Origin of the sequence: Methylobacterium sp. Leaf456 (assembly GCF_001425465.1) — a bacterium.
GTDB lineage: Bacteria > Pseudomonadota > Alphaproteobacteria > Rhizobiales > Beijerinckiaceae > Methylobacterium.
Genome location: NZ_LMQV01000041.1, coordinates 54,092 through 109,102, shown reverse-complemented (window position 1 = coordinate 109,102; position 55,011 = coordinate 54,092). Strand labels below are relative to the sequence as shown.

58 protein-coding genes, 1 tRNA gene and 3 pseudogenes (1 of these 62 running past the window's edge) are annotated in these 55,011 nt (G+C 68.9%); 39 read left to right on the top strand and 23 right to left on the bottom strand.

Annotated features, from left to right (window positions below; translation table 11 throughout):
- Nucleotides 1–72 carry the start of a YnfA family protein gene (locus ASG52_RS19150; RefSeq protein WP_056246738.1) on the bottom strand. The gene continues 258 nt to the left of window position 1, outside the view, so the window shows 72 of its 330 coding nt (coding positions 1–72); it begins with the start codon at nt 70–72; the stop codon falls past the left edge of the window.
- Between the two features lie 253 nt (nt 73–325).
- The gene (locus ASG52_RS19145) at nt 326–616 is read right to left on the bottom strand and encodes a hypothetical protein (protein ID WP_056246735.1); all 291 of its coding nucleotides are present in this window, start codon (nt 614–616) and stop codon (nt 326–328) included.
- Nucleotides 617–719: 103 nt separating this feature from the next.
- Here ASG52_RS19145 and ASG52_RS19140 point away from each other — a divergent pair, with 103 nt between their 5' ends.
- On the top strand, nt 720–1,817 hold the full coding sequence (locus ASG52_RS19140; protein WP_056246732.1) for an SPL family radical SAM protein: 1,098 nt from the start codon (nt 720–722) through the stop codon (nt 1,815–1,817).
- Nucleotides 1,818–2,004: 187 nt separating this feature from the next.
- On the opposite strand, the gene ASG52_RS19135 is transcribed toward ASG52_RS19140, so the two are convergent.
- Both ASG52_RS19135 and ASG52_RS19130 read right to left on the bottom strand, forming a co-directional pair.
- Nucleotides 2,005–2,763: an endonuclease III domain-containing protein gene (locus ASG52_RS19135; protein WP_056247072.1), complete on the bottom strand. Its 759-nt coding sequence runs from the start codon at nt 2,761–2,763 to the stop codon at nt 2,005–2,007.
- 41 nt (nt 2,764–2,804) lie between these two features.
- The gene (locus tag ASG52_RS19130; RefSeq protein WP_056246730.1) at nt 2,805–3,602 is read right to left on the bottom strand and encodes a GyrI-like domain-containing protein; all 798 of its coding nucleotides are present in this window, start codon (nt 3,600–3,602) and stop codon (nt 2,805–2,807) included.
- A gap of 166 nt (nt 3,603–3,768) precedes the next feature.
- Between ASG52_RS19130 and dapF the strand changes: the two genes are divergently transcribed.
- Nucleotides 3,769–4,659 (top strand): diaminopimelate epimerase, encoded by an 891-nt coding sequence (gene dapF / locus ASG52_RS19125; RefSeq protein ID WP_056246727.1) that lies wholly within the window; start codon nt 3,769–3,771, stop codon nt 4,657–4,659.
- Nucleotides 4,656–5,873, top strand: coding sequence for a tRNA (N(6)-L-threonylcarbamoyladenosine(37)-C(2))-methylthiotransferase MtaB (mtaB, locus tag ASG52_RS19120; protein WP_056246724.1), 1,218 nt, complete (start codon nt 4,656–4,658; stop codon nt 5,871–5,873). Before dapF ends, mtaB begins: the two co-directional genes overlap by 4 nt.
- Nucleotides 5,874–6,001: 128 nt before the next feature.
- Here the strand turns inward: mtaB and ASG52_RS19115 are convergent, their stop codons facing one another.
- Nucleotides 6,002–6,688 carry an RluA family pseudouridine synthase gene (locus ASG52_RS19115; protein WP_286159105.1) on the bottom strand — a complete coding sequence of 229 codons (687 nt, stop codon included), beginning with the start codon at nt 6,686–6,688 and terminating at the stop codon, nt 6,002–6,004.
- A gap of 118 nt (nt 6,689–6,806) precedes the next feature.
- Between ASG52_RS19115 and ftsY the strand changes: the two genes are divergently transcribed.
- Both ftsY and ASG52_RS19105 read left to right on the top strand, forming a co-directional pair.
- Nucleotides 6,807–8,231, top strand: a complete 1,425-nt coding sequence (gene ftsY / locus ASG52_RS19110; protein ID WP_056246719.1) for a signal recognition particle-docking protein FtsY — start codon at nt 6,807–6,809, stop codon at nt 8,229–8,231.
- Nucleotides 8,228–8,863: a septation protein A gene (locus ASG52_RS19105; RefSeq protein ID WP_056246716.1), complete on the top strand. Its 636-nt coding sequence runs from the start codon at nt 8,228–8,230 to the stop codon at nt 8,861–8,863. Before ftsY ends, ASG52_RS19105 begins: the two co-directional genes overlap by 4 nt.
- A 10-nt stretch (nt 8,864–8,873) precedes the next feature.
- Here the strand turns inward: ASG52_RS19105 and ASG52_RS19100 are convergent, their stop codons facing one another.
- The 5 genes from ASG52_RS19100 to ASG52_RS19080 form a co-directional block, all read right to left on the bottom strand.
- Entirely contained in the window at nt 8,874–11,555 is a 2,682-nt protein-coding gene (locus ASG52_RS19100; RefSeq protein ID WP_056246714.1) for a hybrid sensor histidine kinase/response regulator, read from the bottom strand.
- A 16-nt stretch (nt 11,556–11,571) separates the two neighbouring features.
- Nucleotides 11,572–12,609, bottom strand: coding sequence for an HD-GYP domain-containing protein (locus ASG52_RS19095; protein ID WP_056247070.1), 1,038 nt, complete (start codon nt 12,607–12,609; stop codon nt 11,572–11,574).
- 98 nt (nt 12,610–12,707) lie between these two features.
- Complete coding sequence (locus ASG52_RS19090; RefSeq protein ID WP_082552647.1) at nt 12,708–14,129, bottom strand: TadE/TadG family type IV pilus assembly protein; 1,422 nt, start codon at nt 14,127–14,129, stop codon at nt 12,708–12,710.
- Between the two features lie 203 nt (nt 14,130–14,332).
- Nucleotides 14,333–14,911 (bottom strand): TadE/TadG family type IV pilus assembly protein, encoded by a 579-nt coding sequence (locus ASG52_RS19085; RefSeq protein ID WP_286159104.1) that lies wholly within the window; start codon nt 14,909–14,911, stop codon nt 14,333–14,335.
- A 2-nt stretch (nt 14,912–14,913) separates the two neighbouring features.
- Complete coding sequence (locus ASG52_RS19080; protein WP_286159103.1) at nt 14,914–15,507, bottom strand: TadE/TadG family type IV pilus assembly protein; 594 nt, start codon at nt 15,505–15,507, stop codon at nt 14,914–14,916.
- A gap of 485 nt (nt 15,508–15,992) precedes the next feature.
- Here ASG52_RS19080 and rpsA point away from each other — a divergent pair, with 485 nt between their 5' ends.
- The 7 genes from rpsA to ASG52_RS19045 all read left to right on the top strand — a co-directional run bounded on the left by rpsA (nt 15,993) and on the right by ASG52_RS19045 (nt 22,314).
- A complete protein-coding gene (gene rpsA / locus ASG52_RS19075) occupies nt 15,993–17,705 on the top strand; it encodes a 30S ribosomal protein S1 (RefSeq protein ID WP_056246705.1) in 1,713 nt (570 codons plus the stop codon).
- A 495-nt stretch (nt 17,706–18,200) separates the two neighbouring features.
- Nucleotides 18,201–19,169 carry a signal peptide peptidase SppA gene (gene sppA / locus ASG52_RS19070; protein ID WP_056246702.1) on the top strand — a complete coding sequence of 323 codons (969 nt, stop codon included), beginning with the start codon at nt 18,201–18,203 and terminating at the stop codon, nt 19,167–19,169.
- A 38-nt stretch (nt 19,170–19,207) separates the two neighbouring features.
- Complete coding sequence (gene ihfB, locus ASG52_RS19065; protein ID WP_056246699.1) at nt 19,208–19,516, top strand: integration host factor subunit beta; 309 nt, start codon at nt 19,208–19,210, stop codon at nt 19,514–19,516.
- A 208-nt stretch (nt 19,517–19,724) separates the two neighbouring features.
- Nucleotides 19,725–20,090 carry a LapA family protein gene (locus tag ASG52_RS19060; protein ID WP_056246696.1) on the top strand — a complete coding sequence of 122 codons (366 nt, stop codon included), beginning with the start codon at nt 19,725–19,727 and terminating at the stop codon, nt 20,088–20,090.
- A gap of 19 nt (nt 20,091–20,109) precedes the next feature.
- Nucleotides 20,110–20,757 (top strand): phosphoribosylanthranilate isomerase, encoded by a 648-nt coding sequence (locus ASG52_RS19055; protein WP_056246694.1) that lies wholly within the window; start codon nt 20,110–20,112, stop codon nt 20,755–20,757.
- Nucleotides 20,758–20,875: 118 nt separating this feature from the next.
- Nucleotides 20,876–22,117: a tryptophan synthase subunit beta gene (gene trpB / locus ASG52_RS19050; protein ID WP_056246690.1), complete on the top strand. Its 1,242-nt coding sequence runs from the start codon at nt 20,876–20,878 to the stop codon at nt 22,115–22,117.
- Nucleotides 22,118–22,237: 120 nt separating this feature from the next.
- Nucleotides 22,238–22,314: transfer RNA gene (locus tag ASG52_RS19045), tRNA-Met, on the top strand.
- A 182-nt stretch (nt 22,315–22,496) separates the two neighbouring features.
- On the opposite strand, the gene ASG52_RS19040 is transcribed toward ASG52_RS19045, so the two are convergent.
- Entirely contained in the window at nt 22,497–22,694 is a 198-nt protein-coding gene (locus tag ASG52_RS19040) for a hypothetical protein (protein ID WP_056097086.1), read from the bottom strand.
- A gap of 61 nt (nt 22,695–22,755) precedes the next feature.
- Between ASG52_RS19040 and ASG52_RS27430 the strand changes: the two genes are divergently transcribed.
- Both ASG52_RS27430 and ASG52_RS19035 read left to right on the top strand, forming a co-directional pair.
- Nucleotides 22,756–23,022 carry a hypothetical protein gene (locus tag ASG52_RS27430; RefSeq protein ID WP_056097081.1) on the top strand — a complete coding sequence of 89 codons (267 nt, stop codon included), beginning with the start codon at nt 22,756–22,758 and terminating at the stop codon, nt 23,020–23,022.
- Between the two features lie 322 nt (nt 23,023–23,344).
- Nucleotides 23,345–23,908: a metallophosphoesterase family protein gene (locus ASG52_RS19035; protein WP_056097078.1), complete on the top strand. Its 564-nt coding sequence runs from the start codon at nt 23,345–23,347 to the stop codon at nt 23,906–23,908.
- On the opposite strand, the gene ASG52_RS19030 is transcribed toward ASG52_RS19035, so the two are convergent.
- The 9 genes from ASG52_RS19030 to ASG52_RS18995 form a co-directional block, all read right to left on the bottom strand.
- The gene (locus ASG52_RS19030) at nt 23,905–24,447 is read right to left on the bottom strand and encodes a hypothetical protein (protein WP_056097074.1); all 543 of its coding nucleotides are present in this window, start codon (nt 24,445–24,447) and stop codon (nt 23,905–23,907) included. The two genes, ASG52_RS19035 and ASG52_RS19030, sit on opposite strands and share 4 nt — an antisense overlap.
- A gap of 229 nt (nt 24,448–24,676) precedes the next feature.
- Nucleotides 24,677–24,856, bottom strand: a complete 180-nt coding sequence (locus ASG52_RS19025) for a hypothetical protein (protein ID WP_156384043.1) — start codon at nt 24,854–24,856, stop codon at nt 24,677–24,679.
- A gap of 10 nt (nt 24,857–24,866) precedes the next feature.
- Nucleotides 24,867–25,061 carry a hypothetical protein gene (locus ASG52_RS27425; RefSeq protein WP_056500594.1) on the bottom strand — a complete coding sequence of 65 codons (195 nt, stop codon included), beginning with the start codon at nt 25,059–25,061 and terminating at the stop codon, nt 24,867–24,869.
- Nucleotides 25,048–25,305 carry a hypothetical protein gene (locus tag ASG52_RS19020; protein ID WP_056246687.1) on the bottom strand — a complete coding sequence of 86 codons (258 nt, stop codon included), beginning with the start codon at nt 25,303–25,305 and terminating at the stop codon, nt 25,048–25,050. Before ASG52_RS19020 ends, ASG52_RS27425 begins: the two co-directional genes overlap by 14 nt.
- Nucleotides 25,305–26,585 (bottom strand): hypothetical protein, encoded by a 1,281-nt coding sequence (locus ASG52_RS19015; RefSeq protein ID WP_056097065.1) that lies wholly within the window; start codon nt 26,583–26,585, stop codon nt 25,305–25,307. Before ASG52_RS19015 ends, ASG52_RS19020 begins: the two co-directional genes overlap by 1 nt.
- A 77-nt stretch (nt 26,586–26,662) precedes the next feature.
- Nucleotides 26,663–27,043: a hypothetical protein gene (locus tag ASG52_RS19010; RefSeq protein ID WP_156384042.1), complete on the bottom strand. Its 381-nt coding sequence runs from the start codon at nt 27,041–27,043 to the stop codon at nt 26,663–26,665.
- Between the two features lie 27 nt (nt 27,044–27,070).
- The gene (locus tag ASG52_RS19005; protein ID WP_056097059.1) at nt 27,071–27,292 is read right to left on the bottom strand and encodes a hypothetical protein; all 222 of its coding nucleotides are present in this window, start codon (nt 27,290–27,292) and stop codon (nt 27,071–27,073) included.
- On the bottom strand, nt 27,289–27,579 hold the full coding sequence (locus ASG52_RS19000; RefSeq protein WP_056097056.1) for a hypothetical protein: 291 nt from the start codon (nt 27,577–27,579) through the stop codon (nt 27,289–27,291). The genes ASG52_RS19005 and ASG52_RS19000 overlap by 4 nt, the downstream gene beginning before the upstream one ends.
- On the bottom strand, nt 27,576–27,980 hold the full coding sequence (locus ASG52_RS18995) for a hypothetical protein (protein ID WP_056097054.1): 405 nt from the start codon (nt 27,978–27,980) through the stop codon (nt 27,576–27,578). The genes ASG52_RS19000 and ASG52_RS18995 overlap by 4 nt, the downstream gene beginning before the upstream one ends.
- Before the next feature lie 427 nt (nt 27,981–28,407).
- Between ASG52_RS18995 and ASG52_RS18985 the strand changes: the two genes are divergently transcribed.
- The 3 genes from ASG52_RS18985 to ASG52_RS18975 all read left to right on the top strand — a co-directional run bounded on the left by ASG52_RS18985 (nt 28,408) and on the right by ASG52_RS18975 (nt 30,868).
- Nucleotides 28,408–29,340 carry a hypothetical protein gene (locus ASG52_RS18985; protein WP_056097050.1) on the top strand — a complete coding sequence of 311 codons (933 nt, stop codon included), beginning with the start codon at nt 28,408–28,410 and terminating at the stop codon, nt 29,338–29,340.
- The gene (locus ASG52_RS18980; RefSeq protein WP_056097047.1) at nt 29,340–30,149 is read left to right on the top strand and encodes a hypothetical protein; all 810 of its coding nucleotides are present in this window, start codon (nt 29,340–29,342) and stop codon (nt 30,147–30,149) included. The genes ASG52_RS18985 and ASG52_RS18980 overlap by 1 nt, the downstream gene beginning before the upstream one ends.
- Nucleotides 30,150–30,238: 89 nt before the next feature.
- Nucleotides 30,239–30,868 (top strand): hypothetical protein, encoded by a 630-nt coding sequence (locus ASG52_RS18975; RefSeq protein WP_056097044.1) that lies wholly within the window; start codon nt 30,239–30,241, stop codon nt 30,866–30,868.
- 210 nt (nt 30,869–31,078) lie between these two features.
- Here the strand turns inward: ASG52_RS18975 and ASG52_RS18970 are convergent, their stop codons facing one another.
- Nucleotides 31,079–31,393, bottom strand: a complete 315-nt coding sequence (locus tag ASG52_RS18970) for a hypothetical protein (RefSeq protein ID WP_056097041.1) — start codon at nt 31,391–31,393, stop codon at nt 31,079–31,081.
- A gap of 399 nt (nt 31,394–31,792) precedes the next feature.
- Between ASG52_RS18970 and ASG52_RS27420 the strand changes: the two genes are divergently transcribed.
- The 5 genes from ASG52_RS27420 (at nt 31,793) to qatD (ending at nt 37,394) form a co-directional block, all read left to right on the top strand.
- Nucleotides 31,793–32,161 (top strand): hypothetical protein, encoded by a 369-nt coding sequence (locus tag ASG52_RS27420; protein WP_156384041.1) that lies wholly within the window; start codon nt 31,793–31,795, stop codon nt 32,159–32,161.
- Between the two features lie 232 nt (nt 32,162–32,393).
- The gene (gene qatA, locus ASG52_RS18960; protein ID WP_056097040.1) at nt 32,394–34,370 is read left to right on the top strand and encodes a Qat anti-phage system ATPase QatA; all 1,977 of its coding nucleotides are present in this window, start codon (nt 32,394–32,396) and stop codon (nt 34,368–34,370) included.
- Nucleotides 34,370–35,290 (top strand): Qat anti-phage system associated protein QatB, encoded by a 921-nt coding sequence (qatB, locus tag ASG52_RS28695; RefSeq protein WP_306424559.1) that lies wholly within the window; start codon nt 34,370–34,372, stop codon nt 35,288–35,290. Before qatA ends, qatB begins: the two co-directional genes overlap by 1 nt.
- A gap of 116 nt (nt 35,291–35,406) precedes the next feature.
- The gene (gene qatC / locus ASG52_RS18950) at nt 35,407–36,642 is read left to right on the top strand and encodes a Qat anti-phage system QueC-like protein QatC (RefSeq protein WP_156384040.1); all 1,236 of its coding nucleotides are present in this window, start codon (nt 35,407–35,409) and stop codon (nt 36,640–36,642) included.
- Between the two features lie 20 nt (nt 36,643–36,662).
- A complete protein-coding gene (gene qatD, locus ASG52_RS18945; protein WP_156384039.1) occupies nt 36,663–37,394 on the top strand; it encodes a Qat anti-phage system TatD family nuclease QatD in 732 nt (243 codons plus the stop codon).
- A 5-nt stretch (nt 37,395–37,399) separates the two neighbouring features.
- On the opposite strand, the pseudogene ASG52_RS28470 reads toward qatD, so the two are convergent.
- A pseudogene (locus ASG52_RS28470) lies at nt 37,400–37,744 on the bottom strand (LysR substrate-binding domain-containing protein); the annotation flags it as partial.
- Between ASG52_RS28470 and ASG52_RS28465 the strand changes: the two are divergent.
- A pseudogene (locus ASG52_RS28465) lies at nt 37,686–38,261 on the top strand (aldo/keto reductase). The pseudogenes ASG52_RS28470 and ASG52_RS28465 overlap by 59 nt on opposite strands.
- A 152-nt stretch (nt 38,262–38,413) precedes the next feature.
- On the opposite strand, the gene arsH reads toward ASG52_RS28465, so the two are convergent.
- The gene (arsH, locus tag ASG52_RS18935; RefSeq protein WP_056097026.1) at nt 38,414–39,166 is read right to left on the bottom strand and encodes an arsenical resistance protein ArsH; all 753 of its coding nucleotides are present in this window, start codon (nt 39,164–39,166) and stop codon (nt 38,414–38,416) included.
- Between the two features lie 47 nt (nt 39,167–39,213).
- On the opposite strand from arsH, the gene ASG52_RS18930 reads away from it, so the two are divergent.
- The 16 genes and pseudogenes from ASG52_RS18930 (at nt 39,214) to ASG52_RS18860 (ending at nt 54,946) form a co-directional block, all read left to right on the top strand.
- The gene (locus ASG52_RS18930; protein WP_056097023.1) at nt 39,214–39,561 is read left to right on the top strand and encodes an ArsR/SmtB family transcription factor; all 348 of its coding nucleotides are present in this window, start codon (nt 39,214–39,216) and stop codon (nt 39,559–39,561) included.
- Nucleotides 39,561–39,986, top strand: a complete 426-nt coding sequence (arsC, locus tag ASG52_RS18925; protein ID WP_056097020.1) for an arsenate reductase (glutaredoxin) — start codon at nt 39,561–39,563, stop codon at nt 39,984–39,986. The genes ASG52_RS18930 and arsC overlap by 1 nt, the downstream gene beginning before the upstream one ends.
- Nucleotides 39,987–40,021: 35 nt before the next feature.
- Nucleotides 40,022–41,317, top strand: a complete 1,296-nt coding sequence (locus ASG52_RS18920) for an arsenic transporter (RefSeq protein ID WP_056097017.1) — start codon at nt 40,022–40,024, stop codon at nt 41,315–41,317.
- 7 nt (nt 41,318–41,324) lie between these two features.
- A complete protein-coding gene (locus ASG52_RS18915) occupies nt 41,325–42,530 on the top strand; it encodes an MFS transporter (RefSeq protein ID WP_056097014.1) in 1,206 nt (401 codons plus the stop codon).
- Between the two features lie 79 nt (nt 42,531–42,609).
- Nucleotides 42,610–42,996, top strand: a complete 387-nt coding sequence (locus ASG52_RS18910) for an ArsR/SmtB family transcription factor (RefSeq protein WP_056097011.1) — start codon at nt 42,610–42,612, stop codon at nt 42,994–42,996.
- Nucleotides 42,993–43,973 carry an arsenic resistance protein gene (locus ASG52_RS18905; RefSeq protein WP_056246682.1) on the top strand — a complete coding sequence of 327 codons (981 nt, stop codon included), beginning with the start codon at nt 42,993–42,995 and terminating at the stop codon, nt 43,971–43,973. The genes ASG52_RS18910 and ASG52_RS18905 overlap by 4 nt, the downstream gene beginning before the upstream one ends.
- A gap of 10 nt (nt 43,974–43,983) precedes the next feature.
- A pseudogene (locus ASG52_RS28460) lies at nt 43,984–44,208 on the top strand (MFS transporter); the annotation flags it as partial.
- A gap of 53 nt (nt 44,209–44,261) precedes the next feature.
- On the top strand, nt 44,262–44,657 hold the full coding sequence (locus ASG52_RS18900; protein WP_056097130.1) for a hypothetical protein: 396 nt from the start codon (nt 44,262–44,264) through the stop codon (nt 44,655–44,657).
- Between the two features lie 82 nt (nt 44,658–44,739).
- Nucleotides 44,740–45,135, top strand: a complete 396-nt coding sequence (locus ASG52_RS18895) for a FixH family protein (RefSeq protein ID WP_056097005.1) — start codon at nt 44,740–44,742, stop codon at nt 45,133–45,135.
- Nucleotides 45,132–46,637, top strand: a complete 1,506-nt coding sequence (locus ASG52_RS18890) for an efflux RND transporter periplasmic adaptor subunit (RefSeq protein WP_056097001.1) — start codon at nt 45,132–45,134, stop codon at nt 46,635–46,637. The genes ASG52_RS18895 and ASG52_RS18890 overlap by 4 nt, the downstream gene beginning before the upstream one ends.
- Nucleotides 46,634–49,792 (top strand): efflux RND transporter permease subunit, encoded by a 3,159-nt coding sequence (locus ASG52_RS18885; RefSeq protein ID WP_056096999.1) that lies wholly within the window; start codon nt 46,634–46,636, stop codon nt 49,790–49,792. Before ASG52_RS18890 ends, ASG52_RS18885 begins: the two co-directional genes overlap by 4 nt.
- A 284-nt stretch (nt 49,793–50,076) precedes the next feature.
- Nucleotides 50,077–50,715, top strand: coding sequence for a 2,3-bisphosphoglycerate-dependent phosphoglycerate mutase (locus tag ASG52_RS18880; protein ID WP_055958948.1), 639 nt, complete (start codon nt 50,077–50,079; stop codon nt 50,713–50,715).
- A gap of 182 nt (nt 50,716–50,897) precedes the next feature.
- Complete coding sequence (locus ASG52_RS18875) at nt 50,898–51,959, top strand: YeiH family protein (RefSeq protein ID WP_055958946.1); 1,062 nt, start codon at nt 50,898–50,900, stop codon at nt 51,957–51,959.
- A gap of 244 nt (nt 51,960–52,203) precedes the next feature.
- Entirely contained in the window at nt 52,204–53,427 is a 1,224-nt protein-coding gene (locus ASG52_RS18870) for a molybdopterin-dependent oxidoreductase (RefSeq protein WP_055958942.1), read from the top strand.
- Nucleotides 53,428–53,438: 11 nt separating this feature from the next.
- Entirely contained in the window at nt 53,439–53,777 is a 339-nt protein-coding gene (locus ASG52_RS18865) for a c-type cytochrome (RefSeq protein ID WP_055958939.1), read from the top strand.
- Nucleotides 53,778–53,962: 185 nt separating this feature from the next.
- On the top strand, nt 53,963–54,946 hold the full coding sequence (locus ASG52_RS18860) for a beta-propeller fold lactonase family protein (protein WP_055958936.1): 984 nt from the start codon (nt 53,963–53,965) through the stop codon (nt 54,944–54,946).
- The last annotated feature ends 65 nt before the right edge of the window (nt 54,947–55,011 follow it).

Sequence of the window (55,011 nt, the reverse complement as noted above, 5' to 3'; positions counted from 1 at the left end):
CGCCCAGAAGGCGAAGCACCCGCCGATTTCGGCGAGCGCGGCGGCGGAGAAGGCGAGGAGCGAGCGGGTCATCGCCTCCGCTTGCACGGCGGCGGGCGACGGGCCAAGCCGGGATGACAGGATTACCGGCCGATCCAGCCGGCCTCACCGTCATTGCGAGGCGAAGCCGAAGCAATCCAGCGCTCCGCACTCGTCAGATAGGTCGCGCGGCAGTCAACACACCTCGACGCGCCTCGTCCGGTATCGTCGCGCCCTGAATTGCTTCGGCTTCGCCTGGCAATGGCGGCGCAAGGGGGGAATCCGGTGCGACCAAACCGGAGTTGATTCAAGCATCGTCCTCGGGCGCGAAAACCTCGCCGCGCTCGGCGAGGCGTACGTTGTCCTCGTCGGCCCGGAGCTGGCACGCGGCGCGGTATTCTGCGGCGGCCCGGTGCAGCCGCGCCGCCTCCGGGTCGGTCGGCTCGGGGGCGGAGGAATCGGCCCGCTCGGCCAGTGCCTCCACCTCGCGCTCGAGGGTCGCGCGCTCGTACGCGTTGAGCCCGGCCGGATCGCCGAGGCCGAGTCGAGGCGCCAACAAGGCGGCCAGGACCTGTCGCTTCGTCTCCCACTCCGCCATCGCGCTCCCTCCCTCGCGGCATACTTGCTCGATTCAGCGCGTGGAAGCAGGCGCGGTTCCGCGACCGGCGGACCCGCGAGGCCGCCGTGCGGGTTGCCCCGGCATGATCGACGCCCTCGAAAACCCGCCGGATGTCCGCCCGAGGCCGGCGCGGCTGTGGCGCCCGCGCCGGGTGCTGGTCACCCCGGCCGCGCTGATGCACGCCCACGGGCGCGCGATGGCCGAGCGGGCGGAGGCCGAGGGCCTGCCGGTGGAATATCTGGCGAGCAACCGCCTCAGTGCGCCCAAGGGCGATCCGCGCCGGGCCTATGCCGAGGCCAAGGCGACTTTGGCCATCGTCGTGGCGCCGCCCTCGAAGCTGAAGCTCCAGCCGATCCCGCCGAGCGCCGACTGGCGCTTCGACCTCGCCGAGGGGTGCCCGGCGCATTGCCAATATTGCTACCTCGCCGGCTCGCTGTCGGGCCCGCCGGTGACCCGCGCCTACGCCAACCTCGACGCGATCCTGGGCAACCTCGGCGACTATGTCGGCCGCGGCGGCGTCACCAGCGCCTCGGTCGAGCGCGCCGCGGAGGGCACGACGTTCGAGGCCTCCTGCTACACCGATCCCCTCGGCATCGAGCACCTCACCGGCTCGCTCTCGGCGGCGATCCAGCACTTCGGTGCCTGGGACGCAGCCGTGCAGTTGCGCTTCACCACCAAGTTCGCGGCGGTCCGGCCGCTGCTCGATCTGCCGCATCGCGGGCGCACCCGCATCCGCTTCTCGGTCAACGCCGCACCCGCCGCCCGCTACGAGGGCGGCACCGCGCCGCTCGCCGAGCGCCTCTCCGCGATGGGCGCGGTGGCGGAGGCCGGCTACCCCGTCGGCCTCACCATCGCGCCGATCCTGCCGGCGGAGGGCTGGCGCGCGGCCTACGACGCCCTCCTCACGGAGGCCGCGGACGCGCTCGCTCGCGTGCGGGCGCCGGACCTGACGGTCGAACTCATCACCCACCGCTTCACGCCGGGCTCGAAGGAGGTGCTGGAGGGCTGGTATCCGGGCTCCGACCTGCCGATGCGGGAGGACGAGCGCAGCCGCAAGTTCACGAAGTTCGGGTCGGTGAAATACGTCCTGCCGGCGGAAATCATGCGCGAGATGCGACAGTATTTCTACGAGCGGATTGGCGTACGGCTGCCGTTCGCGAGGATTCTGTACTGGACGTGACGGCGGCTTCCCTCGGCTCGTCCCACCCAACCCCCTCATCCTGAGGTGCCCGCGCAGCGGGCCTCGAAGGAGGGCTCCAGTACCCGCGCGATCCTCTGGAACCCTCCTTCGAGGCTTCGCTTCGCTCCGCACCTCAGGATGAGGGGGATGGGTGGGATGGCCGTCGCAGGAGGGCGCGACCGTCGCACTACCCCTTCACCCTCGCCTGCCCGGTGGGGCACATGTCGAGCAGCACGCAATCGCCGCAGGCCGGGCTGTGGTGAAAGCACACCTTCTGCCCGTGCAGCATCAGCACCTCGTGGTTGTCGTAGAGTGTCTGAGCCGACCAGTCTTCGGGCAACTGCGCCCGCAGGATCGGGTGGCTCGGGCCGACATCCACGCTCTTGCCGATCAGGCCGGTGCGTTGTGCCACCCGGTGGTGATGGCTGTCGACGGGGAGCGCCGGCATCCGGAGCGTGCTGAACGAGAGCACCGCCGCGCTGGTCTTCGGCCCGATGCCGGGGATCGCCTGGAGCCACGCGCGGGCCTCGTCCACGCTGAGGTCGGCCAGGAAATCGAGGTCGAGCGCGCCGTTGCGCTCGCGTACGGCTGAGAGCACCGCCTTGATGCGCGGCGCCTTCAGCTCCGGCCACGTGACGCCGCGGATCGTCGCCTCGATCTCGAGCGTGTCCGCCGTCTCGACCGCGGCCCAATCCGGCCAGCGCGCCCGCAAGGCCTTGAAGGCGCGGCCGGACTCGGCGTTGCGGGTGCGGTGGGACAGGAGCGAGGAGATCAGCTCGGAGAGCGGATCGAGGCTGTGGAAGTACGGGATCGGGCAGCCGTAGACGCCGCAGAGGCGGCGGTGGATGTCGAGCGCCTTCTCCTTCAGGGCCGCGGTCGGCGCGGGCGGCTCCGCGCGGCGGGCGCGGCGCGGGGCGGGGGTGTCGAGTCCGGGCAGCATCGGCATGTGGAGCGAATCCACGACCGGACTCCCCGGTTCCCGCGACCTTATTTCGCCTGATCTTTCGTCGGCTCTTTCGGCAGGGCGTAGATGTTGATGTCGAGCTTCTCCTCGGCGCCGCCCTTGAGGTCGCTGACGTATTCCTCAACGAAGCGATCCTGCACGTCGATCTCCTTCACTTCGAGATAGGCCGTCAGGGTCTCGTAGGTGCCGTCGATCTCCTCGTAGGTGCCGGTGTGCTTGAACCGCAGCGCGCGCCCCGAAGGCGTCGCGCCGAAGCGCACGCCGTCGGTCTCCGCGCCGCCTGCGGGGGCGGCTTCGATCGGGATCATCGCCTCGTAGGAGAAGCCGTCCTCTTCCGTCTTGGTGAAGACCGAGAGCGGGCGCCCGGCGGGCTTGAGACCGGCTTTGGCCAAAGCCGTCTCGATCCGCTTGAACGAATCGGTGAGGCTCGCCACCGCGTCGTCCCACTTGGTCTGGCCCGAGACGATCGCCGCGGGCTTGGCCGGCAGCGTCACCTCATCGACGTCGTTGGCCTCGCCCGGGCTCGGCACCAGGGTCGGCAGCGCCGAGGGGCCGGGCTTCGCGACCGGGGCCGGATCGGACGTGCCGGGATTGCGCACGGGCGCCTGCTCGGGGGCGGGCATCGCCGTGCCGGGGCCGGATTTCGACGGGTCGGGCGCGGTGGTCAGCGGAAGCGGCTGGGTCTCGGCCGGGGAGGGGGCGTTGGTAGGCGGCGGCGCACCCTTCGGGGCCTCGCCCGGCGCCTGCGCGAGGGCGGCAACAGGTCCGAGAATCTGGCCGAGGATCAGGAGGCCGGCGGCAACGAGGGCGGGACGGGTCAAGGCGCAAGGCTCCAATGGCGCCGCTATGCGGGCCGTACCCGGAGTCTAGGGCCGAACGGGCGGTTCCGCGAGGGTGCAGACCGGCCGCGCGTGTCGATCCCGCGACGCGGGCGCCGGTTTGGGCTATGGGGCGGCCCAACTCGTCTCAGTCGCTCAAAGAGGCCGCATGAGCCCTCTCGCAGACCGCCGCTTCCTGAAGATGCACGGCGCGGGCAACGCCATCGTGGTGCTGGACCTGCGCGGCACCGACACCCGCGTCACCGCGCAAGAGGCCCGCGCCATCGGCGCCGACCCGCGCTCGCGCTTCGACCAGCTCATGGTCGTGCACGATCCCGTGACCCCCGGCACGGACGCGTTCATGCGCATCTACAACACCGACGGCTCGGAATCGGGCGCCTGCGGCAACGGCACCCGCTGCGTCGCCTACGCGCTCCACGACGACCCGGCGATGGCGCGCCCGACCGAGGGTGGACGGCTGACGCTGGAGACCAAGGCCGGCCTCGTCGCGGTCGCCCGCGTCGGCGAACTCTCCTTCACCGTCGATATGGGCAAGCCGCGGCTCGCCTGGGACGAAATCCCGCTCGCCGAGCCGTTTCCCGACACCCGGCGCATCGAGCTGCAGGTCGGGCCGATCGACGATCCGGTGCTGCACTCGCCCGCCGCGGTCAGCATGGGCAACCCGCACGCGATCTTCTTCGTCGAGCGCGACCCCGACACGTTCGATCTCGGCCGGATCGGGCCGCTGCTCGAGGCGCATCCGATCTTCCCGGAGCGGGCCAACATCTCCATCGCCCAGGTGACGGGCCGCGACACCATCAAGCTGCGGGTGTGGGAGCGCGGCGCCGGCCTGACGCTCGCCTGCGGCACCGCCGCCTGCGCCACCGTGGTCGCGGCCGCGCGCCTGCGGATGATCGGCCGGGCCGCCCGCGTGGCGCTGCCCGGCGGCGAATTGTCGATCGAGTGGCGGGCCGACGACCACGTGCTGATGACCGGCCCAGTCTTCCTCGAAGGGGAGGGCACCTTCGCCCCCGACATCTTTTCGGGTTCGGCCGGATGAGCGTCGAGACGCTGACCTTCGGCTGCCGGCTCAACACCGTCGAGTCCGAGGTGATGCGCGCCCGCGCTCAAGCCGGGGCGGCGGATCGCGACCTCGTGCTGGTCAACACCTGCGCGGTCACGACGGAGGCCGGGCGGCAGGCCCGCAAGGCGATCCGGCGGCTCGCCCGCACGCGGCCGGGCGCCGAGATCGTGGTCACGGGCTGCGGCGCCGAGGTCGAGCGCGCGGCTTACGCGGCGATGCCGGAGGTGGCGCGCCTCGTCGGCAACGCGGTGAAGCTGACGCCTGAAAGCTGGGGCGAGAGCGCCGACATCATGGCGGCCCGCACCGCCGAATCGACCGACATCGACCGGATGGCCGGGCATACCCGCGCCTTCGTCCCCGTGCAGAACGGCTGCGACCACCGCTGCACCTTCTGCGTCATCCCCTTCGGCCGCGGCAATTCCCGCTCGGTGCCTCTGGCCGACGCCGTGGCGCAGGTGCGCCGCATCGTCGAGCATGGCGGACGCGAAGTCGTGCTGACCGGCGTCGATCTCACGGCCTACGGCCGCGATCTGGACGCCGACCTCACCCTCGGGCGCCTCGTGCGGGCGATCCTGCGAGCGGTGCCCGATCTCGCGCGGCTGCGCCTGTCCTCGATCGATTCGGTCGAGGCCGATCCGGACCTGATCACGGCGTTCGCCGAGGAGCCGCGGCTGATGCCGCATGTCCATCTCTCGCTCCAGGCCGGCGACGACCTGATCCTCAAGCGGATGAAGCGGCGGCACTCCCGCGACGACGCGATCCGCTTCTGCGAGAGGCTTCGGAATCAGCGCCCCGGCCTCGTCTTCGGGGCCGACCTGATCGCGGGGTTTCCGACCGAGACCGAGGCGCAGTTTTCCCGCTCCCTCGACCTCGTAGCGGAATGCGGGCTGACGCACCTCCATGTCTTCCCGTACTCGCCGCGCCCCGGCACGCCGGCCGCCCGGATGCCGCCGGTGGCGTCCGAGGCCATCCGCACCCGCGCCGCTCGTCTGCGCGAGGCCGGGGCGGCGGCCTTGGTGCGCCATCTCGACGGAGCGGTCGGCGCGACCCGGCTCGTGCTGACGGAGCGGGGCGGGATGGGGCGGACGGAGGATTTTTCGGGGGTGCGGTTCGCCGGCGAGGTGACGGCGGGTGAAATTCGCGAGACCAAAATCGCCGGCCACGACGGCCAAGTGCTGATCGCGGCATAGACGCTGCAATTCCTTCTCCCCTCCGCGGGAGAAGGTGGCGCCGAAGGGGGTCGGATGAGGGGAAACCCCGCGTCAGGGTCGGGCAGTGAGCCGGATGGCGGGCGCCACGTTCGGCACCGTCGCTCCCCTCACCAGCCCGCTCCGACGGCACCCTCTCCCGCGGAGGGGAGAGGGTTTTTTTCGGCACCGTCCGGCATCCAACCGCAGACCGTCAGCCCCGCCCGCATATGCACAGGCGCAGGCGCCTCAACCAAAATCGCCTCCCGCTTCGGATACAACGGCAAGCTCAAACCCCGCGCATGGAGCTGCAACACGCCGTCTCGCCCGGCGCTGCCGTAGATCGCATCCCCGACGATCGGCCAGCCCATCGCCGAGCAGTGGACGCGGAGCTGATGCGTGCGCCCCGTCACCGGCCGCAGCTCCATCCAGGCGCGTCCCGCCGCGCGCCCGAGCACGCTAAAATGCGTCAGCGAGGGCAGGCCCGCGGGATCGGCCTTCATCCACCAGCTGCGCGGATCGTCGGAGCGGCGGGCGAGCGGCAGGTCGATGCTCCCCTCGTCGGGCGGTGCCCCCTCCACCAGCGCCCAGTAGGTCTTTTGGACCTTTCCATCCGCAAAAAGCCGGTTCAGCCGGGCCAGCGCCTTGGCGTGGCGGCCGAGCACGAGGCAGCCCGAGGTGTCGCGGTCGAGCCGGTGCGCGGCCTCCGGGCGGCGCGGCAGGCCGAAGCGGAGCGCGTCGAGTTTGTCCGTCAGCGTCGGCCCGCCCTTCGGCCCCGGATGCACCGGCAGGCCCGCCGGCTTGTCGATGACGAGCATCAGGGCATCGCGGTAGAGAAGGGAAAGCCCTATCTGCGGATCGACGCTGCGGTTCGGTGCCTCGGGAATCATGCCCCTGGGCTAGAGTGCCGGACCTTCGTGAGCAAGGTTTTCGAGGATGAGCGACGACGAGAAGCCCGGCTGGTTCGGGCGCCTGTTCGGGCGGAAGGGCCCGGAGCCCAAACCGTCCGACGAGGCGGTGGTGCCGGAGGCGACCTCGCCGGCCTCGGAATCCGAGGGCGTGCCGGACTTCGCCACCGGCGCCGACGACGTCGCCCACGTGCCGCCCCCGGTGAGCGAGCCCGCGCCCGAGGATCCGGACAAGAACCGCATCCCCGACGAGATCGAGGGCGCCGACCTCCAACCCGAGCCGCAGCCGCCGGTGGAGGACGTGGCGTTCGAGGAGCCACAGGACGAGATTCAGGAACTCGCGCCTACGCCCGAGCCCGAGCCCGCCGCCGCGGAAAAACGCGGCTGGTGGTCCCGCGTCACCGGCGGCGAGGCTCAACCCGCGGAGCCGACGGCCCCGGCGGAAGCCGACATCCAGCCCGTCGATGCGGCCGCCGCGCTCGCGAGCGACGCGGTCCAGGGCGCCGTCGAGGGCACGGAGAAGCGGGGCTGGTGGTCGCGCCTCACCGGCGGCCTCATGCGCACCTCGTCGGCCCTGTCCGACCGGGTGACCGGCCTCTTCACCAAGCGCAAGCTCGACGCCACCACCCTCGAAGACCTCGAAGACGCACTGATCCAGGCCGATTTCGGCGTCGAGACCGCGACCCGGATGGCCGAGGCGGTCGGCAAGGGCCGCTACGAGAAGGGCATCTCCCCCGACGAGGTGCGGGCGATCCTGGCGACCGAGATCGAGCGGGCGCTGGACCCGGTGGCGGTGCCGATCACGCTGGACACGGCCAAGAAACCCTACGTGATCCTCACCGTAGGCGTGAACGGCGCCGGCAAAACGACGACGATCGGCAAGCTCGCCCTCAAGTTCAAGGCGGAAGGCCGCAGCGTCATGCTGGCGGCGGGCGACACCTTCCGCGCTGCCGCGATCGAGCAGCTTCGGGTCTGGGGGGATCGCACAGGCGTGCCGGTGATCAGCCGCGCGCAGGGCTCGGACGCCGCGGGCCTCGCTTTTGATGCCTTCAAGGAAGCCCGCGAGGCCGGGACCGACGTGCTGCTGATCGACACCGCGGGCCGGCTCCAGAACAAGGCCGGGCTGATGGCGGAACTGGAAAAGATCGTGCGGGTGATCCGCAAGCTCGATGGGGAAGCGCCGCACGCCACCCTTCTGGTGCTCGACGCCACGGTGGGGCAGAACGCGCTGAGCCAGGTCGAGCTGTTCTCGCAAGCCGCGCCGGTGTCGGGCCTCGTGATGACCAAGCTCGACGGAACCGCGCGCGGCGGCATCCTCGTGGCGCTCGCGGCCAAGTTCGGCCTGCCGGTGCACTTCATCGGCGTCGGCGAGGGCGTCGAGGATCTGGAGCCGTTCGCGGCCCGGGACTTCGCCCGCGCCATCACCGGCCTGCCCAGGGAGGAGCGCGCATGATCACCGACCGGACCGGCGCGACCGTGGAGAGCGTGCCGCCGCGCCGCCACCTGCCGCCGCTGCTCAAGCTCGCCCTGGAGATGGGCCCGCTCGTCGTGTTCTTCCTCGGCAACGCCTATGCCGAGCGCATCGGCGTGCACCCCGAGAGCAAGCTGTTTGTAGCGACCGGCGTGTTCATCGCCGCCACGACCCTCTCGCTCGGGATCCACTTCGCCCTGCTGCGGCGGCTGCCGATCATGCCGCTGGTCTCCGGCGCCGTCGTGCTGGTGTTCGGCGGCCTGACGCTGGCGCTGCAGGACAAGACCTTCATCATGATGAAGCCGACCATCGTGAACACGCTGTTCGGCCTCGTGCTGCTCGGCGGCCTCGCCTTCGGCAAGCCGCTGCTCTCGGTCGTGCTTGACAGCATGTTCGCGCTGTCCGACGAGGGCTGGCGCAAGCTGACCTTCCGCTGGGGCCTGTTCTTCCTGGCGCTGGCGGTGCTCAACGAAGTGGTCTGGCGCACCCAAACGGAAGATTTCTGGGTGAACTTCAAGGTGTTCGGCATCATGCCGCTCACCGTCGCCTTCGCCCTGGCGCAGACGCCACTGCTGCTGCGGCACGAGCAGAAGGACGGGACGGAGGCGCCGTAAATCGGTCGCCTCAGCCCGCCGCCCGCATCTCCGGCGCGCCGATCCGGGCCGCCAGCGCCACCAGCGTCTCGGCGAGCAGCGCCGGCAGCATCGTGGCGTCGCCCATCGCCGCGCCGGCCCGGGCCGAGGCCTCGATGGCGCCGGCCGTGTCCTTCATCCGCGCGGCGCCGATATTGGCGCTCATCGACTTGAGGCTGTGGGCGGCGCGCGCTGCGGCCGGGGCGTCGCCGTGGCCGAGCGCGGTTTCCAGGTCGGCCAGGGCGCCGGGCGCCTGTCGGGCGTAGAGGCGCAGGACGTGGGCGACGAAATCGCGATCGCCGAGTTCGTCGAGGTTGGCCAGCGTCTGCTCGTCGAGCAGCGCGCCGACGGGGGCGGCCGGCGCCGGTGCGGTCTCGGGCAGCGGGGGCTGCTCCGTCGCTTCCTGCTCGGCCACATGACGAGCCAGCACGGCGGCGAGCTGGGCGAGCGTGAACGGCTTGGCGAGCATCCCGTCCATGCCGGCGGCCTGCCACGCGACCGCGCCCTCGCCGACGACGTGGGCGGTGAGCGCGACGATCGGCACGCGGGCTGTGCCGGTCTCCGCCTCGCGGGTGCGGATCGCGAGCGAGGCGGCGAAGCCGTCGAGGACCGGCATGCTGCCGTCCATCAGGATCAGGTCGAAGGGTCGCGACGCGCTCAGGCTCACCGCCGCCGCGCCGTCTTCCACGCAGGTCACGTCGTTGACGCCGAGCCGCGACAGCGCCTCGGTGGCGACCTCGCGGTTGACCGCGCTGTCGTCGGCCACGAGCACCCGCGCGCCGGCGAAGGAGGGGAGGGCGGCGGGCCGCGCCTCCGCCTCGCGGGCGGGCGCGATGGCGGTGAAGGGCGTGCCGGTGGCAAGCGCCGTGAGAACCGGGCGCCACTCGGATTGAACCAGCGGCCATCGCATCAGTTCGTCGGCGAGTCCGCGTTCCAGCAGGTCGGGTCCTGCCGGATCGCCGATCGGCACCAGGGCGACGATGCGGGCGGCCGGGTCCCGGCGGCGGCCGAGGTCCGCGAGTTCGGAGGCGAACGCGATGCGGTAGGCGCCCGATTCCGCGCCGAGCCGGAAGCCCGCGGCAGTGAGGTCGGCTTCCAGCACCGCGCGGGTCGCGCTGCCGATGACGCCGAGGGCGATCATATCGGGCAGGCCCGCGGCGAGGCGCGTCGTCGGTTCGGCGGGCACGGCCCCTTCCACCGGGATGCGCGCCCAGAAGGTCGAACCCTCGCCGACCCGGCTCTCGACGCCGACATGGCCGCCCATCGCCGCGATCAGCCGCTCGGCGATCGACAGGCCGAGCCCGGTGCCGCCGAAGCGGCGGGTGGTCGATTGGTCGGCCTGGGAGAAGGCGGTGAAGATCTGCCCGAGCTTGTCGTCCGGGATGCCGATCCCGGTGTCGGTGACGGCGATGCGGAGCCACGCACCTTCCATCTCCATCCGCACCAGCACGTGGCCGGCGCTGGTGAACTTCAGGGCGTTCGAGACGAAGTTGCCGAGCACTTGGCCCAGACGCACGGGGTCGCCGAGGAGGTGGGCCGGAACGTCGGGCGCCACCTGCGCGGCGAGGTCGAGGCCGGCCGAGCGGGCGCGCTCGCCGAACAGGGTCACGACGGTGTCGGCCACGTCGCGCGGGCTGACCGGGATGCGCTCCACCTCCAGCTTGCCCGCCTCGACCTTGGCGAAGTCGAGGATGTCGTTGATGATCGCCAGCAGCGACTGGCCCGAGCGGGCGATGACCTTGGCGTAGCGCTGCTGGCGCGGCGGCAGCTCGGCATTCGCCAGCAGTTCGGCCATCACCAGCATGCCGTTCATCGGTGTGCGGATCTCGTGGCTCATGGTGGCCAGGAAGGTGGATTTGGCGGTGTTGGCCGCGTCCGCACTCTGCTTCGCCTCGAACAGGTCGGCGGTGCGGAGCGCCACCTCGCGCTCCAGGCCGGCGCCGTGCTCGGCAATCGCCCGGTCGCGCTCGTTGACCGCGCCGAGCAGCGCGTTGAAGGTCTTGGCCAGCCCCTCGACCTCGTCGCCGCCCTGGATCGCGGCGCGCTGGGTATAGTCGTGGTGCCGGCGTACGCCGTCCATGGTGGTGGCAAGCGCCGCGAGCGGCCGCGTCACCGAGCGCTGCAACCGGAGCGACACGGCGAGCCCGAGGACGAGCGCCAGGAGGCCGGCCAGCAGCGCCGTGCCGGCGACTTCGCCGATGCGGGCGGCGAGATCGCGCGAATCCGAGACGATGACGACGCGCCCGACCTCGCGGGCGGTCTCGATCACCGGCACCGTCACGCGAAGCGTCCGCGTCGTCATCAGATCCACGGGCGAGACGGCGCCCCGGTCGAGATCGATGTCCTCCGACAGGCGCAGGCCGATGCCCTGCTCGGCCAGAATCCCGTTGCCGTCCTCGATCGCGGCGTAGATCACCGCGCCATCGCCCGCGACCGCGCGCAGCGTGGCGAGCGCGCCTGCCTCGTCGCCCCGCGCGGTGGCGCCCGCTGCGGCGGCGGCGATGACCTGAGCGGTCATGCGCAGGGCCTCGCGCTTGTCCGCGGCGTAGCGATCGACCTCGCGCCAGGCCGACAGGCCGGTGGCGAGCAGCAGCGCCCCGGTCACGGCGCCCGCGACGATCAGGGCGAGCCGGCCCGCCAGCGAGCGCAGCGGGTTGAGGGAGGCGACGCGCATCGGTCGGGGGTTCCGTTCAGGCCGCGAAGGCGCGGCACTGGGTCTGCACGTCGTCCCAGCCGGCCAGGAAGGCGGCGACGCAGTCCGGATCGAAATGGCTGCCGGCGTTCTCCTGCAGGAAGTTCGCTGCGGCTTCCGGCGTCCACGGCTTCTTGTAGGGCCGCTCCGAGACCAGCGCGTCGAACACGTCGGCCACGGCGACGATGCGCCCGCCGATGGGGATCGCCTCGCCCTTCAGGCCGGCGGGATAGCCGGTGCCGTCCCAGCGCTCGTGATGGCTCGCGGCGATCTCGGCGGCGAGTTGAACCACTTCCGACGAGCTGCCTTGCAGGATGCGCCGGCCGCGCTCGGCGTGCTTCTGCATCTCGTGGCGCTCTTCCGCCGAGAGCGGGCCGTTCTTGAGAAGGATCGAATCCGAAAGGCCGATCTTGCCGACATCGTGCATGGTCGAGGCGAGCCCGATCCGGGCGACCTCGGCCGAGGGCAGGCCGAGATTGCGCGCGATCACGGTGGCGTAGGCGGCCACGCGCGCGATATGGTCGCCGGTATCGGTGTCGCGGTGCTCGGCGGCGCGCATCAGCAGCGCGATGATCTCGCGCTCGCGCGCCTCGCACACTGCGACCGCGGCGGCGACCTCGCGGGCGAGGATCGCCGAGCGCTCCTGCTCGCGGCGATGCGCGCGCGCGAGCCGCAGCAGGTTCGTCACCCGCGCGCGGATCTCGACCGGATCGGTTGGCTTGCCGAGGAAGTCGGTGGCGCCGCGCTGGAGCGCCTCGCGGCGCAGGCTCTGCTGGTCGAGGCTCGTCACCATCACCACCGGCACGTGGGCGAACCCCGGAAGGTCGCGGGCGGCGGCGATGAATTCGAGGCCGGTCATACCCGGCATGTCGTAATCGGTGATGACGATGCCGATGCGGGCCACGTTGCCCCGCAGGTAGGCCAGCGCCAGCGCCGGCTCGGTGAAGTCGACCGCACGGCAGCCCGGCACCGGGGCGAGCGCGCGGGCGAGCAGCAGGTTGTTCATCTCCGAATCGTCGAGGATGAGCGCGATCAGCGGCTCGCCGTCGTCGAGACCGGTACCGTCCTCGGGTTGGGCCGGGGGTTGGGAAACGTGGCTGTCCATGGTCGTCTCCGGTCGATCCCCGTTGTCCGTCACTGGCTCAGCAGGAGCCGCCCGGAGACCGGGCCGACGCCCTTGGGCACCGGCACGCTGGTGCCGGAGTAGTTCGCGTTGAGATACAGGTTCGGCCCTTCGTAAAGGTTGATCTGGCGCGCCACGACGACGGTATAGGCCGACATGTCGGCGACCGGCTTCGAGGAATCGATCACGAGGCGCCCGTGCGGCAGGTGGATCGTGCCGAGGATGGTGCGGGCGTTGTCGCTGATGATGCGGTAGATCCGCATCGGCTGAGTTGGCGTCACCAGCGGCGGCGGCGTCGGCGCGATGCTGTCGCCCAGCAACGTATCGACCAGGGCGACCGGATCGACCGGCGCATAGACGGTCGCATCCTCGGACATCAGCAGCCCGGCCATCGGGCCCGTGGTCGGGGCGGTGAGGTTGATGGTGGTCTTCTTGTCGAACAGCAGGCCGGAATTGTTGCCGGTGAAGAACAGGCCGACATCCTTGCCGATCAGCGTGGCCTCCTTGTCGACGATCAGCGGGCCGTCCTTGAACACGTAGATGCCGGGGTTCAACGTCACCACAGCCTTCTTGGTGATCTTGAGCCCGCCGCAATAGGTGCCGGGGTTGAGCGTCACGTTGGTCGGGATGACGTTGGAGCCCTTGCTCGGGCCGGTGACGTTGTCGATGATCTTGAGGATCGCCGCGAGCAGCGTGCATTGGCCGATCTGCGGGATCGGGCGGTCGCGCAGCGGGTCGGGGATCGCCGGGCAGCCGGTCTGCGGGTTGGGCGTGAAGTTGGCGCTCTGGTTCTCGAAGCCGCCCACCGAGCAGATCGTCTGGGCTCGCGCCATCGAGGCGTTGCGGCCGACCATGCCGGATTTGTCCGAGGAGTTGGAATAGAGCGCGCAATCGTAGGCCGTGACCTGCGCCTTCTGCTGCACGGCGAAGGCGCCGGCGGCGATCGGATCGAGGGCGAGCATGCAGAGGCGCATTTTGCCGACCACGCTGGCCTTGGCCTGCGCCGAGATCGCCATCGTGCCCAACCCCACGAAAGGGCCGAACATCAGCTTGACGGTCTGCTCCGCCCGCGCCGTGACGCTGGTCTTGTCGCTGCCAACGCTCACCTGGATCGCGACCGGCGAGGCCGGGCTCGCCTTGGCCTCGGTCTGGATCGTCTGCGTCGTCAGGCCGACGATGGAATCGGTGTTCGAGACCACGAGCTTGAGGGCGTTGCCGCCGGCCAGCACGCCGGCATCCACGGCGGCCTGGAGATTGCTGCGGGACGAGACGAGGCGGGCGTAATCGACCGCCCCGCCGACCATGCCGACGAGGGCGGTGGCCGACAGGCCGAAGATCACCGCGACCGAGCCCCGCTCCGCCCGGCGCAGGCGGCCGACGGTCCCCCACCAGCCCGGCGGTTTTCTCCCGAATAGACCCGTCCGAGCCGCCATGGCGACCGTCAACTCCGCTCAAGCCCCGATGTCCGAGGTCTAGACCGGAGGGCCTAACGGAAGAACGTCGATTCCGGGCCGAATCCCCGACCGACGGGGCCGACCTCGAACCGTGATGAAGATTTGGTGAAGCTCGACAAGGCCACGGCACGCCCGTCGCGACGCCGGAGCCGCGATGGCTTCATGGAATCAAATCGAGGACATCAGCGCGGGCAGGGCTTTCCGCCGGGCAGCACGATCTCGGGCTGGCCGTTATAGGCGATGCCGTCGCGCACCGGCCAGGACGTCTTGCCGGTGAAGACCATCCCGTTGAGGACGGGGAAGAACGAGAACAGCGGCCGGTAGGCCAGTTGCGTCTCCACGAGGACGAAGCGGTCGCCCTTCTGGGCGGTGCCCGCGGGCGGCGGTCCGAGGACCGCGCCGACATCGCGGGCGGTGTCGCCCTGTTGCAGGCTGGAGCACACCTTGGCGATGAAGAGCTGGCCGTCCTGATAGACCCCGCCCGCGGTCAGCCGGATGCCGAGCCCGGCCACGCTGTAGGGGGCGGCCACGAGGTGGGCGGCGGCGTAGACGTCCTCGATCTTGGTCTGGTCCTGGCGGGAGATCAGGTCGGCCATGGCGGTGGTCGCCTGTGACAGACGGTTCTGCGTCGCCACCGCCCGCGGCATCTCGATCGCGCCCATGAACAGAAGCATCAGCAGCGGCGTCACGAAGGCGAACTCGACCGCCGTCGCCCCGCCCTCGGCGGGGGCGAAGCGCCCGAGCAGCGATCGCAGCCTCACGCTCAGCACGCTCTTCCCTCGAACCCTTCGGTGCGGAAGACCATGGTGGCGGTCAGGAGCTGGCGCCGGCCCGGCATCGACTGGCCGGTGAAGTCGAGGAAGCGGAACGGGCGCAGCACCGCGACCGCGACCCGAAGGCTGACGACGCTGCTGCCGGTCGGGCAATCGAACCGGCTGCCGAAGCCGGAGGCCCAGTTGCCGGTCTTGGCGTCGTAGGGGGCGGCGACCTGGGTCGGGCTGAAGCTCTCGGTCCGCACGAGATCGATCCGCAGATCCTCGCAGCGGAACATGTTGAAGCCGCCGCCGCACATGGCCGCGCGCAGCCGCACGGCGGGGTCGTCGTCCATGGAGCCGCCCTGGATCGAGCCGATGCGCAGGAAGCGCGCCCCGCGCTCCACCGCCACGTCCAGGCGATGCTGGGCGTAGACGAGGAGCGACGCCTCCAGGATGACGGCGATCAGGGCGAAGAGCGGCAGGGCGACGAGGGAGAACTCGACCACGGCGACGCCGCGCTGGTCGCGGCGCAGGCCCGACAGCCTCGCGCCGATCCCGGCCTTCGCGCCTGCGCCGATCGCGCTGATGCGGTGCTCTCCCACGCTGTCCGGTCTTCGTCGTGCTTCTCGGCCGCCCGCCGGAGGGGAGTTGGGGTGATCGGCCGGGCTCTCGGCGCCCCGCGACCGTCGAGCCAGTCTAGGCGTGGGCCTCTTTACGCTCCGTGAAGTCGTTGCCGAAGATTCCGGGGCGATAGGCAGAGGAATCGGAAACGACGATCACGGATCGGCGACGGCGCCGCCGCGGCGCTCGCTTCGACGTTGCGCCGGAAGAGCGGATCGGCTAACGCTGCCCCCGATTTCCCTATCGGTAACCGTGAAGGATCGTCGGTGCCCTGCGCACCCCCGGTCCCGCTTCCGTTCCCGGCAGGGTCGTCGGCCCTCGGCCATCGCTTGTTTCAGCATGCGTCGGCCCTCCGCGAGGAGGTTGGCTCGACCGGATCGTTCCATCCGGCGGCCGGCGATGACGGGGGTCCATGCCACACTTGCCGTCGGCGCGGCCTCCCGAGGGAGGCCATCTAGGAGAGAGAATGTCCGCTGGTCTGAACGTTTCCCAGCCGAGCCGCGAGGATTTCGCGAGCCTGCTCGAGGAGAGCTTCCTCAATCACGAGATCACCGAGGGTTCGGTCGTCAAGGGTCGCGTCGTCGCGATCGAGAAGGACGTCGCCGTCATCGACATCGGCGCCAAGACCGAAGGTCGCGTCGCCCTCAAGGAATTCAACGGCCCCGGCCGCGACACCGACCTCGCCGTCGGCGATGAGGTCGAGGTCTACGTCGACCGCATCGAGAACGCGCTCGGCGAGGCCGTCATCTCGCGCGACAAGGCGCGCCGCGAGGAGAGCTGGGTCAAGCTCGAGAAGTCGTTCGAGAACAACGACCGCGTCACCGGCACGATCTTCAACCAGGTCAAGGGCGGCTACACCGTCGATCTCGACGGCGCCGTGGCCTTCCTGCCGCGCTCGCAGGTCGACATCCGCCCGGTCCGCGACGTGACCCCGCTGCTCGGCACGCCCCAGCCGTTCCAGATCCTCAAGATGGATCGCCGCCGCGGCAACATCGTCGTGTCGCGCCGCACCGTGCTCGAAGAGAGCCGCGCCGAGCAGCGCTCGGAGCTGGTGGCCAACCTCGAAGAGGGGCAGGTCATCGACGGCGTCGTCAAGAACATCACCGAGTACGGCGCCTTCGTCGATCTCGGCGGCATCGACGGCCTGCTGCACGTCACCGACATGGCGTGGCGCCGCGTGAACCACCCGTCCGAGGTCGTGACCATCGGCCAGACGGTCAAGGTCAAGATCATCAAGATCAACCACGAGACGCACCGCATCTCGCTCGGCATCAAGCAGCTGCTGGCCGATCCGTGGGAGGGCATCGCCGCCCGCTACCCGGAGGGCGCCAAGCTCAAGGGCCGCGTCACCAACATCACCGATTACGGCGCCTTCGTGGAGCTGGAGCCGGGCATCGAGGGCCTGATCCACGTCTCCGAGATGAGCTGGACCAAGAAGAACGTCCATCCGGGCAAGATCGTCTCCACCTCCCAGGAGGTCGAGGTGCAGATCCTGGAAGTCGATTCGGTCAAGCGCCGCATCTCGCTCGGCCTCAAGCAGACCCTGCAGAACCCCTGGGACGGCTTCGCCGAGAAGCATCCGGTCGGCTCCGAGGTCGAGGGCGAGGTCAAGAACAAGACCGAGTTCGGCCTGTTCATCGGCCTTGAGGGCGATGTCGACGGCATGGTCCACCTGTCGGATCTAGACTGGAACCGTCCCGGCGAGCAGGTGATTGAGGAGTACAAGAAGGGCGACATCGTGCGCGCCCAGGTTCTCGACGTCGATGTCGAGAAGGAGCGCATCTCGCTCGGCGTGAAGCAGCTCGGCGGCGATCCCTTCGCGGAAGCCGGCGAGATTAAGAAGGGCCAGATCGTCACCTGCGAGATCGTCGAGGTGAAGGATTCGGGCTTGGAGGTGAAGCTCGTCGACACCGACATGCAGACCTTCATCCGCCGCGCCGAACTCGCCCGCGACCGTGCCGACCAGCGCCCCGAGCGTTGGGCCGCCGGTGAGAAGGTCGATGCCCGCGTGGTGCAGTTCGACCGCAAGGCCCGCCGCGTGCAGGTCTCGATCAAGGCCCTCGAAGTGGCCGAGGAAAAGGAGGCGATGGCCCAGTTCGGCTCCGCCGATTCCGGCGCCTCGCTCGGCGACATCCTGGGCGCCGCCTTCAACAAGAAGAAGGGTGGCGACGAGGAGTAAGACGAAGCGCCCCGGAGTTTTCTTCGGGGCCTTCTCCCTCGCGTGACCGAAGGCCCGAGGAGCGGAGACCCCGCTTCTCGGGCCCTTTTTTGTTTGCGAGGCGAGCAGAACAGGGCCTTCTCCTTGCCCCTCGTGGGGAGGGGCCGGCCGCTCGGCCGGGCATCCGCGGATCCACTGAGCCGAGATGAGGACGGAGCGAACGCCTCGCTTCGTAACACCGCACCCCGGTCCTTCCGCGATCCCCCGGCCTCCCGCCGCCTGCCCCTTGCCGCCCCGCGCCTGCCGGGTCTAAACACGGCCGCAGGTTGGTGAACCCGCCCGAATCCAGACGCGACAAGGACTTGGCCGATCCACGGCCGGGGCCGGCGCCTCGAAAATGGATGCGGATCACCCGAAGGACGAAGTGCGGTTTGTGGCCCTCCGGCGTAGGCTCGTGGGCGGCGAATCGCGAACAAGCGGCCCGTCGAGGCCGAGCGCCAGGGAGTGGACCGTCGGATGGCCGCAGACGCCGAGTTCCTGATCGACCGCCGTCGTCTGCGCCGGAAGCTCACCCTGTGGCGGGTGGTCGGCGTCGGCGCCCTCATCCTCGCGGTCGGCGCGGTCGGCTACCGCGCCCGGATCGGCGAGGGCCGCTTCTTCGCCGCCAACCAGGACCAGATCGCCCGCATCTCCATCGGCGGCTTCATCGCCGGCAGCGAATCGACCCGCAAGCTGATGGAGCGTGTCGGCAAGGCCGAGTCGGTCCGGGGCGTCGTGCTGTCGATCTCCTCGCCCGGCGGCACCACCACGGGCTCGGAGGAGCTGTATCGCAACGTCCGCGCGCTCGCTGCCAAGAAGCCCGTCGTGGCCTTCGTCGACGGCACGGCGGCGTCCGGTGCCTACATCACGGCGATCGCCGCCGACCACATCGTCGCCCGCGAGACCGCGCTCGTCGGCTCCATCGGCGTGCTGTTCCAGTACCCCGAGGTGTCCGGCCTGCTCGACCGGGTCGGCGTGAAGGTCGAGACCGTCAAGTCCTCGCCGCTCAAGGCCGAGCCCTCGGGCTTCGCTCCGACCTCGCCGGAGGCCCGTGCCGCGCTCTCGGCGATCGTGATGGACACCTACGGCTGGTTCCGCGGCCTCGTGGCCGAGCGCCGCGGCATGGACGAGGCACAGCTCAACGCGGTGGCCGACGGGCGCGTGTTCAGCGGGCGCCAGAGCGTGCCGCTCAAGCTCGTGGACGAACTCGGCGACGAGCGGCAGGCGGTGGCGTGGCTAGAGAAGGAGCGCAACGTCCCGGCCAAGCTCCCGGTGAAGGACTGGAAGCCGAAGGCCGAGGGCGGGCTGACCCTGTGGTCGTCGCTCGGCAGTGCCGCGGACCTCGCCGGCTTCGATGGCCTCGCCGCGCGCCTGCGCGCGGTCGGCGACGAGACCACGGCGCTCGGGCAGGGCGGCCTGCTCGCCCTCTGGCGCCCGGCGCCCTGAGCCCTCTCGCGCCCGCCTCGCACCCGGAAGGTTGCCGCATGATCAAGTCCGAACTCGTGCTCAAGATCGCCGAGCAGAACCCGCACCTCTACCAGCGGGACGTCGAGACCCTCGTCAACGCGATCCTCGACACCATCGCCGATGCGCTCGCTCAGGGCGACCGGGTGGAGTTGCGCGGCTTCGGCGCCTTCTCGGTGAAGCGGCGCGAGGCCCGGCGCGGGCGCAACCCCCGCACCGGCGAGTCGGTGGCGGTGTCCGAGAAGGCGATTCCAGTCTTCAAGACCGGCAAGGAGATGCGGCTGCGCCTCAACCGCGCCGGCATCGGCGAGGAGCGGGCGGAGGCGTAAAAACCTTCCGCGCGCCTCGCCCCGTGACGGCCGCGGTGTGCCGCCCTACCTCTGTCGCTGAACGCGTCCACCGCCACCGGTCGGACGCGTCAACAGAATCCTTGTCGCGCCGTCCGAGCCGTCCCGGCTCCCGCGGCGGTCCGCTCCGGCACTGGGCCGGGATGGGCCGGCCGGGGCGGCGGGACCGATCCGTCGGAGACCCGTTGGAATGATCCGTTTCCTCAAAGCCCTGGTGCTGGTGCCGATCGCGGTCGTGGTGGTGCTGCTCGCCGTCGCCAACCGCCAGGAGGTCACCCTGTCGTTCGATCCGTTCTCGCCCGAGCCGCTGTTCAGCGTCGTGCTGCCGCTCTACGCGGTGCTGTTCGGCGCGGTGGCGCTCGGCGTCGTGGTCGGCGGCATCGGCAGTTGGTTGAGCCAGAGCGGTACCCGTGAGCGTGCCCGCTACCACCGCCGCGAGGCCGACCGCCTCGCCAAGGAGGCCGCGACCCTCAAGACCTTCGGCACTCCCGCCGCCGAGCACGGCTACGGCGTGGCCGGCACCCACGCCGCCCTGCCGGCCCCCGCCGGCCGCTGAGGCGCCCAACGGTCCCACCATGTCGCGCGTGAGCGTCAAGATCTGCGGCCTCGGCACCGAGGCGACGCTCGACGCCGCCCTCGACGCGGGGGCCGATCTCGTCGGCTTCGTGCATTTCCCCAAAAGCCCGCGCCACCTCGCCCTCGACGCAGCCGGGCGCCTCGCCCGGCGTGCCAGGGGTCGGGCCGAGCGGGTGCTGCTTTTGGTCGATCCCGACGATGCCCTGCTCGCCGCCGCGGTTGAGACGGTCGATCCCGATCTGATCCAGTTGCACGGCCGCGAGAGCCCCACGCGCGTTGCCGACATCCGCCGCACCACCGGACGCCCGGTGATGAAGGCGCTCGGCATCGCCACCGCCGACGATCTTTTCGCAGTTCCCGCCTACGCCGAAGTGGCGGACCGCCTGCTCCTCGACGCCAAGCCCCCGCCCGGCGCGGCGCTGCCCGGCGGCAACGGCGTGTCGTTCGACTGGGACCTGCTGGCGCGGGTGAGCCTGCCCGAGGGCACGATGCTGTCCGGCGGGCTGGATGCCGCCAACGTCGCCGAGGCGCTGGCCCGCACCGGGCTCACCGCGGTCGACGTCTCCTCCGGCGTCGAGGTGCGCCCGGGCGAAAAGGATCCGGCCCGCATCGCCGCCTTCATCGCCGCCGCCCGCGGCCGATACTGAAACTAGTCTCCGGGTGTAAAGCGTTGCCGCAATAGGCGCCGGACGCCGCATTGCGGCTGGCGTCCCATGGGTCTAGCACGCGGGTTGAGAATTCGACGCCCGCCAAGGACCGCTCGCCGTGACCCTGAACCCCGCACCCAACTCCTTCCGCACCGGGCCGGACGAGCGCGGCCGCTTCGGCATCTTCGGCGGCCGCTTCGTGGCCGAGACCCTGATGCCGCTGATCCTCGACCTCGAAAAGGCCTACGAGGACGCCAAGGCCGACCCGTCCTTCAAGGCCGACATGGAGAGCTACGGCACCCACTATATCGGTCGCCCGAGCCCGCTCTACTACGCCGAGCGCCTGACCGAGCATTTTCGCGCCCAGGCCCCGACGGGCAATGGCGCCAAGATCTATTTCAAGCGCGAGGAGCTGAACCACACCGGCTCGCACAAGGTGAACAACGTGCTCGGCCAAATCCTGCTCGCCCGCCGCATGGGCAAGCCGCGGATCATCGCCGAGACCGGCGCCGGCCAGCACGGCGTGGCCACCGCCACCCTCTGCGCCCGCTTCGGCCTGAAATGCGTGGTCTACATGGGCGCCGTCGATGTCGAGCGGCAGGCCCCGAACGTCTTTCGCATGAAGATGCTCGGCGCCGAGGTGGTGCCGGTGCAGTCGGGCACCAAGACCCTCAAGGACGCGATGAACGAGGCCCTGCGCGACTGGGTCACCAACGTCGCCGACACCTTCTACTGTATCGGCACGGTGGCGGGCCCGCATCCGTACCCGGCGATGGTGCGCGACTTCCAGTCCGTGATCGGTCACGAGACCAAGCAGCAGATGCTGGCGATGGAAGGCCGCCTGCCGGATTCGCTGATCGCCTGCATCGGCGGCGGCTCGAACGCCATGGGCCTGTTCCACCCCTTCCTCGACGACCGCGAGGTCGAGATTTTCGGCGTTGAGGCCGCAGGGCATGGTGTCTCCAGCGGCTTGCACGCGGCCTCGCTCACCGGCGGCAAGCCCGGCGTGCTGCACGGCAACCGCACCTATCTGCTGATGGACGGCGACGGCCAGATCGCCGACGCACACTCGATCTCGGCGGGCCTCGATTATCCGGGCATCGGGCCGGAGCACGCATGGCTGCACGAGGCCGGCCGCGTCACCTACCTTTCGGCGACCGATTCCGAGACCCTGGAGGCGTTCAAGCTGTGCTCGGCGTTGGAGGGCATCATTCCGGCCCTGGAGCCGGCCCACGCCCTCTCCAAGGTCGCGGAACTGGCCCCCACCAAGCCCGCCGACCACCTGATGGTGCTCAACCTCTCGGGCCGCGGCGACAAGGACATCCCCCAGGTCGCCAAGATCTTCGGCCACACGCTCTGAGCCCTGGGGACGAGCCGGCAAAGAACCTGGGATCTCGGCGCGCAGGCCGTTGACACCCCCGGCCCCTTCTCCCTATATCGCCGCCCACCGGGGGACGCCGCAGGCGCCCTCCGCGACGGTGGCGGGGTAGCTCAGCTGGTTAGAGCAGAGGAATCATAATCCTCGTGTCGGGGGTTCGAGTCCCTCTCCCGCTACCAAAGAATTCAACGACTTAGACGCGAAGCCCTGGCCTGGACGCCGGGGCTTTTTCGTTCCGGGGCGGATTTGGGGCGGGACCTCGCGATCCGCCCCCGTTCCGTCCCGCCCCCGTCCGCCCCCGTCGCGACGCCTGTGGATGATCCCACCCGGTATCACCGGCAGCCGGTGATCCCACCCGGGATCAGGATGCCAGCCGCACGGGACGCGCCCGCCGCCGGTCCCGCCCCAGCGCCCTCGCTAGGTCCGCCGGCCGCTCGGCCTTCACCAGCCCGGGCCGCCGCGTCGACCTCACCTCCAGCATGTCCTCCGCCAGGGCCCGCAGGATCGCGTCGCGTTCCTCGCCGGCCACTGCATCCAGGATGTCCGCGTAATCAGGCATTGCCAACCCTCCGTCGCAGGAACAGATAGAGAACAAACGCGGCGGAGCAAGGACTGGGGCGGTGATCCTTCGGCTGGGCGACTTCCCCTACCGGCGGGTCCGGGTGGCCTGCCTGTGGTGCCCGCGCCGGCGGGGGGACTACTGCACCGAGAGGATGATCGCGCGCCTCGGGCCGAACGCCTCGCTCGACGCGGTGCTGCTGGCCGTGACGGTCACGTGCCGGTGGCCGAAGGCGTGGGGGAAGCGCGGCCCGAACCAGTACGTGCCCTGGTGCCGGGCCTACCTCGTGGACCTCGGCACGGACCGGCCGCCCGACCGACAAAGCTAACGGCGGACCGACGGATCTAAAGCTGCGGGGGGCTCCAACGACAAATCTAACGCTCGGGCAACATGGCCGACGTTGATGGTCTAACCCGCTTCCGAAGCTGTCGAATCATCCTGTTGGGGACAGTTTCGTTGATGCCCCCAGGCCAGGCCCCGTTAACCCGGCCCGTGCTACGACACCGATTCCACCGCCAACCCTTTCCGTTTTGGAAACGGTTCGCCGCTCCGGAGAGACCCGTGAAACCGATACGCCGCCGTCCCCTCGCCGAGATCCCTAATCCCGGGGCGTGACCGCGTGCGCGGCAGCCCCCTTTGAGGCTGCCAAAATGACGACCTTTTTCACCGCCGACACCCATTTTTTCCACGCCGGCGTCCTGCGTATGAGCGACAGGCCGTTCGTCGATATCGCCGAGCACAACGAGCTCCTCGTGCAATCGTGGAACGCGGTCGTCGGCCCACGCGACGAGGTCTGGCACCTCGGCGACTTCGGCATGGGTGGCACGCCGGAGCAGTACGCGGCGCTCTTCAAGCGCCTCCGGGGCCGCAAGTACCTCGTTCGCGGGAATCACGACCGCACGAAGACGACCAGCCTCGGATGGCACGAGCAGCACGAGCTCGTCTCGCGCCGGATCGAGGGCCAGCGCGTCATCCTCTGCCACTACCCGATGAGGGCCTGGGTCGGCGCGTGGAGGGGGAGCATCCAGCTTTTCGGGCATACCCATGGCCTGCTCCCGGACACCTCGCAGTCCTGCGACGTCGGGGTCGACCGGTGGAGCTATAGGCCGGTCACCCTCGGGGAGATCCGGGAGCGCCTGGCGGCGACCACGGACCAGCCCGAGGAGAAGGTCCGTGGCGCCGCGCTGGAGGCCGAGGACGACGGCGAGGGCTAGAAGTTCACCTCGACTGTACGGTCGCAGACCTCGACATCCGAATGCTCCATGAAGATGTCGTGGTAGTGCTGAACGGCGGCGAGTTCCGGATGCTCGGAGTAGTCGCCGTTCAAGCTGATGCGCTGGGCCATGCCGGCCGGAGTGAGCCACTGCGTCAGGCGGTCGAAGGCGGCCTTGTCCTTGTCGACAAGGCACTTGCGGACGAACACGTCGTCCTCACTGTCTCCGTACGCCAGGCGCCACGCCGTATGCGTCCACTCGTCCGCGATGTAGGCCATGAACCAATCCTGAGGGATCGAGTCCGACCGTCCCTGGCCCTTCACGTAGAACATGCGCAGGTCGTCCCGGCCTTCCTCCTTCACGAGGTTCACGAGGACGTAGGCCCGGTACAGCGTCAGCAGCATGTAGTCGGCCTGCTTGACGCGGTCGCCGGGCCACTTGGCGTGCATGATCCTGGCGGCGTCGCACGCCCGATCCAGGATGACGCTCTTGGCTTCGTCTTCGGTCGTCGGCTCGTCGAATCCACAGATGATTGTCATGGGATGTGCTCCTCCCGCAGAGGCCGGCGGCCTCGATGCGCGAAGGAATCCCCAAGTCCCGGGCGGAGTCTATCGACACCTGGGAGCTTGGTTAAGACGGTTTGGGTAGGTTAACCCGATGCCAGACCTTCGCAGGGTCGCGGATCGCCTGCAACCCCTGGGGCGAATAGTGGTTAACAGGTGGTTACCAAGCGCAGATCCGGTGATTCCCGTTTTGGGAATGGGGCGCTCAGTCCGGCCCGTGCGCGGCGTGCCAGGACAGCAGCAGCAGGGCGCGCTCCCACACCCGGCGGTGGGCGCCGTCGTCGTCGGGGATGGCGCCCACCGCCTCGGCCTGGGCCCGCCCGTCGCGGGCGAGGAGCCCGTCCACGAGCCTGTCGACCGCGTCCGTCTCGGCTCTCCACGTCAACAGGTCGATCCTACCCACGCCCGATCACCTTCGGCTTGGGCCGGTCGAGGACGCCCGTCACGGCGTCGACGAGCTTCAGTGCCGCGTTGATGCCGGCCTCGCCCGACGCTTGCACGATGACCATGCGGAACGCCGTCCTTCCGGTATCGGCGTCCCGGGCGCCTTCCGTCACCGAGACGCTGAGCCGTGGTTCACGCTTCGCCATGATCGGCCTCCTTCGGCTGGGGCTTGGCGACCGCGCCCTCGACGTCGATCCCGCACGCCGCCGCCAGGAAGCACAGCGTCAGGAAGGCCAGGACGAACGCGGAGCCCCACACCGCGGTGACGAACACCGCCCGCAGCAGGGCGTCCCCGCGCCCGTCGAGGATGAAGCCGCAGGTCACGATTCCCGCGGCGGAGACGGCGACCCTGCCCGGGCCGCCGGCGATGAGGGTGAGGAAGGACCGCATCAGGATGCCCCCCTCACCAGATTGGCGTCCGCCTTGGCGAAGCGACCCATGTCCTTCAGGAGGAACTGCATCAGCTCCTTCCGGACCTCGGGTGTGCCCTGCAGGTAGAAGGTGTCCTCGCCGAGTGAGATGGAGATCTCGGGCTCTCGCTCCGCCTTCACCGCCGCCTCACCCTTCTCGATCAGGTCGAGGATGCGCTCCACGGACGAGGCGTCCCCGGAGATGGTCGTGAACGGATCGTCCTCGCCGAAGCTGTGGTGTTCCGTCCGGCGGAGGCTCTCGTCCGGAAGGCGGGACACGATGCCTGTCAGCGTGCGGACCTCCTCGACGATCTGGTCGATCTCGAACGAGTAGCTGGGCCCGTGCAGGATGGTGACGATGTTTCGGAGGCCGTTTTCCCACCGCGCCTGGTAGCGTTTGAGATCGGCGTCGGCGGCCTCCTTGGGCTGCTCAGGCGTACGGCATTCGCGCACCAGGGCCTCGTAGGGCCCCACGATCAGCGTTGACGGCGCCGGCTCGTCGGGTGCCAGGAAGCGACGTTGGGTCATGCTGAAGGCGACCCAACGCTCGCGGTCTACCTTGCTGCCATACCCGTTCAACGCATGAAGCTTCGCCGCTTTGGTCACGGTAGCGACGTCGGCTCCGTCCTCAACGAGGATGGTGCTCGACGTGAACTCCGGCCAGCCGATCCGGACGGCGAACACCTGCTGAAGAGGCCCCACGTCATCGACCAGGTCGAGGGGCACGTACCGGATCTCGAACCCGGCCTTGGCGAGGGACTGGGTGATCTCGTGGGCTAGCTCCTCGGCTCGGTGGGGGGCGCAGCCTTGCACTGCCGCCTTGATGTCTCGGACAATCACCATCTCGGCGTCCAGGACGGCGTGATCCCGGTCGGTGAGACCGTGCGGCCGCTCCGATGCGACGAGGATCTCCATGCCACGTGGGACGGGAGCTTCTGCCGCGGCCTTGATGGCTCGCTCACCCTCCTCATCGAGGACGATGTCGAGCCCCTGCACGGGGGCCTCACGCCATGCCAGGAGATCCTTCTCCGAGACGGCGGTCCAGTTGCCGGTGCGGACAGCCTCCCGAACGGCCTCGGCGTTGCCGGTCGGCTTCGGCACGATGATGAGGTCGGCCTTGGCCAGAGCGGCCAGGATGCGGTCGGTCCGCTCTATCGCAGACGATAAGCCACCATGGTCGGCGCGCACCGCCGCGTGGATGACGGCCCTCGTGCCGGTGACGTGGAACTTGGTCTGGATGTCCATGGTCTCGCGCCGCATGGGGACGCTCCTTCATGTGTGGGGTTGCTGGGGGAATCGAGGAGCGCCCCTGCCGCCGGGCGCGCGACGGGGCAGCCTCAGGCGGCTGCGGGCTGCCGGTAGTAGGAGGCGACTTGCTCGGCGATCTTCGGACCGTCGAGGACCTCCCGGACGGCGAGGCAAGCGACCGTGAGGGCCGTGGGGTCCTCGATCCCGATCTGCTCGGCGAGGACCTTCACGTCAGCCTCGTCGGTGGGGAAATCGAAGATGCAGTCGAGCTTCTTGAGGGCCTCGACCGCCTCGGTCTGGCTGGCATCGACGACGAACAGCCCCTCGCGCGCCAAGCGCTTCATGATGCGCTCGGCGACCTCGTGGGCGGCGACGTTGCCAGATGCGACGATCTCGCCGGCGATGATCCTGCGTGTGTTCTCAATGCTCATGGTGGTCTCCCAAGGAGTTGCGCTGATCTCGGTGGCCACTGTCGCCTGGCTCGTCGGCGGGGCGGATCAGGCGGCGATGGTGAGCCCGAGGGCCGGGACCGCCTTGGCGTGCCAGCCGGTGTCGTCGGCGTAGACCTCGGCCGCCCGCCACCGCGGGGGCTCCGTCCGGAGGATCAGGAGGTCGCCCTCGACCGGGACGGTGCCTTGGGCGAACACGGTGACCCTGCGGCCCGGCTCGACCTCGACGAGGCAATCGACGGTGAAGGCGGACCCTACGCGATGGATCACGGCTGGCTCCTTCTGGGTGGGACGCGGGGGAGAGTGGACGGCTGCGGCGGCTCGCCGTGGCTCTCGGCGAGCCCGTTCGCGAGGCGCTCGATGCTGATGCGCGACGTCTCCATGAGGAGGCGGTCGACCGAGTCCGAGACATCCATCAGCGCGCACTTCAGGGCCGGGTCAGTGAGCTCGTCGATCCGGCGGTGGACAGCCGCGCGGACCGTGATGAGCCGGGCCTTCGTCGCCGCCTTGTCGAGGCGCTGCAGGCCGGTGACGAACTCGCTACGGACGGACGTCATGCTGCACTCCTCTGGCGCCGGACCTCGGCGGCGCGCCGGGCGGCGGTGACCCGGTCCACGCGGGGGATCGGCAGGCCGCGCTGGCGGAGCACGCGGCGCACGCTGTCCTGCGACAGCCCGGTCTCGACGGCCGCGGCCGGCACGCTAGCGAGGCGCTCGACGGCAGCGACAACGGCGTCAGCGAGGCCGGGGGTCTTGAGCGGCCTGCTCCCCCGCGCAGGGCGGGGGAGCCCGAGCGTCTGGCGACCCTCGGCCGCCAACTCCAGAAGGACGTTCACGGAGCACCAGTGCCAGCGCTCGCGAGCCGCAATCATCCCGTCCTCGCGGGACAACAGCAGCGCGACGGTCTCGGGTTTGGGGCGAATCCAAACGTCCGTGGCGAGGCTCTTGCCGCGGCTCACGACACCACCTCGTCGACCGGGACGTAGGTGATCTCGCGTCGCAGACCGAGGCGGCGGAGAAGCCTGTCCCCGGGGACCCGGTGCCCCCTCAGGACGTCGCTCACGTACTGAGGCGAGACCCCGTTCGCGGACGCCCATTTCGCCTGGGTACCGGCAGCCCGGCACTCGGCCAGGAGCATGCGGACGATTGCTTCGTCTCCGAGGACTACTGGTCGTTCGAGGCTATCGTCAGCCACCATCGGGCCCTCCTGTCGACGTGACAAGAGAGAATGTACCCGCGATCCGCTGATCCGCTAGATGTGTAACGGATGATCAGGGACTATTTTGGCATTTCGATTTATTCCACAATCCATAATAAATCATCGGCCCTTGTCGGCCTTGGAATTCATGGCAATCTACTCTGATCTGCGGATCATCGGAGGTCGCCATGCTCACCCTCATCTTGCTCCTTGTCGCCGTCGGGGCCGTCTGCGCCTCGGCCTACGGGGCGGCCCAGCGCCCGCTCCCGCCCCTGACCGAGGCCCTGCCCGTCGGTGCCCTCGGCCTGGCATGGCGCCGCGTCGGGGAGCGCCAGACCAAGGGCGGCCTCAAGACCCTGTGGCTCGCCGATGCCGGTGACGAGAGCTCCTACAGCCGGCTCTACCGGGCGGATCGCGACGGGATGCGCGAGCTGGGCTTCTCCTGGGGTGGCGACCGCCAGGGCGAGTACGACAAGCCGGTCTGCTGGGAGCCGCAGCCCGCGCCGTCGAACGACCGATTCGAGGCGGCCTTCGCCCGGGCCGACGGGATCGCGCGCGAGGAAGAAGGACGCCGCGCAGCCGAGGAGGCCGAACGCCGGGCCCGGGTGGCCGAGAACATGGCTCGCCTGTGGGCGCAGGAGGGTGAGGAGCGCCTCGCCGCCGTCTCCCTCCTGCGCGACCGGATGAAGGCGCTGCCGTGGGCGTGGACGCGGTCGCAGCGGGACAAGGCGACCGCGATCTTCGCCGAGGGCGATCAGCCGTCAGCGTCGGCCGCCAAGATGGCCCGGCGCCTGGTCGAGACCTGCGACGAGATGGTCGCCCGGGTCACGGATCGGGCGCAGACGGAGAGGAAGGAGAAGTGGTGGGCGCTGGCCGCTGACCCGGCGATCCAACTCCTCGTCCACTCGGCCACGAAGCACCTGTCCGCCATGGACGACGACTGGGCGACGGTTTCTAACGATGCGGGCTGGTCGAAGGCTCACACCGCGTTGGGGCACGTCCTCTCCGGCCTGCCGCGGCTCGGTCAGTGCGAGGCGTCCCAGGCCCTGTGGGCCGTCCACGTCCACCGGCGGCAGATCCCCGACAACATGCGCCGCGAGCTCTTCGGGGAGGCCGCGTGATGGCCCGGCGACCGCATCCGAATCAACTCGACCTGTTCGCCAGCGTCACAGAGCCAACCCCGGAGCCGGCGGAGACCGTCGTCCGGCAACCGGATCGCCGCGACGACGAGATCACGCCGTTCGTCGACGCCTCGATCATGGGGGTCGTTCCGGGTCGTACCCCGATGGACGCCGCCCTGATCGAGGCCGGCCTCGCGAACCTCTACTCCCTCTCGATGGGGTACGCGCTGCGAGACATGACGGTGCCCTTCGCACCACGGAGCATCGCCTTCCCGGTGACGCTCCGGCGCGACCGGGGCGGTCGCCCATACCTTTTCCTATCGACGCCGGCCTGCGCCGACCTGCCGTACGTGCGCAGGGTCGAGGAGGTCACGGGGCTGAAGGCCGTGTGGGCGCCTTCAAACTGCGACGGGGGCATGTGGCACCACGCCATCGATCTCGCGACCGATGCCGGCTGGGAACGCCTAGCCGGGAGCATGGAGCACACGAAGATCAGCCACGTGCTCCACGCCGTCGGCCTCAATGTGTTCTGGGGGGAACTGTCGGTCGGCAACGCACGCGCCCTTCTCGAAAGGATCGGCGAGCCGGAGCCCGCCGACGCACGCCCGGCAATCCTCGGCTCGTGGGCGAAGCCGTTCGGCGCGTCGGTAACCAACAACTACCTGCACGGCTGGGGCTCCGTCCGCGCCATCGAGCTCGGCTGGGCAACCCCCAAGCGCATGAAGGGCAAGCGCGAGATCGAGGCGGCCTTCACCGAGGCCGGGCTCGCCGCAATCGCCGAGGCACGGGCATCGAAGATCGCCGCCTGAAGAAAAATCCGCATTTTTGCGGATTTCCCCGCTGTGCCTTTCGAGCCGGCGCGGCACGATTCCCTCACCACCAACCAAGGAGACAACCCGTGGCCCGTCAGCTTCTCGCCTACATCCTCGCCGCCATCGCCGCCGTCGCCGAGATGGCCGTCACCGCAACCCGCCTCGTCTGGAAGGCGGGCCGCTGGGTCGTCGAATCGATCACCCCCGCTCCCCGCCGCGCCGCCCCCGCCGGTGGTGGTTCCGCCGACATGGCCGCCGCGCTGGCCGAGGCCGCGACCGCCCCGGTCGGATCGCCTGCCGCCCTGACCGCCGCGCCGGCCCCCAAGAAGGCAATCACCCCCGACGAGGCCGCCAGGGAGTGGGGCTCCCTCGCCCAGCGTTTCGCCCTGTCCCAGGGGACGCTCACGGACGAGGAGCCCGATCTCCGCGCCCTCGACGAGGCGGCGCAGGCTTGGCTCCGGGGCCTCCCCTGGATGGACCTGATGAACGTCGCCAACGGGGACGCCTTGATGATCGGGCGCCACATGCTCGGCATGAAGCCGCTGGCGTCCCTGCCGCCGTGCCCGACGCTTGAGGAGTGGGAGCAGGGCAAGCGCGAGATGGCCCAGATGACCGCGGAGAAGCGCGAGCGCATGGCCGAGGGCCGCAAGGCCATCAGCGACGCGATCCAGGACCTGATCGACAGCCCCTCGTACGTGCCCTGCCAGGGCGTCTGATCACCCCGCATCCCTGACGCAACGAAGCCCGCCTCGGTCACCCCGGGGCGGGCTTTTTCAGGTCTGGATGCCATCGAAGAAAAATGCGTCCCCGTGCATTTTAGGGGTTGCGACTTTCCCTGTGCGCACGTGTGCACACGTCGTCAGCACGCGAAAGCATTCCGTCAGCACGTGGAGCCCCGTACGTACGCGGCCCCGGTGCCGCGTACGTCACGCGCGGCGGGCGTTCGTACGGCGGGCGGCGACCGCGACGGCCCGGACCGCATCAGCCCGGCGGCTGGTGGCGAGCTCGCCCTTCAGGCGGGCGTTCTCGGCCCGGAGCGCAGCGAGCTCCCGGCGCTGCTCCAGGAGGACCCGGGCGACGGTCGCCAGGTTCTCCGAGGTCACCGCCTCCTCCTCGGCAGCCCGGGCCTCGGCGACCAACCGGTCACCCCGGGCGAGGCCGGCAGCATGGGCGGCAGCGAGGCCGGCCGCGAGACCGTAGGCGCCGTTCTCGAAGCTGGAAACGAAACGGTCTGCGTTCATAGGGGCCTCCCCTGGTGCGTGAGACCAGGAGATCGCTACTCGGATTCACTTGTCGAGAGTCGGTCGCTTGTAGTGGTTACTGATCTCCTGGCCGCCTGTGGAGAACCCGTTACGTGCGGGCCAACTTTGGATCGGCCTGCAGGGCTGGGTTCGTACGGTAACAGAGCGCCCCGTTACACCTATGCTGTGTAACGAGTGCTCCGACTTGCGTAACGGATTGTCGAAGGTCTCCATTACCAGTGCCAGATGATGTGAGCGAAGTCGCTCAAGTGCCAGACGGTATCCGTCGGGTGCACGACCACGTTCCAGAGTGTCGTCGAGTCCGCGCAGGCGAGCCAGACGAAGCACTTCGAGGACGACTGCATGAAGCTGGAGGCCAGGCTCCGAGCCAATGACGAGATGCGCGACGACGCCCTGGCGGAATGCGATTACCTACGAGAGGAGAATGTCCGTCTGGCGCGGGAGGCCGCCGAGGTGCTGAAGCTGCGGGCCGAGAACGAGCAGATGCGGCGGCGCCTGGACAGGATACGCGCGGAGGAGTTCTGGGACCGGGTCATGGCCGAGGTGGCGGAGATGATGCCGGTCGGCGGGACGCGGCCGCTGGACGAGATCTTGGCGGGCCTGAAGGACTCGATCCACCGCGGGGCTCGGCTGCACAAGGAGCCGCTCGACGAGGACACGCTGAAGAAGAAGATGATCGGCCGGTGGGAGCACGGGAAGTATTTCGAGAAGGCTCCGGACGGCACCCTCGTGCGCAAGGCCGGATAAGCGGGGTTCCCGATCCGGGGGGCAAGCGGAACAACGGCATTCTTACCGGGACAACCAGTCGTGTGATGGCGTCGGAGAGCGCCGGACACCACTGTCGTTCTACTCGGCATCAGTCTCTCCCCATGAAAACCGCGCTACCGTCCCTTGAAACGAGTCGAATGTGCTGATGTAGAGTTGCGGCCGTCGCGGTAGGATACCATCTAGGCAGTAAGGTCCTGGGTGGAGCATTGCGATGGCCAGCAACGGAGTGGCGGCAGCTGCGCTTGTCGTTGTCCCCGACCACGAGACAGCGGTCGATCTCCTCTATTTCGAGGCCATCGCGCAAACGGTCGTCAACCTGATCGATGCGACACCCAACAAGCCACTCACCGTCGGCATTCACGGTGATTGGGGGGCCGGCAAGTCGAGCGTGCTGCGAATGGCCGAGGCTCGGCTCAAGAAGCGGGAGGGCGTTCTGTGCCTCCACTTCGACGGGTGGCGTTTCCAGGGGTTCGACGATGCCAAGACGGCATTACTGGAAACCATCGTCGAGGAGTTGCGCGACTCCGAGACCTTCGGTGCCAAGACGAAGAAGGCGGCCAAGGGCCTGCTCAAGCGCGTCCGCTGGATGAAGCTGGCCAAGCGAGGCGGCCAGTTGGCCTGGAACTATGCGAGCGGCCTGCCGAGCCCGGATCAGGTCACCGAGATCCTAGGTAAGCTTTCCGGCATTCTCAACGCGCCGGGGGAAGCCGTCGACGGCGAAGCGCTCAAGAAGGTCGTGGAGGAGGCGAAGGAATACCTCGCCGAACCCGAGGCGGCCGAGTCCGCGGTCACGCACATACGTGCGTTCCAGAAGGAGTTCGAAACGCTCCTGAAGGAGGCGGGCATCAAGAAGCTCGTCGTCCTGATCGACGACCTCGACCGTTGCCTGCCCAAGACCGCAATCGAGACCCTGGAGGCGATCCGCCTCTTCCTTTTCACTCCGCAGACGGCCTTCATCATCGCGACGGACGAGGCGATGATCGAGTATGCTGTCCGGCAGCACTTCCCCGACCTGCCGGCTGCGGCGGGGCCGACCTCCTATGCGCGGAACTACCTGGAGAAGTTGATCCAGGTGCCGTTCCGCATCCCTGCGCTCGGGATGGAGGAGGCCAAGGTCTACGTCACCCTGCTCCTCGCGCAGGCGATCCTGGGAGAGGAGGCCCGGGGTTTCGTGACGCTGGTCGAGAAGGCCCGGGCCGTCATCAAGACGCCCTGGATTTCGAATGCCCTCACGTTGGAGGACATCATCGCTGCCGGGCCCGACAAGCGAACGGAGCTGACGGCCGCCTACCGGCTTGCGCAGCAGCTAGGGCCGACGGTCGCGGAAGGGCTTGAGGGCAACCCCCGACAGATCAAGCGCTTCCTGAACGCCGTCGCGTTGCGGAAAGCCGTCGCCGACGCGCGCGGTCTCTCAAGCGAGGTCGAGATCTCCGTCCTAGGGCGCGTGATGCTGATCGAGCGCTTCAAACCGGATTTCTTCACGCAGGTCGCCAAGCAGGCGATGACGGTCGCGGGTGGCATCGTCGTGGAGTTGAAGCTGCTTGAAAGCGACGAGGCGACACCTCCGAGACCGGGTGGACCGTCCGCTGGATCGCCCCAAGCGGACGGCTCCAGGACACTGCCTGAGGCCGTGGCCGATTGGGCGGGGGACGCTTGGCTGCGCAACTGGGCACGGCTGGACCCCGACAAGCTCCTCAGTACCGTCGACCTACGCCCGTACGTGTTCGCGACCCGCGACCGCAAGAGCGCGTTCGGTCGTGCCTCGTCCAACGCCCTGCTCGACCGTATCCTGTCGTCCGTGGGTTCGGGTGCGCTCGGGGCGACGCAAGTGGACGGCGACATCCGAGCACTGGACGAAACCGGTGCCAACCTGCTTTTCAACACGTTGAAGGACCAGATCCTGGCCGTCGATCAGCTCTCGGCCTCGCCTCCGCACTTTGCCGGCCTGTGTGCGCTTGTGCGCCACCACCCCAGGTTCCAGGGTCGGCTCCTGGACTTCCTCGGCGAACTGCCAGCCGACGAGCTCGGCAGTTGGGCCGCTGCCGGTTGGTCCCCGCAGGCCTTCCAGGATGGGCCGAAGACGCGGGCGCGGGACATGTTGCGGTCCTGGTCAACCAGGGGAAGCCGTCAACTCCAGATCACCGCCAAGGCCACTTTGAGAAGTCTGGACGGACCGGAGCGCCGCTGATGGGAACGTCCGCACTGCCACGCGGGCAACGTCCGACGACCCCTCTGGTCCCGGGTTGGCTGGGCGGTCCGGCACCGCCGCCGGTCCCGCCGCCCGGCATGCCTCCGCCCCCCGTCGTCCCCCCCGGACCCGTGCCTCCTGTCCCGGTCCCAGGCCCTCCGACCCCGCCTGGCGCAACTCCCGCACTTCCCTTGGTCCCGGCCCCTCCGCCAGCCCCTCCGCCCGAACCCAACCGCTTCGGCCCGAGCAGGTCCAACTTCACCAGGTTCTCCCGGAGCGGCGGAACCGATGACCGTGCCCTGGGCAGGGCCGTCAGGGGGTACGCCCGCAACGCCGCCGGTGGGGCACGCAACGCGACGCGCCGGATGGGAGCGGCCCGTCAGGCTGCGGCGGGCGTGCTCGGCCTGTTCCGCGACTTCGACACGGTCGGCGTCCGCGAGACCTTCGAGCGCCTTGGGCTCGATGCGCTCCTCGACGGAGGGGTTGCGGAGGCATTCGCGGGGCTCACGGACGTGATCTGCGCCGACGGTGGCCTCGTGGACGAAGCCATCGCTCGTGACGCATGGGCCGAGACCGTCGACCAGCTCGGCGCCCTTGGGATCGAAAGCCTCGACGCGTTCGAGGCCGCCCAGAAGCAAGGCTTTTTCGCCGCCTTCCTCTCCAACAGCATCGTGGGGCGCATTTTCCACGATATCGCGGTTCGCGGTTTCAAGGTCGCCCCGGTCATAGCCGACTTCCGTACCGTCGAGCGCGAGTTGCGGGACTACGTGTCCGCCGCCACGCGCGACGGCATCATCGGCCTAACCCCGCAATCGTTCGGCGACCTCACCGGCCCGAGCCTGGGACGCATCGTGGACGAGATCTACGAGGTGGCGTGGTCCCTGTTGGAAACCTACGGCGATGAAGGCGAATCCTCATGAGATGCCACATCGTCGTTCGTCTCGGACCCTCCGACCGCGCATCCATCGCCGCCCCCGCCGGAGAGCCGCAGCGTACCCTCGACGTCCGTCCCGACGTAGCGGGCCTGAGGTTCGGCATGGGCCAGATCCTCGGCGAGATGGCCACACGCGGGTTGCGTCCGACCGAGGTAGGCGTCGACCTGCTGGTTCTTGCCGTAGCCGTGCAGGCGGCCGACACGCGGATCTCCAGGGTCCGTAACGCGGAGGACTCCTTCACGCGGGAGATCGCGCTTTGGGTCCCGGTCTCGGATCCCACGCTATGGTCCGGCGTGGCGGACCTGATCGAGCGGATGCTGGGCTTCCTGTCGGGGGACATCTGGCGCGTGTTCTTTCGATCCAGGCCCGACGACGGTCCGCTCGCGCCGGCTCCTCTGGGTCTACCGCTTCTCCCGTTCGACCGGGTGGCCTTGTTCTCCGGCGGGGTCGACAGCTTCGTCGGCGCGACAGATCTCCTCGCCAGCGGAAGCAAGACGTTGTTCGTCAGCCACTACTGGGATGCCGGCACGTCGAGCCAGGCGGCATGCGTCCGAATGCTCGATCAGCAGTTCGGAGCCTTCGGCACGCGCCACGTTCGTGCACGGGTCGGCGTCACGGCCGGCGACATGGCCTCCCTTGGCAGCGAGGACACGCAGCGTGCCAGGTCGTTCCTATTCCTCGCCCTCGCCGCCGCCGGAACCAGCGCGATGCCCCGTGGGTCCCGGGTGGTGGACGTTCCCGAGAACGGCCTCATCTCCCTCAACGTCCCGCTCGATCCGCTCCGAGTGGGAGCATGGAGTACACGCACGACACATCCGTTCTACCTGGCTCGCTGGCAGGAGTTGCTGAGGCGGCTGGACCTCGCGGAGAACGTCGAGAACCGTTATCGATTCAGGACGAAGGGACAGATGCTGGACGAGGTGGCCCGACGCAGCTTCGTCGAAGCCGCCATGCCGAGCACGATATCCTGCTCCTCGGTATCGAAGGCCCGGTGGGAGGGAAGGCCGCCCGGTCATTGCGGATATTGCGTACCGTGCCTCATACGGCGCGCCGCCGAGGTCCATGCCTACGGCTACGAACCCACGACGTATCTTGACCTTCCCGTGTTGGGCGGCACGGTCGATCCGCGGGGCGCCAAGGGAGAACACGTCAGGAGTTTCGAGTTCATGGCCCAACGTCTGCGGCGAAAGCCGGAAACCGCGGTCGCGCTCGTGCGAAAACCTGGGCCGCTCACTGACTACGCCCCCGGGGAGATACGCGACTACACCAAGGTCTTCGCGGAGGGTATAGACGAGGTGGGACGAGCTATCGGAAACCTGCAGTCCTTCGCTCCCTGAAGCTCCCGACGGCGGTGGCCTTGCACGATTTCCATTGCCACCTCGACCTGATGGCCGATCCGAAGGCGGAGTACGAAACGCGCGGTGCCTATCGGGTGACCACCGTCGCCGTCACGACGACCCCGCGCGCCTGGCAACAGAACCTTGCATGGTCCAAGGGAAACCCTTGGACGCGACCGGCGCTGGGGCTTCACCCGGAATTGGTCGGGCAGGCACAGGACGAGGTCGGCCTGATGCTGGACCTCATGCCCCAGGCGAGGCTCATCGGGGAGATCGGCCTCGACGGCAGTCCGCACCTGGCGGATGCCTTCGAGGCGCAACGACGCGTGTTCAGGGAGGTCCTGCACCGGGCAGGCTCGCTGGGTGGCCGGGTGCTGAGCATCCACAGCCGTCGCGCCGCCGGACAGGTCCTCGACGAGATCCGTGCCTGCCCGTCGAGGGGAGGCTTCCTGCCCGTCCTGCATTGGTTTTCCGGTACGGCCTCCGAACTCGGTCGGGCCATCGCAGCGGGCTGCTGGTTCTCCGTCAACGGCAGCATGTTGAAGGGGGCACGGGCATCTTCCCTCATGGCTGCAGTTCCCCTCGATGCGCTGCTGATCGAGAGCGATGCCCCTTTCCGGGGTGGCAAGGGCGACCTGAGGGCTACGGTGAACCGCCTTGCGGAGATGCTGGGAAAGGACACGGCGGACTTGGAAGCCATCACCGACGGCAATGCATCCCGCTTGCTTGGAAACTTCGATATCCCAGCCTAGTCGTCTCAGCCTCGGTAGCGCAGCGCCTCGACCACCAGGGCGAAGGCCGGGGCGTGCTGGTGCCGGCTCGGGTAGTACAGGTGGTAGCCGGCGAACGGGGGGCACCATTCGGCCAGGACCCGCTTGAGTCGGCCCTCCTCGACGTAAGGCCGCACCCGGTCCTCCGGCAGGTAGGCGAGGCCCAGCCCGCCGAGGGCGGCCTTCAGGATCAGCCCGGTGTTGTTGAACGCCATCTGGCCCTCGACCCGGACGTTGAGCTCGCGGCCGGCCTTCTCGAACTCCCAGGCGTAGATGTTCCCACGCGTCGGCAGGCGTAGGTTGATGCAGCGGTGGTGCATCAGGTCCTGCGGCTTCCCCATCGAGGAGGTCGCCGGCGCGGTGAAGGAGTTGATCGCCCAGGGCAAGGTCAAGCATTTCGGCTTGTCCGAGCCTGGAGCGCAGACCGTTCGTCGGGCGCACGCGGTCCAGCCCGTGGCCGCCATCCAAAGCGAGTATTCGCTTTGGACCCGCGACCCGGAACCGGAGATTGAACCGCCCCGGGATTTTCGGAGGCTCCAACTCTTGAGAGACTGGAGCCATGACGAAGCATATCCCACCCTTCTCCCCTGAGGTCCGCGAGCGGCCAACCAGGCGCTGGTCGAGCTCCTGCAACGCTTCGCCGAGGCCAAGGAGGCGACGGCGGCGCAGATCGCGTTGGCTTGGTTGCTCTCGCGAAAGCCATTCATCGTGCCCATCCCCGGCACGCGCCGGCTCGACCGGGTCGTGCTCACGCCCCAGGACATGGCCGAGATTGAGGCGTCCGCCTCCGCCATTCCTATCGAGGGAGAACGTTTGCCCGCTGCCGTCCTGCAGTTCTCCTACCGCTGACCCCATCCAAGGGGCGTCGGGATTCACGACTCCTAAGGCAGCGCATAGCGGGACGCGCGTCCCGTTGCCCGCTTCCGGAGTCAACGGCCCGTAAACTATGACCGTCTGGCCCGGGATCGTGCGTCACGATCCGCCGCCGGTCCCCGGGACGGTTACGAGGGTCTCCTGACGAACCCGATGTCGGCGGCGACGGCCTTGAGCCGATCCGGTTCCCGCTCCTTTCGTTCCGAGTAGCGGTCCACGAGGTAGTCGGATCGCTCGCGGGTCAGGAGCGTGAACTTCATCAGCTCCTCGCAGACATCGACGACCCGGTCGTAGAGCGGCCCGGGTTTCATCCGGCCGGTTTCGTCGAACTCCTTGTAGGCCATCGGCACCGAGGACTGGTTCGGGATGGTGACCATCCGCATCCAGCGCCCGAGCACGCGCAGGCCGTTGACGGCGTTGAAGGACTGCGAGCCGCCGGAGACCTGCATCACGGCCAGCGTCCGCCCTTGGGTCGGGCGCACCGACCCCTCGGACAGGGGCAGCCAGTCGATCTGGCTCTTCATCACCCCGGACATGGCCCCGTGTCGCTCCGGGCTGACCCAGACGTGCCCTTCCGACCAGATCGAGAGGTTCCGGAGTTCCTGGACCTTTGGGTGATCGGCGGTGGCGTCGTCGGGCAGAGGGAGGCCGTGCGCGTCGTAGATGCGGACCTCGCCGCCCATCGCCTCAAGCAGGCGCGCCGCCTCGTAGGCGAGGAAGCGGCTGAACGAGCGCTCCCGGAGCGACCCGTAGAGGATCAGGAAGCGCGGGGCGTGGGCGAACGGCGTCGCCACCTGCAGGTCGGCGCTCGCCGGAACGATGAAGTGTCCCTCGCTCAGGTTCGGCAGGCCGTCGGCGAAGGGCTGTCGAGGCTTGTCCAAGGAACGTCTATCCTCTACGTTTCAATGATGGTTGAGATATTGACATCATGATGGACGAACGGCAAGCTGTCGCTGCCTTCGCGGCCCTCGGCCAGGAGCATCGGCTGCGCATCGTGCGCCAGCTCGTCACAGCGGGGCCTGACGGGATGGCGGCCGGCATGCTGGCCGAGGCGGTCGGCGTGTCCGGCACCAACCTGTCGTTCCACCTGAAGGAACTCAGCCATTCCGGCCTGGTCACCTCCCGGCGCGAGGGGCGGTCGATCATCTACAGCGCCGCCTACCCGGACCTGTCCGAGCTCATCCAGTTCCTGATGCGCGATTGCTGCCAGGGCCGCCCCGAGGTCTGCGCCCCGGCCGTAGCCGCCCTATCCGCCTGCTGCGAGGAAACCGCCTGATGGACGTCGTGATTTACCACAACCCGGATTGCGGCACGTCCCGCAACACCCTGGCACTCATCCGCAACGCCGGCATCGAGCCGCACGTGATCGAGTACCTGAAGACGCCGCCGAGCCGGGTGATGGTCCGTCAACTCGCGGAGCGTGCCGGCCTCACCGTGCGCGACCTCCTGCGGGAGAAGGGCACGCCCTACGCCGATCTCGGCCTTGGGGACCCGAGCCTTACGGATGACCGGCTTCTCGATGCCATCGAGGCTCACCCGATCCTGTTGAACCGCCCCCTGGTCGTCACCCCTCAGGGCGTCGCCCTCTGCCGACCGTCCGAGGCGGTCCTCGACCTCCTGCCTGCCCAGCAGGGCGAGTTCGTCAAGGAGGACGGCGAGCGCGTCGTCGACGAGCACGGCCGGCGCATCGCCACCGCCTGATCGCTCCACATAATCAAGAACAAGAAACGGTCCCGATGCTCGCGCTCGCCATCTTCGTCGTCACCCTCGTGTTCGTCATCTGGCAGCCGAAGGGGTTCGGGATCGGATGGAGCGCCCTGATCGGAGCCGCGGTCGCGCTCGCCACCGGGGTCATCCACCCGGGCGACATCCCGGTCGTCTGGCACATCGTCTGGGACGCCACGTTCACCTTCGTCGCGCTGATCATCATCTCGCTGCTGCTCGACGAGGCCGGCTTCTTCCACTGGGCGGCGCTCCACATCGCCCGGTGGGGCGGCGGACGGGGGCGCCTGCTGTTCCCGTTGGTGATCCTGCTCGGCGCCGCCATCGCCGCGGTGTTCGCCAACGACGGCGCGGCCCTGCTGCTCACCCCCATCGTGCTGGCCATCCTGCTGCGCCTCGACTTCAAGCCGGCCGCGGCGCTGGCCTTCATCGTCGCCTGCGGGTTCGTTGCGGACTCCACCAGCTTGCCGCTGGTGATCTCGAACCTCGTCAACATCGTCTCGGCGAACTTCTTCGACATCTCCTTCAGCCGCTACGCGGCCGTGATGGTGCCGGTGAACCTCGTCTCGCTCGCGGCGACCCTGGTGGTGCTGTGGCTGTTCTACCGGCGCGACCTTCCGGCCACGTACCCCGTGGCCGAGCTCGAAGCGCCGCGCCACGCGATCATGGACGCGCTGGTGTTCAAGGCAGCCTTCCCGCTCCTCGGGCTGCTGCTGGTCGCCTACTTCGTGACGGCGCCGTTCGGCGTGCCCGTCTCGGTGGTCACCTGCGCCGGCGCCGTGATCCTGCTGGCGCTGGCGAACCGGAGCCGCGTCATTCCGATCCGCAAGGTGCTAGCGGGGGCCCCCTGGCAGATCGTCCTGTTCAGCCTCGGCATGTACCTCGTCGTCTACGGGCTGAAGAATGCCGGCCTGACCGACTACCTGGCGCAAGGCCTCGTCTGGCTCTCGGGCCATGGGCCGTTCGTCGCCACCATAGGCACGGGGGTCGCAGCCGCGATCCTGTCCTCGGTGATGAACAACATGCCGAGCGTGCTGGTTGGCGCGCTGTCGATCCAGCAGGCCCCGGACCTGTCGCCGCTGATGCGCGAGCTCATGGTCTACGCCAACGTCATCGGCTGCGACCTCGGCCCGAAGTTCACGCCCATCGGGAGTCTGGCGACCCTGCTGTGGCTGCATGTGCTCGACACCAAGGGCCAGCGCATCACCTGGGGCCAGTACATGCGGGTCGGCCTCGTCATCACGCCGCCGGTGCTACTCGTCACCCTGGCGGCCCTGGCGTTGTGGCTACCCATGATCGGGGCCCGGTAGCACGGCGATGACCCCGCCGCACCGCTGGCCCGTGACCTCGGCCCTGGGCGTGATCCAAATCCTGACCTGGGGCTCATCGTTCTACCTCCTGTCGGTTCTGGCCACCCCGATGTCGAGGGATACGGGATGGCCCCTCGGCTGGGTCATCGGGGGCCTATCCCTCGGCCTCCTCGTCGCGGGCCTCGTCTCGCCGCGGGTGGGAGCCTTCATCGGGGAGCATGGCGGCCGGCCGATGCTGGCCTTCGCCGCCATCGCCCTGGCGCTGGGCCTCACGGGCCTTGCCCTGGCCCCGTACGTTACGGCTTACTTGGCGGCTTGGCTCCTCATCGGCCTCGGCATGGGCACCGGACTGTACGATCCCGCCTTCGCCACCCTCGGCCGGCTCTACGGTGCCGAGGCGAGGTCCGCCATCACGACGCTGACCCTGTGGGGCGGCTTCGCCAGCACGGTGTGCTGGCCGCTTTCCGCCTTCCTGCTCGAGCAGGTCGGCTGGCGCGGCACCTGCCTCGCCTATGCGGCGCTCCACCTTACGGTCACACTCCCCCTCGTGCTCGTCGTGATCCCGTCCCCTCCGCCGCCTACGGCTCGACGGCTTAAGGGATCAAACGCAAGCGCTCGGCTGGATGGGCGGGAGCGACGCGCCTTCCTCCTCATGGCCGGGGTGCTGACCCTCGGCGGCACGGTGATGGCCATGGTCTCGGTGCACCTCATCACCCTGCTACAGGCCCGTGGCGTGGCTCTCACCTCGGCCGTGGCCTACGGGGCGCTGATCGGACCCTCCCAGGTCGGCGCCCGCATCATCGAGATGGCCGGCAAGGGACGGCATCACCCCCTCTGGACCCTGACCGCCGCCATGGTCCTGGTGATCCTGGGGATCGCGATGCTGACGGCCGGCCTACCCTTGGTCGGGCTGGCGCTGGTCCTCTACGGGGCCGGGAACGGGATCTACTCGATTGCACGTGGTACGGTGCCCCTGGCCCTGTTCGGTCCCGAACGATACGCCGCGCTCGTCGGTCGCCTCGCCCGTCCGGGGCTGGTGGCGCAGGCGCTTGCACCCTCCGTCGGAGCCGTGGTCCTGACCCACGCGGGCGCGGACGCGACCTACGCCCTGCTCAGCGTGCTCGCCGTGGCGAACGTCGCGCTCGCCCTATCGCTCTGGCGCGTCCGGCCGCGAAGCCAGGGAGCCGGCGGCCGCCTTCGACGGTCGCCGTGATCCAGTCCCGATCCGATCTTGCCTCCGACCCGTCGCGAGCCTACTGACGCTTAAACGATTCCATAACGGTTTAAGTGTCGTGCAAGAGAAACAAGCGCTCGACGGCTTCGCGGCCATCGCGCAGGAGACCCGCCTGCGCATCATCCGCCTGCTGGTCACGGCCGGGGCGAAGGGCATGGCGGCTGGTGCCATCACCGAGGCCATCGCAGGTGCCTCGGCGCCGCGCATCTCGTTCCACCTTAGCCACCTGGAGAACGCCGGCCTCGTCGAGAGCCGCCGCGAAGGTCGCTCGATCATCTACAGTGCGATCTTCCCGGCCCTGTCCGACCTCGTCGCCTTCCTCATGCGCGATTGCTGCGAGGGTCACTGCGAGGTCTGCGACCGCGCCATCGACCTGTTCGCCAAATGCACGGGCCGGCCCCAGCGGGTCGAGCAAGCCCCCAAGATCGCCTGCGAGGAAGCATGACCACCTTGCGCGACATCCTCGAAGGCCGGCAGATCCCGATCTACTTCGCCGCCATCGGCCTGGCCGTCGTCGTTGCGCTGATGGTCCCCGGAACCACGGCCCTGGACGTCGGGATCAACCCGGCCCTGGCGTTGATGCTGTTCGTCACCTTCCTCCAGGTACCCCTGCCCGAGTTGGGGAAAGCCTTTACGCGGGTCCGTTTCCTGGCGGCGCTCCTCGCCACGAACTTCGTCGCGCTGCCGATCCTGGTGGCCTGCCTGATCCAGTTCCTGCCCGCCAATCCGATGCTGCGGCTGGGCGTGCTCATGGTCCTGCTCACGCCGTGCATCGACTACGTCGTCACCTTCGCCCACCTCGGCCGCGCGGACGCCAAGGTGCTGCTGGCCTCCACCCCGGCGCTGCTGATCGCGCAGATGCTGCTGCTGCCGGTCTACCTCAACGTCTTCCTCGGCGAGGACGCCGCCAAGTTCGTCCAGGTCGGTCCGTTCGTGCACGCCTTCGTCTGGCTCATCGCGGTTCCCCTCGGACTTGCTGCGGCCGTGCAGATCTGGGCCGGACACAGCCGCGCCGGCCACCGGATCGCCACCGGGCTCGGACTTCTGCCGGTGCCGTCGACGGCCCTCGTCCTGTTCGTGGTGATCGCGTCCGTCCTGCCCCAACTCGGGCCGGCCCTAGACGACGCCCTGCGGGTGGTCCCCGTCTACGTCGCCTTCGCCGTGGCTGCCCCGCTGCTGGGTTGGGCGGTCGGGCGCGCGTTCCGCCTGGATGCCCCCACCGTCCGCACGCTGGCCTTCAGCGCCGCCACCCGAAACTCTATGGTGGTCCTGCCGCTGGCCTTCGCCGTTCCAGGCGCCGTCCCGCTCCTGCCCGCCGTCATCGTCACACAGACGCTGATCGAGCTCCTGAGCGAACTCGTTTACGTCCGCCTCGTGCCCAGGCTCGGCCCAACGGCGGCGTCGCCGGTCCCGGCCGTCTAAGTCGCCCCCGATGAGACGGCAGAGCGTACCCGTGATCCCGCATCGCCACCGTCTCGTGGTGATCTCGGCCCTTGGCTCGATCCAAATCCTGACCGGGGGGGCCTCGTTCTACCTGCTGTGTGTGCTCGCCAACCTGATATCGGAGTATACGGGGTGGCCTCTGAGATGGGTCATCGGGGGCCTGTCCCTCGGCTTCCTCGTCGCGGGTTTGCTATCTCCGCGGGTGGGGCTTTCGTCAGGTAGTGCCTATCCCTTCCGCGCCGACACGCGATGTGGCATCGTCCGTTCGTGACCTTTTGGCTCGCCCTTCGCAGGCTGCTCCCGCTCCTGGCGGTGATCGGCCTCGCCCTTGCGCCGGTGACCGCATCCGCGGCCGCCGCAGGCATGCGCGCGCCGACGGCCGTTCAGGGGCACGCCATGGCGATGCCCGACGAAGCCATGGCCGACATGGCCGGGATGGCCATGGACGAGATGCCGTGCTGTCCCAAGGAGCGGCCGGATATGCCCGACTGCTCCAAGGGCTGCCCCCTGATGGCGCTTTGCCTGGCGAAGGTCGCCACCGGGCTGCCGGTCGCCGTCGGACTTCCGGGCCGCGTCGGCGGCGTCGAGGGGCCGACCTGGGGCGTCACCGCCTCCTTCGACAGCCTGTCGCAAGGGCCGCCCACCGAGCCTCCCCGAGCCTGAACCCGATGCCGCCGGCGCCTGCGCCGGCAGATCCCGCGCGCCTGAAGGCCCGGGTCCCATCGTTTTCAGGAGATCATCGACCGTGTCCAACACATCGTTTTCGCGCGCGCTCACGGCTGCGCTGCTCGGCCTCGCCCTGACCGCCGCGGCCCGGGCCGACACCAAGGACTACGAGTTCCAACTGGTGAAGGACGAGGCCAAGCAGGGCGAGGCCATCCTCGACGTCCGCCTCGTTGACAAGCGCACGTCCAAGCCTGTGCCGAACGCCGTCATCTTCGCCAAGCGCATCGACATGGCGCCTGACAGCATGGAGGAGATGACCTCCAAGATCGAGCAGCTGCCGTCGCCGGAGCCGGGTCTCTACCGGTTCAAGGTGAAGCTGACGATGGCTGGCAGCTGGCGCCTCTCGCTCGGGGCCAAGGTCCAAGGCGAGACCGGCACCGTCGAGAACAAGCTGGTGTTCAAGGCCACCAAGTGAGCCGGAGAGCATGGCTGGCCGGGACCCTCGCCGCGCTCGCGGCGGGGGTTTTGGGGTATGGCGCGGGGCATGAGGGCAGCCCCGTGCCGGCGCTCGTCCAGCAGGCGCGGACCGGGTTCGTCCACTGGCTGCCGGGTGCCGAGACAAGGTCCGCTGTGCCCGCTCGGGTCCCGACCAAGGCGACCGGTCCCGTGGTCTACTACCGGGACCCGGACGGGAAGCCGGACTACTCCGCCGAGCCCAAGCGCACAGCGGACGGTCGAGACTATCGCGCCGTCCACGCAAGCGAGGACGTGCGCTTCGACGAACCCGACGAGCCCAAGGCGATGCCCGACCCCGGGCACGGCGACATGGCCATGGGTCAGACCACGATGCCGGCGACAGGTGCCCGAAAGGTGCGCTTCTACCGCAACCCGATGGGTTTGCCGGACACCTCGCCGATTCCGAAGAAAGATTCGATGGGGATGGACTACCTTCCCGTCTACTGGGGCGAGGACACCGACGACGGCACCGTGAGGATCTCGCCCGGCAAGCTCCAACGCACCGGGGTCCGGACGGCAATCGTCGAGCGACGGGTCCTGTCGATGCCGGTGCGCGCGCCCGGCGCCATCGAGGAGGACGAGCGCCGGATCTCGGTCATCGCGATGCGTACCGACGCCTTCATCGAGAAGGTCGAGCCCGTCACCACCGGCGACCACGTGCATAAGGGCCAGCCACTCCTCCGCCTGTTCTCGCCGGAGATGAACGCGGCCGCCGCGCAGTACCTTACCGGCATCGGCTACGAGGGCGCCCGCCGGCGCCTGGAGAACCTCGGCATCCCGCCCGAGGTCATCGACGAGATCGAGCGATCCCGGAAGGTGCCTTCCACCATCACGTGGTCGGCGCCCCGCGACGGGGTCGTGGTCGAGCGCAACGTCTCCGACGGCATGCGCGCCAAGTCCGGCGACACCCTCTTCAAGCTCGTCGACCATTCCAGGGTCTGGGTCCTGGCCGACGTGACCGAACGCGACTTGGCGGCCGTGGCGGAGGGCCAGACGGCGACCGTGCGCGCCCGGACGTTCCCGGACCGCGTCTTCACCGGCGCGGTGACCCGGATCTACCCGCACCTCGCCATGGCGACCCGGACCGCCCGCCTGCGGATCGAGTTGCCGAACCCGAACGGCGACCTGCGCCCGGGTATGTTCGCCGACGTGACGATCGCCACCGGCAGCGACAGGCCGGTGGTGGCGGTGCCCGACGACGCGGTCATCGACACCGGCATCAGGCAAGTCGTCCTGCTCGACAGGGGCGAGGGTCGCTTCGAACCGCGGCCGGTCAGGCTCGGCACCCGCGGCGACGGCTACGTCGAGATCCGCGACGGCATCGTCGCCGGGGACCGCGTGGTGACCTCGGCCAACTTCCTCATCGACGCCGAGAGCAACCTGAAGGCGGCCCTCCAAGGTCTTTCCGAGCCGAAGCCCGATCCCGGCCCGCAGGCCGCCGTCGAGGGGAAGGCGCCATGATCGCCCGCCTCATCGCCTGGTCGGCGAAGAATCTAGTGCTGGTGCTGATCGGGACCGTCTTCGCGGTGGGAGCCGGGCTCTACGCCCTGAGGACCCTGCCGCTCGACGCGATCCCGGACCTCTCGGACGTCCAGACCATCGTCTACACCGAGTACCCCGGGCAGGCGCCCCAGGTCATCGAGGACCAGGTCACCTACCCGCTGACCACCGCGATGCTGACGGTGCCCCGGTCGAAGGTCGTGCGCGGCTTCTCGTTCTTCGGGGTCTCGTTCGTCTACGTCATCTTCGAGGACGGCACCGACCCGTACTGGGCCCGGAGCCGGGTGCTCGAATACCTGAACACCGTGGCCAGGCGCCTGCCGGCCGGCGTGACCCCGAACCTGGGACCCGACGCGACCGGGGTCGGCTGGGTCTACCAGTACGTGGTGGTCGCCAAGGAACGCACGCTGGCCGAGCTCCGCTCGCTTCAGGACTGGGTCGTCCGCTTCGGGGCGTCGCGTGCCGAGGGCGTGGCCGAGGTCGCGGGCGTCGGCGGCTTCGTGAAGCAGTACAACGTGGTCGTCGATCCCAACCGGTTGCGGGCGCAGGGCATCACCCTGTCCAAGCTCCGGGAGGCCATCCGGGCGAGCAACGCCGACGCCGGCGGCCGTACCGTCGAGCTCTCCGAGTTCGAGTTCGTCGTCCGTGGCCGCGGCTACCTCAAGAGCGTCGCCGACATCGAGAGCATCGTCCTGAGGACGGAGGCGGGCACACCCCTGCGGGTGAAGGACGTGGCTCGGGTAGAGCTCGGTCCCGACGAGCGCCGCGGCATCACCGAGATGAACGGCGACGGCGAGGTCGCCGGCGGGATCGTCCTGCAACGGTTCGGTGCCAACGCCCTGAACGTCATCGAGAACGTGAAGGCCCGGCTTTCCGATGTCGCCGCCAGCCTGCCCAAGGGCACGGAGATCCTGCCGGTCTACGACCGCTCGCACCTCATCGAGGCGGCCATCGAGACCCTCAAGGGCACGCTGATCGAGGAAAGCGTCATCGTCGCCCTCGTCTGCGTCGTGTTCCTGCTTCACGTCCGCAGCGCGCTGGTCGCGATCCTGATGCTGCCGGTCGGCATCCTGATGGCGTTCGCGGGCATGAAGGCCCTCGGGCTCGGGGCCAACATCATGAGCCTGGGCGGCATCGCCATCGCGGTGGGCGCCATGATCGACGCCGCCATCGTGATGATCGAGAACGCCCACAAGCACCTGGAGCGGGCGGACCCCGGCAAGCGCCGGGTCGAGATCCTAATCGAGGCCGCAAGCGAGGTTGGGCCGTCGCTGTTCTTCTCGCTCCTCATCATCACGGTGAGCTTCCTGCCGATCTTCACGCTGGAGAGCCAGGAGGGCCGCCTGTTCGGTCCGCTGGCCTTCACCAAGACCTTCGCGATGGCCGCGGCGGCAGTCCTGTCCCTGACACTCGTCCCGGCGCTGATGGTCCTGTTCGTCCGCGGCCGGATCATCCCCGAGCACCGCAACCCGGTGAACAGGCTCCTGATCTGGATCTACCGCCCTCTCATCGCCGGCGTCCTGCGGGCGCGTGTGCTGACGATCCTGCTGGCCTTGGTCGTCCTGGCGGTGACGGCGTGGCCGGCGAGCCGGCTCGGCTCGGAGTTCATGCCCGACCTCGACGAGGGGACTTTGATGTACATGCCCACCACCCTGCCGGGCATTTCGGTGACCAAGGCCGGCGACCTGCTGGCGACCCAGGACAGGATCATCAAGTCGTTCCCCGAGGTCGCCTCGGTCTACGGCAAGGCCGGACGGGCCAACACCGCGACCGATCCGGCGCCGAGCGAGATGTTCGAGACCATCGTCAACCTGAAGCCGAAGGTGGATTGGCGTCCCGGGGTCACGACGGCGAGCCTGAAGGCCGAGATGGACGCCGCGCTCCAGTTCCCCGGGGTCTCGAACGCCTGGACCCAGCCGATCCGCGCCCGCATCGACATGCTCTCCACCGGCATCCGCACGCCGGTCGGGATCAAGGTGCTCGGGACGGACCTGACCGAGATGGAAAAGGTCGCCCGCCAGGTCGAGGCGGTGGTGAAGGTGGTGCCGGGCACGTCGAGCGCCTACGCCGAGCGCGTCCAGGGCGGCTACTTCCTCGACATCACCCCCAACCGCGAGGCGCTTGGCCGGTACGGGCTGACGGTCGGGGACGTGCAGGACGTGATCGGGATGGCGCTCGGCGGCGAGAGCGTCACCAACACCGTCGAGGGCAGGGAGCGCTACACCGTCAACGTGCGCTACCCCCGGGCCTTTCGGTCCGACCCGCGATCCATCGCCTCCGAGGTCCAGGTGCCGATCCCGGGCGGGGGGACCGTGCCGCTCGGCGAGGTCGCCAAGGTGCAGTTGAACCGCGGCCCGACGCAGATCCGGACGGAGAACGGGCAACTCGCGGTCTTCATTTACGTCGACGTCGCCGGTCGCGACCTCGGGGGCTACGTTGCTGAGGCTAGAGCGGCGGTGACCAACGAGGTCAGGCTTCCCCAGGGTACCCTCGTGCAGTGGAGCGGGCAGGTGGAGTACCTCGACCGGGCGACCGCCCGGCTCAAGATCGTGGTGCCCCTGACGCTGCTGATCGTGTTCCTGCTGCTCTACCTGAACTTCCGTAGGCTGACCGAGACGCTCATCGTCATGCTGTCGTTGCCCTTCGCCCTCGTCGGCGGGGTCTGGCTGATGTGGTGGATGGGCTTCAATCTGTCGGTGGCCGTGGCGGTGGGCTTCATCGCGCTGGCAGGCGTGGCCGCCGAGACCGGGGTGATCATGCTGGTTTACCTCGACCACGCGCTGGCCGAGATCCGGGCCGAGCGCGATAGGGCCGGGCTGACGTTCACCAGGGCCGACCTGCGGCGGGCGATCATGGTCGGCGCGGTCGAGCGGGTGCGCCCGAAGATGATGACGGTGGTGGCGATCATGGCCGGGCTCCTGCCGATCCTGTGGAGCACCGGCTCGGGCTCCGAGGTCATGCAACGGATCGCCGTGCCGATGATCGGCGGCATGGTCTCCTCGACCCTGCTGACCCTCCTGGTGATCCCGGCGGTCTACGGCTTCGTGAAAGGGTGGGGGCTGCCGCGGTCCGAACCGAATACCATCGACCCCGAGGCCCGACTTGTAACGTTATGAACAATCTGACGGATTGAAACCATGCCCTGGGCCGACTCCCGGCCCCTTGCCGACACTCCGAAGGTCCGCTCCCAGGCTGTCGAGGCAGAGGCCAACGACCGGGTTGGGTGGCAAGCAGCTTGGCTGCTTTCAGTCGCAAGACGTTCTAAAGCGGACCAAGGATGAATCACCGTCTCCGGACGGTCGGTCCAACTCATCTCAGGGTCGAATTTTGTTAAAGCCGGATGCCGACTTCATCAGAGGCGATGCCACCGGCGCGAAAGTGCTCTGCCTCGGGAGACAGCGTGATTCACGATTGCAAAGCCCCGGTCACGCGACGTCTCGTGCTGGTCCGGCATGGCCAGAGCGTAGCCAACCGATCCGGCCTGTTCACGGGATTGCTGGACTCGCCCTTGACCGAGCAGGGCCGGATGGAAGCCGAGGCAGCCGGCCGGCGTTTGGCCGAGCGCCGCTGGCGCTTTTCTGTTGCCTTCACCTCGACGCTGACGCGGGCCGTCGTGAGCGGCCGGCTTATCCTCGATGCGCTCGGGCAACCCGGATTAATCCCCCAACGCTTCGCCGCGCTCGACGAGCGAGACTACGGCGACCTCAGCGGGCTCGACAAGACCACCGCCGATGCGCGCTGGGGGGCGGTGCGGATTGAGACCTGGCGCCGCTCCTACGCTGATGCGCCGCCGAATGGTGAGAGCCTGCGCGACACTGTCGCGCGCATCGTGCCCTGCTACCTCCGATCCATCCTACCGGCGGTCATGGGCGGGGACGTGCTGGTCGTCGCCCACGGTAATTGCCTGCGGGCGCTTGTGATGGCGCTCGAAGACCTCAACCCGGCGGAGGTCGAGCACCTCGAACTCGCGACGGGCTCCGTCAGGATCTATGAGTTTGCCGCGGACACGACGATCAAGGCACGCTGGATTGACGGGTGAATGCGCTTGTCGGCCCCCCAGAATGGATCTCCGCAAGCCGCGAAGGGGCCCCTTTTCATCTATTCCGTTGATGGGAAACATCTGATCATTCCGTTGGAGTGAATGAAAGGGACATGGGATTCTCTGGCATCACATCGGAGCCATCCATGTCCATGCCCAGACTTTTCTCCCACCCTCGATCGATGGGCGCCTTGGCCGGCACGAAAGCCATCCTTCCGGGACTGGGCCTCTGCGTGGCGGTCACCGCCGCAGCGGTCGGCTTCGAGGCCGTCGAGGCGCATCTGTTCGGTCGCGCCTGGCTCGAAGCCCTGGTGCTGGCGATCCTGCTCGGCAGCGCGATCCGCACGGCCTGGACCCCGTCGCAACGTTTCTTTCCCGGCATCGCCTTCGGGGCCAAGACCGTACTGGAGATCGCGGTTGTTCTTCTCGGGGCCTCGCTCAGCCTCGCGACGATCTTGGCGGCCGGTCCGGGTCTGCTCTTCGGCATCGCGGGCGTCGTCACGGTGGCGATCCTGTCGAGTTACGGCATCGGTCGGGCGCTCGGGCTGCACCCGCGCATGGCGATCCTCGTCGCCTGCGGTAACTCGATCTGCGGCAACTCGGCCATCGCCGCCACGGCGCCGGTGATTGGTGCCGACGGCGAGGACGTCGCCGCCTCCATCGCCTTCACCGCGGTTCTAGGCGTGCTGGTGGTGCTCGGGCTGCCGCTACTGGTGCCCCTGCTCGGTCTCTCGCCGATGCAGTACGGGGTGCTCGCCGGCCTCACCGTCTACGCTGTTCCGCAGGTTCTCGCCGCCACCGCGCCGGTCGCGGCACTCAGCGTCCAGGTCGGAACCCTGGTGAAGCTCGTCCGGGTGCTGATGCTCGGCCCGGTCGTCCTGGTGCTCTCGCTCGGCGCGAGCCGGCTGGGCGAGAAGACCGACGAGGCCGCCCCCGGCGTCACAGCCGGCGACCGCCCGGCCCGCGCCAGCCTCGCGATCCACCGCCTGGTGCCGTGGTTCATCCTCGCATTCCTCGCGCTCGCGGGACTTCGCTCGGCCGGGCTGATCCCGCAGGTCGCGCTCGCGCCGATGTCGGAGACCGCCAACGTGCTGACCGTGGTCTCGATGGCGGCGCTCGGCCTCGGGGTCGACGTGCGCAGCGTCGCCAAGGCCGGGGCGCGGGTGACGCTGGCGGTAGTCGCCTCGCTCCTCGCGCTCGGCGCCGTCAGCCTCGGCCTGATCCACGTGCTGGGCCTTGTCTGATCCGGGTGTGGATCCGGCTCCACCACCGATCCAGGTTTTCATCCGGCGCGATGCCCCGAAGAAATCCGGATTAAGCGGGAGATTGAAAATTCTCGAATCATCGCACCGGGAGATCGTTCGCATCGCGAAAGACCGTTGGAGGGAATAAATCGCTTTCCGTAGCATCTCCCTTGTCGCGAGGAATCGCCACGAGGCCCGATGCGCTCGAACGCATCGACGCCGACATTCTTCAAGGGGAGAGACCATGCACGGATTGGACAGACCGACGAACCGCCGCCTCGTCCTGGGTGGACTCGGGCTCGGCAGCCTCGGCGCCGCGTTGCCGGCCTGGGCCGCGGGCTCGGTGAAGCTGCCGCTGCCCGGCGGCCCGGACGAGCGGGCGCTGACCACCGCCTTTCCGGGCAAGGGCGAGATGATCCTCCAGCGCACCCATCCGCCGCTGCTGGAGACGCCGTTCTCGGTGTTCGACGCGGGCGTGTTCACCCCCAACGACCGCTTCTACGTGCGCTGGCACTGGGCCTCGATCCCGACCGAGGTCGATGCCGGCACCTTCCGGCTCAAGGTCCACGGCCATGTGGAGAAGGAACTCTCGCTCTCCCTCGATGCCATCGCCGGCCTGCCGCGCTTCGAGATCGCCGCGGTCAACCAGTGCTCGGGCAATTCACGCGGGCTGTTCGAGCCGCGGGTGCCCGGCGCGCAATGGGCCAACGGCTCAATGGGCAACGCCCGCTGGACCGGGGTGCGCCTCAAGGACGTGCTCGAAAAGGCCGGGGTGAAGGCCGGTGCCGTGCAGGTGCGCTTCAACGGCCTCGACGAGCCCGTGGTCGACGACGCGCCGGACTTCAAGAAGTCCCTCGATCTCGACCACGCCAACAATGGTGAGGTGATGATCGCCTACGCGATGAACGGCGAGCAGCTCCCGCTGCTCAACGGTTTCCCGCTCCGGCTCGTGGTGCCGGGCTGGTACTCAACCTACTGGGTCAAGATGCTGTCCGACATCGAGGTGCTGGACAAGCCCGACGAACAATATTGGATGAAGACCGCCTACCGTATTCCCGACGTGCCGGGTGCTAACATCAAGCCCGGGCAGACAGGGTTCAAGACAGTGCCGATTAACAGGATGGTGCCGCGCTCGTTCGTCACCAACCTGACCGACGGCGCCAAGGTGGCGGCCGGAACGCCGGTGGCCATCCGCGGCATCGCGTTCGGCGGCGATTGTGGGGTGAAGGCGGTCGAGTTCTCCGGCGACGGCGGGGCGACGTGGTTCCCGGCGCAACTCGGTGCCGACGAGGGCCCCTACAGCTTCCGCCGCTTCGACGGCAGCCTGCCGGCGCTGGCCGCCGGGACCCACACGGTCAGGGTCCGCTGCACCAATACCAAGGGCGTCGCGCAAGGCATGGACCGGGTCTGGAACGCCAACGGCTTCATGCAGAACGGCATCGAGACCGTGTCCTTCCAGGCCGCTTGAGGAGAACAGCCATGAACACAATTCGCCCTGCGGCCCTCATCGCCGCGCTCATCCTGTCTCCCCTGGTGGCGCTCGCGGCGCCTGCTCCCGAGCCGATGCGCTTCAGTTCGCAATCGATCGAATTTCCGACGTCCGACCGGATCTTTCCGGACGGGCCGGGAGCCGAGGCGGTCAATAACAATTGCCTCGCCTGCCACTCGGCCGGGATGGTGCTGACCCAGCCCAAGCTCACGAAGGCGCAGTGGACCGAGACCGTGAACAAGATGGTCCACGTCTACAAAGCGCCGGTCGATCAGGCCGATGTGCAGACCATCGTCGATTACCTCACGGCGTTGAAGCCCACGCCCTGAACCCTCGAATCCCGAGGCCGCCGTGCTTTTTTCGCCGGCCTCGGGGAATAGACCGCCCTCGCTGGCATCTCCCTAAGGCGATGCACGGCCTGACCGGTCCCGCACGACGCAATCCGATTTCGAACTCGCCCGCACGGCCGGCCCCAGGCCGTCGAACGAGGGCGCATGCCCGAGAGACACGCTTCATGACCCACGTCCGTACCAGCCTCCGCGCCCTCCTCGCCGGAGCTGCCTTGCTCCTCACCCAGAACCAACCTGGATTCGCCGCCGGCTTCGACGGCGCAATCAAGAACAACGCGCTCGCCCTGAACGCCGCCGGCACGGTCGCCGCGGTGTCGAACAGCGAGGAGAGCGCCGTCATCGTCTACGACGTCGCCAAGGGCACGGTGCTCCGCCGCCTCGACGGCTTCGTCACGCCGCGCAACATCGTGTTCGCGCCGGACGGCGCCCGCTTCTACGTCTCCGACAGCGGCACGGGCCGGATCACGGTCTACGAGACCGGCACCGGCAAAGAAGCCGGCGTTCTTGCCGCGGGCCCCGGTGCGTTCGGCACGGTGCTCTCGGCCGACGGGACAAAGCTCTACGTCAACAACGAGGCCGCGAGCACGCTGACCGTGTTCGACACCAAGACCATGCTCGCAGTCGCCGTGATCCCCGGCTTTGCGCAGCCGCGCCAAGGCGTGAAGCTGTCGCCGGACGGCAAGACCGTGTTCGTGACGAACTTCCTCGGCGACAAGATCACGTTGGTCGACACCGCCACCAACAAGATCACCAGCGAGATCGCCGGGTTCGACAAGCTGCGCGCCATCTCGATCACCAAGGACGGCAAGACGCTGTTTGCCGCCAACAGCGGCCGCAACACCGTCAGTGTGGTCGATGTCGCCGCCCGCAAGGTCACGTCAGAAGTCGCGGTGGGCAAGGACCCCTACGGTGCCGCGCTGACCCCGGACGGGCGCTTCGTCTATTCGGGCAACCTCAAGGACAACTCGCTCTCGGTGATCGACACCGACACGCTCAAGGTCGTCGCCACGGTGACCGGGCTGAACGAGCCGCGCCAGGCGATCGCATTCTCCAGTGACAACGCCCACGCGTACGTCCTCAACCGCGACCTCAGCGTGGCCGTGGTCGACCGCGCGAAGAACGCGGTGGTTTCGACGATGAAGCCGTGAAGCGTCGCGCGCCGGGTGCCTTTCGGCGCCCGGCGCGTTCTCGATCTCGACACGTCGCGAACGCA

Excerpts from the sequence above, each read along its gene's own strand:
- ASG52_RS19145 (WP_056246735.1), bottom strand. The coding sequence starts at position 616 with ATGGCGGAGTGGGAGACGAAGCGACAGGTCCTGGCCGCCTTGTTGGCG.
- ASG52_RS19140 (WP_056246732.1), top strand. The coding sequence starts at position 720 with ATGATCGACGCCCTCGAAAACCCGCCGGATGTCCGCCCGAGGCCGGCG.
- ASG52_RS19135 (WP_056247072.1), bottom strand. The coding sequence starts at position 2,763 with ATGCCGATGCTGCCCGGACTCGACACCCCCGCCCCGCGCCGCGCCCGC.
- dapF (WP_056246727.1), top strand. The coding sequence starts at position 3,769 with ATGAGCCCTCTCGCAGACCGCCGCTTCCTGAAGATGCACGGCGCGGGC.
- mtaB (WP_056246724.1), top strand. The coding sequence starts at position 4,656 with ATGAGCGTCGAGACGCTGACCTTCGGCTGCCGGCTCAACACCGTCGAG.
- ASG52_RS19115 (WP_286159105.1), bottom strand. The coding sequence starts at position 6,688 with ATGCTCGTCATCGACAAGCCGGCGGGCCTGCCGGTGCATCCGGGGCCG.
- ftsY (WP_056246719.1), top strand. The coding sequence starts at position 6,807 with ATGAGCGACGACGAGAAGCCCGGCTGGTTCGGGCGCCTGTTCGGGCGG.
- ASG52_RS19105 (WP_056246716.1), top strand. The coding sequence starts at position 8,228 with ATGATCACCGACCGGACCGGCGCGACCGTGGAGAGCGTGCCGCCGCGC.
- ASG52_RS19100 (WP_056246714.1), bottom strand. The coding sequence starts at position 11,555 with ATGCGCGTCGCCTCCCTCAACCCGCTGCGCTCGCTGGCGGGCCGGCTC.
- ASG52_RS19090 (WP_082552647.1), bottom strand. The coding sequence starts at position 14,129 with ATGGCGGCTCGGACGGGTCTATTCGGGAGAAAACCGCCGGGCTGGTGG.
- rpsA (WP_056246705.1), top strand. The coding sequence starts at position 15,993 with ATGTCCGCTGGTCTGAACGTTTCCCAGCCGAGCCGCGAGGATTTCGCG.
- sppA (WP_056246702.1), top strand. The coding sequence starts at position 18,201 with ATGGCCGCAGACGCCGAGTTCCTGATCGACCGCCGTCGTCTGCGCCGG.
- ihfB (WP_056246699.1), top strand. The coding sequence starts at position 19,208 with ATGATCAAGTCCGAACTCGTGCTCAAGATCGCCGAGCAGAACCCGCAC.
- ASG52_RS19060 (WP_056246696.1), top strand. The coding sequence starts at position 19,725 with ATGATCCGTTTCCTCAAAGCCCTGGTGCTGGTGCCGATCGCGGTCGTG.
- ASG52_RS19055 (WP_056246694.1), top strand. The coding sequence starts at position 20,110 with ATGTCGCGCGTGAGCGTCAAGATCTGCGGCCTCGGCACCGAGGCGACG.
- ASG52_RS19040 (WP_056097086.1), bottom strand. The coding sequence starts at position 22,694 with ATGCCTGATTACGCGGACATCCTGGATGCAGTGGCCGGCGAGGAACGC.
- ASG52_RS19035 (WP_056097078.1), top strand. The coding sequence starts at position 23,345 with ATGACGACCTTTTTCACCGCCGACACCCATTTTTTCCACGCCGGCGTC.
- ASG52_RS19030 (WP_056097074.1), bottom strand. The coding sequence starts at position 24,447 with ATGACAATCATCTGTGGATTCGACGAGCCGACGACCGAAGACGAAGCC.
- ASG52_RS27425 (WP_056500594.1), bottom strand. The coding sequence starts at position 25,061 with ATGGCGAAGCGTGAACCACGGCTCAGCGTCTCGGTGACGGAAGGCGCC.
- ASG52_RS19020 (WP_056246687.1), bottom strand. The coding sequence starts at position 25,305 with ATGCGGTCCTTCCTCACCCTCATCGCCGGCGGCCCGGGCAGGGTCGCC.
- ASG52_RS19015 (WP_056097065.1), bottom strand. The coding sequence starts at position 26,585 with ATGCGGCGCGAGACCATGGACATCCAGACCAAGTTCCACGTCACCGGC.
- ASG52_RS19000 (WP_056097056.1), bottom strand. The coding sequence starts at position 27,579 with ATGACGTCCGTCCGTAGCGAGTTCGTCACCGGCCTGCAGCGCCTCGAC.
- ASG52_RS18985 (WP_056097050.1), top strand. The coding sequence starts at position 28,408 with ATGCTCACCCTCATCTTGCTCCTTGTCGCCGTCGGGGCCGTCTGCGCC.
- ASG52_RS18980 (WP_056097047.1), top strand. The coding sequence starts at position 29,340 with ATGGCCCGGCGACCGCATCCGAATCAACTCGACCTGTTCGCCAGCGTC.
- ASG52_RS18970 (WP_056097041.1), bottom strand. The coding sequence starts at position 31,393 with ATGAACGCAGACCGTTTCGTTTCCAGCTTCGAGAACGGCGCCTACGGT.
- ASG52_RS27420 (WP_156384041.1), top strand. The coding sequence starts at position 31,793 with ATGCGCGACGACGCCCTGGCGGAATGCGATTACCTACGAGAGGAGAAT.
- qatA (WP_056097040.1), top strand. The coding sequence starts at position 32,394 with ATGGCCAGCAACGGAGTGGCGGCAGCTGCGCTTGTCGTTGTCCCCGAC.
- qatB (WP_306424559.1), top strand. The coding sequence starts at position 34,370 with ATGGGAACGTCCGCACTGCCACGCGGGCAACGTCCGACGACCCCTCTG.
- qatC (WP_156384040.1), top strand. The coding sequence starts at position 35,407 with ATGGGCCAGATCCTCGGCGAGATGGCCACACGCGGGTTGCGTCCGACC.
- ASG52_RS18930 (WP_056097023.1), top strand. The coding sequence starts at position 39,214 with ATGATGGACGAACGGCAAGCTGTCGCTGCCTTCGCGGCCCTCGGCCAG.
- arsC (WP_056097020.1), top strand. The coding sequence starts at position 39,561 with ATGGACGTCGTGATTTACCACAACCCGGATTGCGGCACGTCCCGCAAC.
- ASG52_RS18920 (WP_056097017.1), top strand. The coding sequence starts at position 40,022 with ATGCTCGCGCTCGCCATCTTCGTCGTCACCCTCGTGTTCGTCATCTGG.
- ASG52_RS18915 (WP_056097014.1), top strand. The coding sequence starts at position 41,325 with ATGACCCCGCCGCACCGCTGGCCCGTGACCTCGGCCCTGGGCGTGATC.
- ASG52_RS18905 (WP_056246682.1), top strand. The coding sequence starts at position 42,993 with ATGACCACCTTGCGCGACATCCTCGAAGGCCGGCAGATCCCGATCTAC.
- ASG52_RS18885 (WP_056096999.1), top strand. The coding sequence starts at position 46,634 with ATGATCGCCCGCCTCATCGCCTGGTCGGCGAAGAATCTAGTGCTGGTG.
- ASG52_RS18875 (WP_055958946.1), top strand. The coding sequence starts at position 50,898 with ATGGGCGCCTTGGCCGGCACGAAAGCCATCCTTCCGGGACTGGGCCTC.
- ASG52_RS18870 (WP_055958942.1), top strand. The coding sequence starts at position 52,204 with ATGCACGGATTGGACAGACCGACGAACCGCCGCCTCGTCCTGGGTGGA.
- ASG52_RS18865 (WP_055958939.1), top strand. The coding sequence starts at position 53,439 with ATGAACACAATTCGCCCTGCGGCCCTCATCGCCGCGCTCATCCTGTCT.
- ASG52_RS18860 (WP_055958936.1), top strand. The coding sequence starts at position 53,963 with ATGACCCACGTCCGTACCAGCCTCCGCGCCCTCCTCGCCGGAGCTGCC.